The sequence below is a fragment of the Ruegeria sp. BG7 genome, from assembly GCF_056535685.1.
Genome location: NZ_JBQFIU010000002.1, coordinates 461372 through 519042 on the forward strand (window position 1 = coordinate 461372; position 57671 = coordinate 519042).

Consider the following 57671-nt stretch of genomic DNA (forward strand, 5'->3'; position numbering starts at 1 on the left):
GTGGGTTATGAAGTTAACGCTCGGAAAAAGCGTTGCGCATCGTCTGATGGACCGGTTTCAACATGTATGTGAGCAGCGGAGGCTTGACCCCGGTTTGAGAAAACTTTAGGCCCGACGCTCTTTGCTCAGACAATTCGGAGACATGCGCCATGGCCCCCATCCGCCCGTGGATCGGCATCGACTTTGATACGTCAAATTCAGCTGTTGCTTACATGGATGCAAACGCGCCTCGACTTGTACGTTTCGATGGCGATGCACAGACACTTCCAACCACTTTCTTTTTTGACTTCGAAACGCGCGAAACCTTGATTGGTGAACCCGCCAACCAAGCGCTTTTGGATGGGCTGGAGGGGCGTTTCATGCGAGCGCTCAAGCGGGTTTTGGGTACTGCTCTAATGCATGAAAAGCGGCAGATATTGAACGAGCGGCTGACATTTGTCGAAATCATCGGTTCTTTTCTGCGCCAACTGAGGGAACAGGCAGAGGCCGAACTTGGTGTGCCATGCACACGCGTTGTATCGGGGCGACCTGTAGTTTTTCATGGGGTGAACGACCCGCGAGAGGCTCAGGCAGAAGCTGATTTGCGCGCATGTTACATAGCCGCCGGATTTACGGATGTTCAGTTTTGCCCTGAGCCCGCCGCAGCGGCCATCGCGACAGGTGCCACTGAATGCGGCTCGGGTACTGGGCTGGTTGTCGACATTGGGGGTGGAACGTCTGACTTTTCGGTCTTTCGGTCCCATGCAGCCGAATTAGAGATTCTGGCCAATCACGGAGTGCGCATTGGGGGAACGGATTTTGACCGCGCGATCAGTATTGATCATGTGATGCCGCTTTTGGGCAAAGGTTCGATGGTTCGGGATGTCTTTGGCAGCGGGGCATCGAAGGCCCCCAATGCCATTTTTAATGACCTGGCGACCTGGGAGGTGATCCCGTTTCTGTACACGGCGCAGAACCGGCGCACGGTTGGCGACATGGTACAACTGGCCCAGTCACCTGAACGGTTGGCCCGCCTTGCTTCGGTGCTTGAGCACGAATTGGGGCATGAACTGGCCTTTGCTGTTGAAAGTGGAAAGATTGAAGTGAACTCAGGGACACAAGATCCGGCGATCAAACTTGACGTGCTTGAGGCTGGGTTGGCGGTACAGCTAAGTGACGCGCTGGTGGCCGACAGTCTTAACGATCATGCTTCACGGTTGGAGACTGGGGTGCAAGAGGTGTTGCGCCTGGCGGATGTAACTGCAGAACAGATCGACCGGGTTGTCTATGTTGGCGGCTCAAGCCTGATGGCCATTGTCCCCGAAACGATGCGACGTGTTTTCCCGGATGCCGAACATTCCTTTGCATCTGTTTTTACCGCAGTGGCCGAAGGTCTCGCGATCATGGCAGCGCGAGGGGGCGTGTAACCGTCGGTGACCAGTTTTAGTCAAGGGCGCGTTCTTTGAGGGGTGCAAGAGTTCACTTTTTTGAAAACATGAGGCGCATGTCACGGCTAAATGCTTTAACAGGCTGATCATCTGGCGCGCCTGCATCGGTCCGAGCAATAGCGAACCTGATCCCAGACCTTTGCCCATTTCCGACGCCATGTGAAAGGTCGCCCACATCTGATGCAAGTTTTAGAGGGCAGGTCAGATTTCTTGCGCATGCGCATCGGTTAGCCGTCCAGTGGTAAACTCAGTTGGGCCGAAGGTTTTGATCGTGCTTTAGACGATGAGCGGCGTTTGCGACTTCCGTGTTTGGACTGGATGGCGGCGGCTTCGATGCGAAAGGCCGGAGTGCGACGGACAGCCCAAATCCTCTCGCGTGCCAGCTTTGCGGCGGCAAGGTGGTTGAAGATGCGTTCGGGATAGAGCGTGCCAACCACCGCCGCAGCATTCGGTGCGGACCACGGCTCTTGTAGGTAAGGATCGGCTATCGCGGCCAACTCTGGCACCCATAGCCGTGTAAATACGCCGGACGGATCCTGATCTTTTCCCTGTTTCACGGGATTGTAGATCCGCACAGCATTGATACCGGTTGTGCCGGATTGCATTTGGACCTGGTTCCAGTGAATGCCCGGTTCATAGTCGGTAAATAGCCGCGCCAATTCCAAACCCGGCGCGCGCCAGTCAAGCCAAAGGTGATAGCTTGCGGTTGCCATCACCATCGCCCGCATCCGGAAGTTCAGCCAACCCGTTGCTCGAAGTGAACGCATGCAGGCATCCAGAAAGGGATAACCTGTTTGACCATTGGCCCAGGCATGCAGGTTCGCGGGATCTGGCTGCACAGGGCGTAACTCGTCGTAAAGCTTGTGCAGGTTCTTGAATTCGATCCTGGGTTCGTCTTCCAGTTTCTGGATGAAGTGGCAATGCCAATGCAGACGACCCGAAAAAGAACGCAGCGACTTGCGCCAGGCTTGCGCACCCGAACTCAAATTTTGTTGCCTCTGCACCGTCGCCTGTGCCACCTCGCGCATCGATACGGCCCCCCAAGCCAGATAGGGCGACAGGCGCGAGCAGGCGTACGCGCCTTGTAATGGCGAAGACATCGCGCGTTGATAGGTTTCTCCTCGACTGTGTAAAAAGCTGTCCAAAAGCTGTAAACCGACGCTTCGCCCACCGGGCTGTCGATCCGGGCAGGAATCTGACACAAGCTGCAGATCCTTCGAGGACGGCACACGGCCCAGATCCATTTCAAGCGCTGACAGAACCGGCGGCAGAGCTTTGGGTTGCGCCATATGGGTGTCCCAGCGTCTGGCCCACCCTTCGCGCGAGGTCATTCGGCGTTGTACACCGTGGTTTTTAACTTCACGCCATCGCACCCCGTTTTCAGTGCACCATTCAGCCACTTTCAGGTCACGGCGATAGGTCCAGTTGTTGCCGGTTTCCTCGTGCGACCAAAGCGCAGAGAGGTGCCCCGCAACATGTAGATTTGACAGGATCTGAGTGATTTCCCCGGTTCGTATAACCAGAGGCTGACCCAGCTTGCCCAAATCATCGCGCAATTGTTCGAGCGTTTCGGCGATAAAGCCCCAGTGGCGGGCAGACATATCAGGTTGCTGCCAAAGGTCCGGTTCTACGACATAAAGTGGAAGCACCTCTCCGCATTCCGCAGCGCGTGCAAGGGCGGAGTTGTCCTGCACGCGAAGGTCGCGTTTGAACCAGACGATCTGCATTGCGTTAAGCCCGTATTCCAAAACTTCCGAACATAGCGCAGACACTTAGAGCGGAAGTGAAGGTCATCCAGCCTAACAGAGAGCTGCAATCTTGGGTTGTGATCTCTGCTTAGATTGAAACGAACAACCATTGCGGGTGGCATTCGTTATCGCTTTGGAAACATTGCATTGTATCGAAGTGATACTTTTGTGTTGTAAATCAGCAATTAGTCTTACCAAACCGTTAATGAGTGAACAAATTCACATCAATCGTCTTAAAATTGCAGATACTCTTCACAAGATGGTGATGGGGAAAGCTCGAATTGCAGGTGACTGCTTTTCGGGAACCTGTCCGGTTGCCGTGTCGTTTGAATGCGTTGGTTGTGAGGTTCCAGAGTGATCAAGAAATCAAATTTGCTGGTTACTGTTTCGTTTTTAGCTCTGATTTCAAATCCTTTGCTCGCTGCGCCGACGGCGGCCTCGAAGGTTGGTGATACCGTCAAAAATCCGGTGACGGGTCAGGATACAACAGTTAGCGCACTGATCGTAGACCCCGCATCCACGCCAACGGCGGGTACAACAGCCTTCGTTGAAACCGCAGACGGCTACGTTTTTCTGGTTAAGAGCGCAGGCGACACAATCTACAATTCGGACAATCCTCCGCTTGCCTTCAATATTGTCTCTATTACTGGAACGACCGCGCAAATCAGCGGCGGTGGAGCGACCGGTACGGCAAATTTGTCGACCCAGTTGACGCTGTCTCAGTACAACAGCGACTTCAAAGGGTCGGGTACGCCGGGGACGGTGACACCACCTGTCAACGTCTCGGGCCCTAACGGGGTGAGTCAGGTTGTCTATGGGCAGAATGGCAGCAATGGGCGGGACGGTGCATTGGTGGTTCCGCCGAGCTCTGGTGGAAACGGCAACGCTGGTCCGACACAGACCCAGTCTCTTGGCAGCAATGTAAATGCCACCAGCAATGTCGGATGGGAGATTGGCAGTGTTGGCGGCGACGGCGGCGACGGCGGGGATTCCTATCTAAGCTTTTGGGACGGGCGCGATGGGGGCGACGGCGGTAAGGGCGGCACGGTAAACGCAACGCAAACGGCCAGCAGCACGATTCAGACATCGGGCGCTAACAACGAGGGGATCTTTGCGTTCAGCCGCAGCGGCCAGGCTGGGAACGGCGGCAGTGGTTTTGCGGCACCGGGTGGCGGCACCGGAGGCCACTCGGCCGATGGTGGTAACGTGACGGTGACCCAAGCTGGATCGATTTCGACCAGCGGTGACTATGCTGACGGTATCTATGCACTGAGTGTGTCAAACAACGGCGGCAATGGCGGTTCGCAATGGGGATTGGTCGGATCCTCCGGCAGCGGCGGCTACGGCGGCAGCGGTGGCAGCGTGGTGGTTAACACGGCGTCCACCGGCACTATTCTGACCACCGGCAATTTTGCCAACGGGATTCTTGCTCAGTCCGTCGGTGGGTCTGGTGGCTCTACCGGAACCAGCGGCAACCTTCTTGTTTCACTGATAGGTAGCGCAGATAACGGCGGCAACGGCGGGCAGGTCTCGGTCTCGCATGGTGGAGCCATTGAAACGCGGGGCAGTTTCTCTCGAGGGATCGTTGCCCAATCCATCGGCGGCGGGGGCGGTTCCGGTGGAACCGCTGGGGGCCTCGTTTCTCTGTCGCTGGGCGGTGTCGGATCAAATGGTGGCAGCGGTAGCGCCGTCAGTGTGTCTGTGCAGGGGTCGGGAAGCATACTGACCCTTGGGGACGGGGCTGACGGGGTGATGGCGCAGTCAATCGGTGGCAGTGGTGGAACTGGTGCAAATTCCTTTGGTTTAGTTGCCATCGGCGGCGGCGGGTCTCGTGGCGGTACAGGTGCGGCGGTTAGCGTCAGCAACTATGGGCGCATTGTGACCCAAGGGGATGGCGCGCGTGGCATCATCGCTCAATCCATTGGCGGCGGTGGCGGTGACGGGGGATCGTCCGGCGGCATGGTGTCTGTTGGCGGCAACGGCAGCGGCGGCGGCAGCGGTTCGACCGTGACCATTGTTAACGATGGAATCATCACCACTGGCGGCGACGATGCGATGGGCATTTTAGCCCAGTCTATCGGCGGTGGCGGCGGTAATGGCGGTTCGTCCGGGTCTGTTGGGGCCTTTGTAGGCGTCGCAATCGGCGGCGATGGCGGAGCTGGTGGCAAAGGTGGTGACGTCAACGTTACTTTATCCAATACAGACAGCAGTCAGCCTTCGGCGATCCAGACGTCGGGCGCGCGATCCACGGGTGTTTTTGCGCAATCTGTTGGTGGCGGTGGCGGCAACGGCGGCGGGGCTGTTTCGGTTGCTGTCGGCGCTTTTGGCGCTGCTTCTGTTTCCGTCGGCGGATCGGCAGGCAGTGGAGGAGACGGGGGCAATGTAACGCTTGCTGGCGGCGGTTCGGCTTCGGTGCAAACCGGGGGAGACGATTCAACCGGCATCATGTTGCAGTCCGTTGGCGGTGGCGGCGGCAATGGCGGGTATGCCGTTTCGGTTGCGGTCTCCGGCGGTCCGGTTTCTGGCTCTCTGGCAGTTGGTGTTGGAGGTGACGGCAGTACAGGTGGCAAAGGCGGTAACGTCACGGTTGGTCAGTTTGACAGCAGTGGCGCAGCCGTTGCCGCCGGTTTCGAAGGCACGGTTGTCACAACAGGGAACCGGTCAACCGGTATGCTGTTTCAGTCTGTCGGCGGTGGTGGCGGCAATGGCGGATTGGCTGTTGCCGCAACCGGCGGTGCCTCGGCGCTGTTTTCCGGCAACGTCTCGGTCGGAATTGGTGGCCAGGCGGGCAGCGCTGGGAATGGTGGGATCGTACAGGTCTCGACCAATGCTGATGTGACGACGACCGGCACAAACTCAAGCGCGATTATTGCGCAATCCGTCGGTGGCGGCGGTGGCAACGGCGGGGGCAGTATCGCGGCCGGGATCAGCGCCAGCGGTGGGGCATCTGCTGGGGTTAATGTCAGCGTCGGTGGCAATGGCGGCGGGGCAGGAACTGGAGGCAAGGTCACTTTGGTCGCGGGCGGCTCATCTATCGAGACCAGCGGCGCGTTTTCCAGCGGCGTTGTTGCGCAATCCGTCGGTGGCGGCGGTGGTAATGGCGGCTACAGCATCGGGGCCAGCGCTAATATCGGCGGCGCGGCTGCCGGGTCCGTGAATGTCGGCCTGGGTGGTAAATCCGGCGGTGGCGGTATCGGTGGCACTGTGACCGCGCAGGTTGGTGCAAATGTTACAACGCGTGGAAACGATTCCGGGGCGGTTGTTGTTCAGTCCATCGGTGGCGGTGGCGGCAACGGTGGATTCAGCGTCGCGGCAGGTTTGGCTGCAGGCGGCGCAGGCGCGGGAACAGTCAACGTCGGTTTGGGAGGTTCAGGTGGCAACGGGGGCAACGGAGGCACTGTTTCAGGTGTTCGTGTCAACGGAGATGTCCGAACCGAGGGTCTGCGTTCGACGGGTGTGGTGATGCAATCCATCGGCGGCGGTGGTGGTAACGGTGGTTTCAACGTCACCGCAGGTGTCGCCGCAGCGGGCGCCGGAGCTGGTACGATTGGAGTCGGGCTGGGGGGCAATGGTGCTTCGGGCGGCGATGGCGGCATCGTTGAAGGTCAGGTTGCAGGAAACGTTACAACACTGGCTGATGCGTCAAGTGGTGTGGTGTTTCAGTCCATTGGTGGCGGTGGCGGCAATGGCGGTTTCAACGTCACAGCCGGAATAGCGGGGGCTGGTGCCGGCGGCGGTGCCGTTTCCGTTGGCTTGGGCGGCGGCGGCGCTGGTGGTGGTGTCGGGAAGACAGTCACCGGGCAAGTCACGGGTACAGTCCGCACAAGCGGCACGGATTCTACTGCGGTCCTGGCACAGTCGGTCGGTGGCGGCGGTGGCAACGGTGGGTTCAACGTCAGTGCGTCGCTGGCAGGTGCAGGTGTGGGCAGCGGTGCTGTTAGCGTAGGTTTGGGCGGTGATGGTGGCACTGGTGCGATCGGTGGGACTGTCACCCTGACCACAACCAATTCAATAGAAACGATTGGGGATCGTTCCTCGGGCGTAGTCGCGCAATCGATCGGCGGCGGTGGTGGCAACGGCGGTTTCAACGTTTCGGGTACCGGGGCTGGTGCGGGCGTCGGGTCAGGCGCGGTGAGCGTTGGCTTGGGTGGTACCGGCAGTGGCGGTGGCAACGGTGGCGCAGTTACTTTGACGTCCGGCGGCACGGTATTGACGCGGGGCAACGGATCAACGGCCATTCTGGCGCAGTCTATCGGCGGTGGCGGCGGCAATGGCGGCTTCAACGTCAGTGCGTCAGTCCAGGGATCGGGCACCGCTGGCGGTGGTGTGTCTGTCGGCTTGGGTGGAAATGGCGGTGGCGGAGGCGACGGCAGCACTGTCAAAGCCACGTCAAACAACGCTGTTGAAACGCGCGGAGATCAATCTTCGGGTGTCGTCGCACAATCCATCGGGGGCGGTGGCGGCAACGGCGGGTTCAACGTGGCCCCTGTTCTGTCAGGCGCGGGAACAGCCAGTGGTGCGGTCAGCGTCGGTCTGGGTGGATCGGGTGATACCGGCGGCAATGGTGGTGCAGTCACTTTGACGTCCAACGGCACCATTTTGACCAAAGGTTTCGCGTCCAGCGGGTTTGTTGCGCAATCCATTGGCGGCGGCGGCGGCAACGGCGGTTTTAACGTTTCTCCAACCGTCTCAGGCGCTGGCACCGGCGCGGGGTCGGTCTCGGTTGGTCTTGGGGGCTCTGGCGCGGGTGGTGGTGACGGCAGTACGGTCACGGCCAGTACCACTGAAAACGTGGTGACCATGGGTGCTGCTTCGGTGGGTATCCTTGCTCAATCCGTTGGTGGCGGCGGTGGCAATGGCGGCATGAACGTCTCACCAGCACTGGCCGGGGCTGGCACAGGCGCGGGCGCAATCAGCGTTGGCTTGGGCGGGTCCGGCGGCAGCGGTGGCACCGGTGGCGTTGTTGGGCTGACAGTTGCCAACAGCGTGCGCACCGAAGGCAACCAATCCAGTGCGGTCGTCGCGCAATCCATTGGTGGCGGCGGTGGCAACGGCGGGTTCAATGTCTCGGCTTCTGTAGGTGGAGCAGGTACCGGCTCTGGCGCGGCTGCAGTGGGTTTGGGTGGTCGCGGAACCGGCGGCGGCAACGCTTCGTCGGTCACGGCTGACGTCACTGGTAACCTTGTCACGTTAGGCGAAACCTCTTCCGGGTTATTGGCTCAATCCGTTGGCGGCGGTGGCGGCAATGGCGGCATGAATATCTCGGTCGCGGTGGCTGCGGCTGGAACGGGTTCGGGTGGTGCATCTGTTGGTCTGGGCGGCGCGTCCGGCACTGGCGGCGATGGCGGAACGGTACAGGCAACGCTGACAGGCGACGTCTCGACCCAAGGCAATGAATCCGGAGCGTTCATCGCACAAAGCCTTGGCGGCGGCGGTGGCAATGGCGGCATGAACGTCTCAGCGACAGTGACTGTCGCCGGAAAAGGAAGCGGGGGCGCATCCGTAGGGCTTGGCGGCAGCGGTGGAAGCGGTGGTGATGCCAACACTGCTACGGGCACCGTTGTGGGCAACGTGAATACTGCGGGCAACAACTCGGGCGGTGTTCTGGTGCAATCTGCTGCTGGTGGAGGCGGCAACGGCGGGCTGAACGTCTCTGCGGCTGTCAATCTCTCGGGCACGGGCGGCGGCGCTGTTGGCGTCGGCATTGGTGGGTCCGGTGGCAGTGGCGGAAATGCCAATGCTGCAACCGGTACGGTCACAGGCGATGTGACAACGATGGGCGACACGTCGACCGGCGTTTTGGTGCAATCCGTTGGCGGCGGTGGCGGCAATGGTGGCGTCAATATCTCGGGCGCGCTTAGCATTGCGCGTACAGGTTCCGGTGCTGCAGGCATCGGCGTTGGCGGCTTTGGGGGCAGCGGCGGAACAAGTGGCACCGTTAACAGCACGGTTACGGGAAACATCAGCACCTCTGGCACACGGTCTGCGGGCATCATCGCCCAGAGCCTTGGTGGCGGCGGCGGCAACGGCGCAACCAACGTTTCTGGTGCGATTTCAGTGGCCAGCAACTATTCGGGCGGCCTCGGTGTTGGCGTTGGCGGATTTGGCGGCAACGGCGGTGCTGCGGACAGTGTCACGCAGCAGGTCATGGGCAATGTGACAACTGCTGGGGATGATTCAGTTGGTATCCTGACGCAGAGCCTTGGCGGCGGCGGCGGCAATGGTGGTGTGAACATTTCATCCGCGCTGTCCCTGTCCCGGTCGACCAACGCGGCCGTGGGTATCGGCGTAGGCGGTTTCGGCGGCGGCGGAGCAGACGCGGGAGCACTGACCCAATCGACTGTGACGGGTGGGGTCCGCACTGACGGCGACCGCAGCACCGGTGTTCTGACCCAAAGCCTTGGCGGTGGTGGTGGCAATGGCGGCACCAATATCTCGGCATCCGTGAGCATCAGCCAGCAGAATGGGGGCGGGATCAGCCTTGGCGTTGGCGGCTTTGGCGGTGGTGCTGGGAATGCCGGAGATGTGATCAGCACCCTGCGCTCCAGTACAAACGCTGGCGGCACCAGTTCGATTGTCACAACTGGCGCGGAAAGTATCGGGGTTATGGCGCAATCCGTTGGTGGAGGCGGCGGCAACGGCGGTCTGAATGTATCCGGCGCGGTGAGCTTGTCTGGCAAATCCGGTGCGGCTGTGGGACTGGGCCTCGGCGGTTTCGGCGGCGGCGGCGGAGACGCAGGCACCGTGAAACTGGATGTCCAAAGCGACGTCGTCACAGCAGGGGACGGCTCGCACGGTTTGTTTGCCCAAAGCGTAGGCGGTGGTGGCGGAACCGGTGGCACAAATATCTCTGGTACGCTGTCGCTGACCAAACCTTCAGGTTCCAGCACGATCTTTTCAGTCGCGGCGGGTGTCGGTGGTTTTGGTGGCGCGGGCGGCAACGCACAATCTGTCGATCTGGATTACACCGGCAATGTTCAGGCGGTGCCAATGGTTATATCCAACGGCACTTCGACTGTTGATCAAAGCAAAGGAGCCAGTGGCATTATTGCGCAATCGCTTGGCGGCAGCGGCGGCAATGGCGGGATAAATGTATCCGGCGGTTTAGCGATTAGCGGCAAACCCGGCGCGGGTTTGACCGATCAAAGCAAGTCCTACGCAGTTGTTGTCGGGGTTGGCGGTTTTGGCGGCGGCGGCGGCGACGCTGGGGACGTCTCGGTTGATATCGGCGCAGGCAGTACGATCCGGGCCCATGGTACGGGGCAGTCCGGTCTGCTGGCACAATCCGTTGGGGGCGGTGGCGGCAATGGTGGCATGAACGTTTCGGGCGGGATCGTTTCAGACAGTTCGCTGATCGTGGGTGTCGGCGGGTTCGCGGGCAATGGCGGCAAAGCGGGTGACGTTACTGTCACGTCGCAGGCAAACATCACGGTCACGACAAACCCTGATGACATCTCGATCCCCAACAACACAACGTTCGAGGACAAGCTGCGCGATTTCCTGGGCAACACGATTGTCGATCAAACTCAGGAACTGACCTCAACTTTCGGACTTGAGCGTCTGTTTATCGACATGGGTGTCTTCAATGAAGAAAAGCAGGATACAGACGGGTCGGCTGGTCTGCTGGCGCAGTCCATCGGCGGTGGCGGCGGCAATGGCGGCTTGAACGTCTCGGGCGGTATCGCGCTGAGCAAGGACGGTAAAATACCCTCGGTCACATTCGGGGTTGGCGGCTTTGGCGGCAACGGCAATGTCTCGGGCAATGTAGCGGTGGATCATGCGGGCGCGGTTTCGGTTGCGGGCAACTGGAAGCACGGTGTTCTGGCGCAATCTATTGCGGGCGGCGGCGGTAACGGCGCGCTGAACGTGACCGGTCAACTGAACTACGGCGATTCCAACAATTCCAGCGGCAAGACTGATCTCAGCATCGTTGGCGGCCTTGGCGGCCACGGAGGCACCGGCGCGGATGCGGGCGACGTAACTGTTGCGCAAACCGGCAACATCTCGACAAACGGTTATCACGCACGTGGCCTCTTTGCGCAGAGCATTGGCGGCGGTGGCGGTACCGGTGGGATCAACGCGACGTTCGTGGGTACCAAAGACAGCTCACCGATCGCGATGGGCATTGGTGGCTTTGGCGGCGGCGGCGGTGACGCGGGCAATGTCACCGTAGCGCGCGGAACGTCGACAGCGGCAGCGGGTACCATCACAACCGATGGGGCCGGATCACACGGGATCGAGGCGTCCAGCATCGGTGGCGGCGGCGGTGACGCCGGGATCAACGCGGTTGTCGGTATTAGCAAAACAACCGGCAGTCAGAGCAATGGCGGCACGGGCGATTCAAGTGGCCGCAAAACGCCCACGAACACAGGCGTCGATGACTCAGTCATCGCAAACTACAATGCGGTACTTGATGAGCTTGAGGGAAAGGTGAACCCGGCGGATTCCTCGGGTAATAAAACGGGTGTGTCGGCTGTGGTGGCCATTGGCGGGTCTGCCGGAACAGCGGGTGATGGTGGCACGATTGATGTGGACCATTACGGCAATGTCCTGACCAAGCAGGACGGCAGCCACGGGATTTTTGGGCAATCCATCGGTGGCGGTGGCGGCAACGCAGCCTTGAACCTGGGGATGACCTACGAGTTGGCCTCGGACGCGACCAACAAGGGCTTTGGACTGGCGATTGGCGGTGGCGTTGGAAACGGCGGCGACGGTGGCGCAGTCGATCTGCGCCATACTGGTAACATTACCACGCAAGGGGCAAATTCCCACGGTCTGTTCGCGCAATCTGTTGGCGGCGGGGGCGGCAACGCCGGTTACAACTCTGCCTCTACCTCGGTGGATGGCGGCAACGTCAACATTCAGATCGGTCGCGTTGGCGGCACGGGTGGAATGGGCGGCAACGTCTATGCAAGCTCGAACGGAGTCATCGCTACGCAGGGCAACAGCTCTTACGGCTTCTTTGCGCAATCGATCGGTAACGGAGGTGGAAACTCGACCTCGACGTCTGTTAGCATCGGTACGCCTAAAACCGGTGATAGCAAAGGCAACAAGGCCAGTTTGTCTGTCGGGCTTGAAGGTGGCACCGGCGGTGAAGCCGGCGATGTCACAGCTGTTGTGGCTGGTACGGTCTCAACCCAGGGTACGGATGCCCATGCGGTGTTTGCCCAAGCCGTTGGTGGCGGTGGCGGCACCGGCGGCAAGGCCAGCAACTCGGCTGGCAAGGGCACATCGATTGCCCTGTCCATCGGTGGCAGCGGCGGCAGCGGTGGCTTGGGTGGCAAGGTCGACCTCACCAATACCGCGCGGGTCGCGACCTTTGGCGACAGGTCAAACGGGTTGCTGGCACAATCCATTGGCGGCGCGGGTGGCACCGGCGGTATGGTTCAGGCGGGTCAGTCGAACCTCGATACCATCAAAGCCGTAGTCAACCCGTCGACCGTTGGGACCACTGCATCAATCAATGTCGGAGGTACAGGCGGGGACGGCATGACCTCGGACACCGTAACCGTAGACAGCGACGGGATCATCACAACCCAAGGCACAATGTCTCATGGCATTTTTGCGCAATCCGTCGGCGGCGGTGGCGGCATGGGGGGTGTGGTCGAGAACCGCATCATCAGCCTGCGCAAAGACATCGGCAACACGGCCACACTGTCAATCGGGGGCAATGGCGGCACGGGTGCGACCTCGGCGGCGGTGTCGGTCACGAACCGAGACCTGATCCAGACTGTTGGCGACAAATCCGTTGGTATCTACGCGCAATCCGTTGGCGGCGGTGGCGGAGACGCTCAACAGGTGCGCAACATTATCCTGGGTCGGTCCTCAGACGGCGCAACGACAAACGCCATTCTGATTGGTGGCACCGGCGGCACAGGCGGGGCTGGCAGCACAGTGACGGTTGCAAATACGGTCGACGGTACAATCCTGACCAGCGGTGCTGAAAGTCACGGTATCTTCGCGCAGTCTGTTGGTGGCGGCGGCGGCACTGGCGGTTCGACTATTTCGGTCGACGGCCGTTATGGCGGGGCTGAGGCCAGCACGCGGCGGGCGCTGCAATTTGGTCTGGGCGGCTCGGGTGGCACAGGCGGTATTGGCAGCACCGTTTCAGTGACCAATGCGGGTACCATCGTGACCACGGGTGCCAGTGCGCATGGGATATTTGCCCAGTCTATCGGTGGCGGTGGCGGAAATGGAGGCAGCTCCATCACCGGGACGCTGCGGCTGAAAACCGGCGACAACAGCTCGCCCACAGCGCAGTTGAACATCGGCGGCTCGGGCGGCAGCGGTAACGTCGCGGGCGACGTAATCGTCTCCAACAGCGGCGATATTCAGGTCGATGGCGCGGGGGCTTACGGTGTCATGGCGCAATCGGTCGGCGGCGGCGGCGGCAACGGTGGGCTGGCCGTGTCCATGGATGTGAATGACCTCAAGAACACGATGACCGGCAAGTCTTACTCCAAGATCGCCATTGGTGGTTCGGGCGGATCGGGTGCCGATGGCGGAGACGTCACGGTCAATCATACCGGCACCATTGTGGTGAACGCCCAAAACGGGTTTGGCATCTATGCGCAATCCGTTGGCGGCGGTGGCGGCAACGCAGGCTACTCGGTCTCGTCCCCGCTGGTTTCGGCGCTGGATTACACCATTTCACAGGCCTTGGGTGCCCGTACAGGAACAACCGGTTCGGTCGGCACCGTTACCGTGAATTCGACTGGCGACATTCTGGTGAATGGTGAAGGTGCGCAGGCTGTGTTTGCTCAATCGGTGAATGGCGGTGGCGGCAATGCCAACACATCGGTCAATTTCACAACCCGTACGTCTGGCGCGATAGGTTCGGTCGTGCGCAGCGACATTGCCCTTGGCGGCGACGATGTATCAGGCACGGCGGGCAATCAGATTACGCAGACGCATGACGGCAACATCGCCACGACGCGTGACAGATCGACCGCCCTGATGGTGCAGAGCGTCGGCGGCGGCGGTGGAACCGCGTCCACCAACGTGGACGTCGAGGATGGTGACGCCATCGACGTCACGGCACGACTGGGTGCAATCAACACCAACGATGCAAGTGGTGGAGATGTAACCGGCAACCGTACGGGTGATGTTGGCACAGATGGCGCATTCTCGTCGGCGGGTACAGTGCAGTCGATTGGTGGCGGCGGCGGTAAGCTGGTGCTGAACAGCAACGGCAGTGGCGTGGCCGGTACAGGCAAGGCTGCGTCGGTGATCCTGGGTGCTGATCCCAGCTTCAACAACGATGGCGGCACGATCAGCCTGTCGCTGGACGGTGATGTCTTTACCAGCGGAGACCGCGCGTTTGGTCAAACGGTACAAAGCATCGGTGCGGGCGGTGGCGAGGTTGTGATCTCGGGGCTTGGTGCCACCGATGTGACCCTGGGCGCGCAGGATGGATCGACCGGGGATGGCGGCAATGTCAACTTCACCAATATCGGCGATATGACCACCAGCGGCCAAGGCTCTCATGGCTTCGTCATTCAGAGCATCGGCGGTGGCGGCGGTATTGTCTCGACCGACATGGCGCAAAGCCGGATCACCGTGGGTCTGTCGACCAACAATGGCGGCAATGGCGGCGATATCGATTTCACGCAGACCGGGACCATCGTAACCACCGGCCAAGACGCGATTGGTGTGCTAGCGCAATCTCTGGGCGGCGGTGGCGGCATGGTGGATTCAGTCTTCCGTGGTTCCGCTGGCGGCGCGGGTTCCGGTGGGGCCATCGACATGGCGCTGAGCGGCAATATCATGTCGGTTGGCGCCGGCGGTATCGGTGTTCTGGCGCAGTCCGAGGGGCGTGATGGTGCAGGTGCCATTAATCTTGACCTCGATGGTGTGATAATGGGTGGCACTGGGCAGACGCGCTCGGTTGCTTCGATCGTTGTTGACGGAGGCACGAACAACGCGCTGTCGCTGTCGGCGAACAGCGTTCTGTTGGCCGGGAACAATCAACTGCTGAATGGCGGGGATGGGAACGATCAGGTGACACTCTCGGGTGCGGCGCTTGGAAACCTGAATCTTGGTGCGGGCACTAATGGTCTTACTGTTGAACAAGGGGCTGCGTTCTATGCGTTGGATACGGTCGACCTAGGGTCTACCGGTATGATGCAGGTGAACGGCGAGTTTGTTCTGGGTGCCAACTGGGGGCTGAACACAACGTTCACGTCATCTGTGCAGGCCAGTAACTTTGCTTTCTACGGCAATGTCAGCCAAAAGCTGGATCTGACCGGAAGCCTTGCCTTCGGCAATAGCGCAACGTCAACGTTTGATGTGTATTTCCTCACCTCAGGTGCATCTGGTGGTAGAAGCGATCTGGTCAATGTGACCGGAAACGCAACAATCGGCGGTACGTTGACGCCACAGCTGAACACGCTGGAACGCGCTTTGCCTTTGGTGATCATCAATCCGAATGGCACCGCAGCGGATGCCGGGACAACGATTCAGGACACGGTGGTTCTGGACTATTCGATAGGTTTGAATGGTTCGACGTCTGACGGCAGTTCCATCGATCTGGTGGTTGCGCCCGACTATTCGACGCAAGGGATGAATGCCAACCAAACGGCCATCGGTAACTATATCAACCAAGTGCTTTACGGTCAGGGATCGGCGGCACAGGGCGAGTTGTTTGCCCTCATCGGCAATATGCAGTCCGAGGCTGAGGTCATCGCTGCAATCAACACGCTGTCGACGTCAGACTATGCGTCTGATCTGGTGGATGCTTACTACGGCACACGGGTGTTTGCCGACACACTGCACAATTGTGAGCGCTTCACGGATTATCAGGTTGGTGATGACCCGCGGAACTGCATGTGGTTCTCGGGTGGCAGATCCTTCTTTGACCGCGACCAGACCGGAATCTACGATGCGCTCGACATAAACGCGACCAACCTTTCGGCAGGTGTGCGTATTCCGGTCGGAGATGAGCTTTACGCAGGATTTGCCGTGGGTCACGACCGGATGAGCCTGAGCAACGGGTCGTCCTATACTGCAAATGGCGACCGGTTCAATCTTGGCGCGTCGATCACCAAGTATTCTGGTGCGTGGGAATTCGCAGCCCAGCTGTCTGCTGGGTGGTCGGATTACGATACGCTCAGCGCCGGTGGGATCGTTGGTGTACTGCCAGGCGGGACTGTTGTGAACACGTCGGGAGTCAGTGAGATCACCCACAAGACCAACCATCAGAACCTGCGGTTGAGCTTTGCCTATGACCACAGGTTCGCTGGAGGGGCGTCTTACCTGCGCCCCGAGTTGTCATTTGACGCAACACGTCTGGCCACTTCGAGTAACGGTCAAGCCACGTTGTCCGGGGTCACCCTGCAAGACGACAGCAACATGATCTACTCGCTGACACCTTCGTTGGAAATGGGGACCGAACAGGTCCTGAGCGGCAAGCAGAAGCTGCGCGCCAGTTTGCGGGCGGGTGCCATCTTCTCGTCCGATGATACAGTATCGGTCACTGCCGGTTTCGCGGGGGCCAGCGCAGCAGATGGCGGTTTTGCCAATACCAGCTATGTCGGCGACAGCCATGGGGTCATTTCGGCCCGGCTCGGTTTGTTCGCACTGGATGACAGCCGCTTTATCAATTTGAGCGTGGATCATATGTTCGGAGACTCAACCGAGGCTTTGCAGGTCGGGCTTGGTCTTGGCGTACAATTCTAACTCATGAGGAACAGCTGAATGAAAACTTGGATTTGTGTCTTGGGCGTCTCGATGGGGTTGGCGCTGCCGCTGGCCGCGCAGGAAACTGAGGCACCGCTTTGGTCTGTCAATTGCAGCAATTTGGTCAGTGGGGGCGAGTTGGTTTGCGAGATGACACAAAGCATTGTTCTGGCCGAAAACAATCAACGTCTGACCTCGATCGCATTTGTGAAACCGGCTGGAAAAGACGAGGTTGAGGCTGTGCTAACCCTTCCTTTTGGACTGTTGTTTTCCGAAGGGCTGGTGGCCAGTGTTGATGGCACCGAAGTCGCGCAGCCCGCGTTTCTGACCTGCGAGGCGCAGGGGTGTTTTGCCCGCTCAACGGTTTCCTCGGACTGGATGTCGGCCATGCGCGCCGGAGACCAGTTGACGATCGCAGGGGTAAACCGGATCGGTGAACCGATTACCTTTACCTACGATCTGGCGGGTTTCAGCAAGGTCTCTGATCTGCTGCCGTAAGTTCCACCTCAGGGTTACACCTGGACTGCGCCCGCACAGGCTGGCGCAGCACTTTAATTTCGAATTTTGCTTGAAGCACTCTTAGCTCAGGATGACCTGTAATACGGCGGCGATGTGCAGGTATCATTCCAGTTCTGAAAAGAGCCAAAGACCCGCACCACGCACCGTTGACGTCCTGCTTAGGTTGTCGGGGTCGCAAGAAAAAATACAAAACTGTCACCCAAAAACATGGGCATAAATTGGATCGCGCCACTCCACTCTGAGACACTGCGCGGTATCCTTATCAGTCTAAGCATTTTAGGCTGATAAAAATAAATTTTGATCTTCGCCGAATAATTCTATTGAATGGCTTGCACTTTCCGAAGCCCAGGAGATCGTGAATGCAAGCCCCGACCAAGCATGCCAAGTCCAAGCAGAAAGGTAAGCCGACTGAGCTGGGGCAGGCCATTCGCAGGCGGCGCAAGGCGATGGGAAAGACTTTAGATCAGGTGGCGCAATCTGCCGAGCTGACAACCGGATTTCTGCCGCAAGTGGAACGCGGGCTAAGTTCTCCGTCGTTGACATCCCTGATGTCGATCGCGGCGGCCTTGCAGACCAGTATCGAGCAATTGCTCAGTGTGCCCGAGGTGTATTCCCAATATGTTGCGCGGGATAACCGCCAGTCCTATTCGCTTGGAACACGTGGGCGTTATTATGAAAAACTGGGTCCGGGATTTGCTGGCGCGTTGTTCCACCCGCAGATCGTTCATCGCCCTGCTGGGCATGTTTCTGAACGCATGTGCCATACTGGTGAGGCCTTCTGCTATCTGTTGTCGGGGCAGTTGGAATATCATTTGGGTGATCAGGTTTTCACGCTGTCGCCGGGCGATGTGATTCATCACGACACCTCAACATTGCACTATTCAATCGTGCTGGGTGAGACCGAAGCGGTTGAGCTTTGGGTTACGACTTCGCCGATCAACAATACCTCTGATCAAGATGCGCGAGCTTAAAAAGTTTTTGTCATTGCTAAAAAAAACTTTAGTAATGTTAAAAATTGGTTATTCTCCCCTCGCATGAAGCAGATGCTGTTGCGGGAGGACAAGAGAATGCATTTGAAATCGGTACTTGGACTGGTTGTTGCCTCATCTTTGGCGGTGCCAGCGTTGGCGCAGGAACGAGGCGGCACGCTGAATTTCGCCAGATATGACGGATCAAGATTGATTGACCCGATCTATGCGGATCGAAATCCTGACATTTGGATGGTTGGCAGCTTGTTCGATACGCTGCTGCGCGGCAGCGCCGATGGAAACTCTGTTGAACCCGGTTTGGCTGAAACGTTTTCTGTCTCAGACGACGGCAAGACGGTATCTTTGACCCTGCGAGAGGGCATTCTGTTTGCCGACGGATCACCCATGTCAGGGGGCGATGTCGTATTCTCTCTGGACCGGGCGCGGAACCCGGATCTTAGCCCTTGGGCGGGCCTGTTGGGTTCAATTGATACTGTGTCAGCCGATGGCAATGCGGTCACGATTTCTTTGACGGATGCAGACCCAACCATTCTGTCTATGCTGGCAACGTTCAACACGGCGATTGTCTCCAAAGCGGCCTTTGACGCAGCACCAGGTGATACGGATCAGGATAAATCCGCAGCAATCTTTGCCTCGACATCTGCTGGCGTCGGATCCGGCCCATTTTACCTGTGCGGTTTTGAACAAGGGGCCTCGATGGATTTCTGCGCCAATGAGAATTACTGGCGCATGGGCGCGGACGGCAAACCGCTGCCTTACTTGGAAGGTGTACATTTCGAGATCATCCCGGATGACGCCACCCGCATTCTGAGCCTGCAGGCTGGTGAAGTGGACGCAGCCGAATTTATCCCGTTCAGCCGTGTGGCCGAGTTGGAGGCTGATCCGAATATCAGTATGCAGCTCTACCCATCGACACGGATCATCTATTCTCCGATCAACACGCGCGAAACGCGCGCTGACGGCTCACCGAACCCGCTGGCGGATGCCCGCGTGCGGCAGGCGCTGAACTATGGCACCAACAAGGATGCCTTGATCGGTGTGGTTCTGCATGGCGCGGGTCAGCCAATGAGCTCGCCACTGATGGCGAAAGCTACTCAGTACGCCTCTGACCTCAGCCCGCTGTATTCCTATGACATGGAAAAGGCCAAGGCGCTGGTTGCCGAAGCGGGTCTGGAACCGGGCACTGAAGTTACGCTGACAACGCTGGCAGGCTCTGCGGATGACGCGACCATCTTTGCGGCCTTGCAACAGATGTGGGCGCCTTTGGGCATCGAATTGGTGGTTGAACAGGTCGATGGCGCCACGCGAGGGGCAAAGAACCGTTCCGGTGAGTTTGACATCCACACCTATGGCTGGGTCAACGATGTAAACGACCCAAGTCAAGTCGTAGGTTGGCTGGGATATACTCCGACCGCCAAAGCTGTTGGCACGGGTTGGGAGAATGCCGAGTTCAACACTCTGTTCGAAGAAGCCGCGAAAGAGATGGACACCGAGGCTCGCAAAGCCAAATTCGCCAAGATGCAGGACCTTTATGCCGAAGCCGCCCCGCTGCTGTTTATGTACGAGACCCCCTTTGCAGTGGCGCTTGGAACTTCGGTCGAGGGCTATGTTCAGACGCCCTTGGGTAATAACATCTTCGATGAAGCAACAGTCAGCCGGTAAGAGCTGAAGCCCTTGCCTCGCCGCACCCTGGCGGCGGGGCCTTTTGTCGGAGCGCGGATGTGTCCAGCCTGAACTATATCTTCAAACGCCTGTTGATGATGGTGCCGACCTTCTTTCTGGTCATGGTCATCATCTTCATGTTGGTGCGTATGCTGCCGGGTGATCCGGCCATTGCGATGGCAGGTGACCGCGCCTCGGATGCCGATATTCAGGCGATCCGCGAACGGCTGGGTCTGACGGAGCCCATGCTGGTTCAGTTCTGGTTGTTTCTCAGCAATACAGTGCAGGGCGATCTTGGACGTTCGATCCTGATGCGGACGGATGTGATAGATGTGATCGCCGACCGTCTGCCGATAACAGTGTTTCTGACAGTATATTCCGTGGTCCTATCGCTGCTGATTGCCGGGCCGCTGGCCTTTGTCGCCGCGCTCAATCGCGGCCGTTGGCCGGATGCGGTAATCCGCACTGTATTCCAGATCGGCCTTTCGATGCCCGTTTTCTATATCGGTCTGGTTCTGCTGACGTTCTTGGCAGCGCAACTGCGCCTGTTCCCGGTCGGCGGCTACGGGGATACGTTTGGAGAAAAACTGTACCACCTGTTTTTGCCATCGGTCACGGTGGCGCTTTACACCTCGGCCATCATCATGCGGAACCTGCGCAGCGCGATTATCGAGGTTCTTGACGCCGAGTATGTCCAGTTCGCCCGCGCCAAGGGCCTGCCGTCGCGCCTGATCCTTGGACGGCACGTGTTGCGCAATGCGCTGATTTCGACCGTCACGCTGCTGGGCCTGTCCATCGGCAACCTAATGAGCGGAACGCTTGTGACCGAGACGGTGTTTGCCGTGCCGGGAATGGGGCGGCTGATGCTAGAGGCGATCTTTGCCCGCGACTATCCGCTGATTCAGGGCCTGACGCTGACCTTTGCGGTGTTGGTCTCGCTGGTGTTTCTAATGACGGACCTGTTCCAGAGCTGCCTTGATCCAAGGATGCGCCTGCAATGAGTGATGTGACCTTCGCCGCTGACCGCCCTTCTTTCCTGCGTATGGCCTTGCGAAAGCCAGGTTTTGTCGCCGGGATGCTGATCATCGGGTTTTCGATCCTGCTGGCGATTTTTCCAGGGGTCTTCGCGCCATATGATCCAAATGCGATTGATTACAACGCAATCCGTCAACCTCCGTCATGGGCGCACCCGTTTGGGACCGATCTGTTGGGCCGAGACAGCCTTTCGAGGGTGATCTGGGCCTATCAGGTCAATATGCAAATGGCTGTGTTCGGCACCGTGTTTGCGCTGGTAACAGGTGTGATCATCGGCGCACTGGTCGGCTATTACCGAGGCATCGCCGATATGATCTTTGGCCGGATTGTTGATGCAGTCATCACCTTCCCGTTTCTGGTACTGGTGATCGCGGTGGTCGCTGTGCTGGGGCCGGGATTGGTCAATATGTATATCGCCATCTCGGTGGTCTATTGGGTGTATTACGCGCGTCTGATGCGAGCCGAAGTCATCGCTCAGATGGGCAATGACTATGCGGCCGCCGGGGTCGTCATGGGCTATTCCGACCGTCGCATCATCTTCCGCCACTTGCTGCCCAACGCGATCACGCCTGTGATCGTTTATTGGATGACCGACATGGCACTGGTGATCCTTCTGGGGTCTTCGCTCGGCTATCTGGGGTTGGGTGCACAACCGCCGCAGGCCGAATGGGGCGTTCTGATTGCCGAAGGGCGCAATTTTATCTCAACCGCGTGGTGGTTGAGCCTGATGCCGGGGCTCGCAATTGTTTTGACCGGTCTTGGTTTTTCCCTGTTGGGCGACGGGTTGGCCGATCTGTTGAGGCCGAGGGGGTAAGGGATGGAAGACAACACACCGATCCTGCAGGTCGAGGGCCTGAACACCACCTTCTACCGCAACGGCAGCGCCTTGCCTGCCTTGCGTGACGTGAGCTTTTCTGTCGCGCAGGGTGAGGTCCTAGGGCTGGTCGGGGAAAGCGGATCAGGCAAAAGCGTCACGTTGCGTTCGATCATTGGACTTGCGCGCCGTTACGGGGATGTAACCGGAACAGTGCGTTGGCAAGGGCGCGATCTGGTCGGGATGGCAGATCGCGCCCTGCGTCAAATTCAGGGGCGTGAGATCGCGATGATCTTTCAAGAGCCGATGACCTCTCTCAACCCGCTGCTGACGGTTGGTCTACAACTTGAAGAGACGTTGCGCGCCCATACCGACCTGTCGCGAGCAGCGCGCCGGGATCGTGCTATAGAGATGCTGGATCTGGTCGGTATCCCGTCGGCTTCACAACGGTTGAAGGACTACCCGCACCAGTTTTCCGGCGGCATGAGGCAACGGGTGATGATCGCCATTGCGCTGGCAGCGAACCCTAAATTGTTGCTTGCGGATGAGCCAACCACGGCGCTGGACGTCACCATTCAGGCCCAGATCCTCGATCTGATTCTTCAACTGGCGCAGGACTTGGATATGGGGGTGGTGATGGTCACGCATGATCTGGGCGTCGTGGCGCAGACTTGCGACAGAGTTGCGGTGATGTATGCGGGCCGGATCGTCGAGCAAGGGCCGGTCAGGGATGTCCTGCGCGAACCGCGTCATCCCTATACCGTTGGTCTGATGCGCTCGGTGCCCGAGAATTTGCCGCCTCGCACACCTCTTTACTCCATACCCGGCGTACCACCGGGGTTGGACGCTTTGCCTGTGGGATGTGCTTTTGCCCCGCGCTGCGCGTCATGTATTTCACCATGCAGTCAGGATCGCCCGGCCTTGTCTTTGATCACCGAAGGGCGGCAGGTGGCCTGTTTCAATCCGATTGCCACGTCTCAGGGGAATGCCGCATGAGCGCCACGGTGATGGAAATCCGCGACCTGCATCTGCGCTTTCCTTTAGGGCGCAGCCCAGGCGATTTTCTGACCGGTCGCCCCGGTCGTGTCGTGAACGCACTGAATGGTGTCAGCCTGGATCTGATCCGGGGCGAAACACTGGGTGTCGTAGGAGAGTCCGGCTGCGGCAAGTCCACACTCGCCCGCTGTATCGTACGGCTTTACAAACCCAGTGATGGTGAAATTCGTTTTGATGGTCATGATATCTTTGCGGCCGATCAGCGTCCGGACAGGGTGTATAATCGTCGCGTTCAGATGATGTTTCAGGATCCGTACTCGTCTCTGAATCCGAGGATGACAACGGGGCAAATCCTGACCGAAGCGCTGCGCGTGCATGAGATGCGCCCAGAAGCGGACATCCCCGAGCGCGTTGCCGAGTTGCTGGAGCTGGTGCGATTGCCGCAAGATGCACAGCACAAGCTGCCGCATGAGTTTTCGGGCGGGCAGCGCCAACGTATCGCCATTGCCCGCGCTTTGGCGGTCGAGCCCGAGGTTCTGATCGCGGATGAACTGGTCTCGGCACTGGATGTTTCGGTGCAAGCACAGGTGGTCAATCTGTTGCTTGAATTGCAGGAGACTTTGGGGCTGACAATCCTGTTCGTCGCTCATGACCTACGATTGGTGCGTCACGTTTCAAACCGTGTTGCGGTGATTTATCTGGGCCGGATTGTCGAGATCGGAGACAGCGAGACGCTGTTTTCCGCCCCGGCGCACCCTTACAGTCAGGCGTTACTGCAAGCGGCCCCATCGCTGAACCCCGATGATCGGGGCAGGGCGGTCAAGCTGGAAGGCGAACTGCCTTCGCCCCTGAATATGCCGTCCGGTTGCCCGTTCCATGTGCGCTGCCGCCACGCCACCGAAATCTGCAAAGCAACTCGACCCACCCTGCAACCATTCAAGGAGCAGGGCGAAGTTGCCTGCCATCATGTTGAAGAGATCAATACCCATGCTTGACGCCCCTGACGCGAACAAGGCTCCAATCGTCGCCGCTTTGCGCGCGGAAATGAAAGCCAGACAATTGGATGCATTTATTTTGCCGCGATATGATGCGCATCAGGCGGAATATGTTGCGCCGCATGATGAAAGGCTTGCTTACGTGACCGGGTTTACCGGATCGGCAGGTCTTGCCATCATCACCATGGATACGGTCGCGCTGTTTGTGGATGGGCGCTATGTTGTTCAGGCGGTGAACCAATGCCCCAAGCCATTGTTCTCGCACCACCATTTGTTCGATGATCCGCCCGAAGATTGGCTGGCGGGTGTGGCGCAGCCCGGCTGGCAGGTTGGATTTGATCCGATGCATATTCCTCCAACCTTATTCGACCGGTTTGCCAAGGCGGTCCAGCAAGGCAAGCTGGTCACTGTCGAAGATAACCCGGTTGACAGAATTTGGGTGAACCAACCATTGCCCCCGGTTGGAGAAATAGAACCTTTTCCGGTTCAGATTTCAGGTCAGCCGACACGCGAGAAAATCGATGAACTGGTAAGCTGGATGCGGGCCAGCGGTGCGGAACTGTTGGTTGAAACGCAGCCCGACAACATCGCCTGGTTGCTGAACATTCGGGGGGCGGATGTTGCCTTTAACCCAATCCCGCAGTCCTTTGTGTTGGTGAACGCAAACGGTAGTGTGCTTTGGTTTGTTGCGCCGTCTAAGCTACACCCGGATGTTCTCCAGTTCTTGCCCGAGACGGTTCAAGTCCGCGCTCCTGACGAATTTCTGCCTGCTGTAAAAAAGCAAGTCGAGCAGGGGCAGAGTGTCTTGTTCGATCCCGCGTTTTCGCCGGTTGCCGTGCGCGCGACCATAGAAAAAGCCGGTGGTATTGCGCAACCTCATTCAAGTTTCCTAACTGCCCGTAAGGCCGTAAAAAACCCTGTAGAGCTGCAGGGGATGCGATCCTGCCATATCCAAGACGGCATAGCTTGGGTCGAGTTCTGCGCCTGGCTTGCTGCCGAAGTCCCGCGCCGCAGTGAAGCGGGCCAGCCTGTTACAGAGCGCGAAGCAGAAGAGGCGATCTTGCGCTTTCGTCAACGCCAACCCGGTTTTCTTGAACAAAGCTTCAATTCCATATCTGCCGCAGGCGGCAACGCTGCTATGTGCCACTACTCGACACGAGGGGACAATCAGGTGGCGATCCGTCCTGGTGACACATATCTGCTGGATTCCGGTGGTCAGTACGAGACTGGCACCACCGATGCCACCCGCAGCTTCGCTTTTGGGCCAAAACGCCCACAGGGATATGATCGGGCTTACACGGCTGTGTTCCAGGCGTTTCATTCGATAGCGACCCTGCGCTTTCCGCCCGGTACGCAAGGTCATCACATCGATGCAATCTGTCGTCGACCGCTGTGGGACCTCGGGCTGGACTACGATCATGGGACAGGTCATGGAGTGGGCCACCGACTGTCCGTGCATGAACACCCTCAGCGAATTGGCAAGCCCTATAACCCGGTTGATCTGGCGCCGGGCATGATCCTCTCGTTGGAACCAGGATATTACGAGCAAGACAGTTTTGGAATTCGGATCGAAAACCTGGTTGAAATTGTCGAGGTAGATGATGGCTTTCTGACGTTCTCGAACTTGACATGGTGTCCTATTCAAACGGACATGTTGCTGGTCGAGATGCTGACCGATGCCGAGCGTGAATGGATAAACGCGTATAACCAGCGCGTGGTTGAGACGCTGGGGTCCGGTTTGTCATCTGAGGCGCTCGCATGGTCAAAGACAGCGTGCACGCCAGTTTGACCTACATGGGCACTATAAGAGTGGTTTGTTCATGCGACACAGCACAAAACGTGCATGAGTGGCCACGCAATGCCTAAATCTCGTTCAGGGCGCTGATTATGTCTTCGGCATGTGACGGATCGGCGAACAGGGCCCGAAGCAAAGCGCTCAGAGGGTAGTTGGGCCAAGCCTCATCCAAGAGAAGAATTGTTGCCTTTGCCCGGTCGTGCTCTCCCAACCTTTGATAGGCTGCAGCAAGGTAACCGATCGAGATGGCACTGACCGGGTCGCCCAACCTGATCGATCTGTTGAATTGGTCGACGCAGCCCTGATAATCTCCCAAATGAAAATTCGATGATGCCAGCACGCTTCGATATGGGAATCTGCGATTGGTGGTGTCGTAGTTTTGCGCGCGTTTGGCGGACCTGGTAGCACGTTCAAAATCTCCACCAAACAACGCAAACAAAGCGTCAAAGTTAATAACATGGATGTCATCAGGCGCGAGGCGGATCGCACGGTTCGAATGGGCCATCGTCGCTTCGAAGTCGCGCTTGGCAAAAGAGACAAGAGCCAGCGCCGAGTGGCTCCAGCCTTCACCGGGTGCGAGTTCGACGGCCTTATCGGCATGCGCCTCTGCTTGAACCAGAAAATCGCGCTTCTCTGCTCCGGTCGGAGTGGTGATCGCCAGGATCCCTAACGATTGTGCCGAGCCCGCGTATCCGCCAAAATACGAGTTGTCCAACGCAATGGCGCGCTCGAACATACCGCTCACAGCTTGCAATCGGGCACGATCCAGAACTGGGAACATCAAAGGACGCGCTTCGTCAGCCAGATTCATCGCCTGCAGCTTAGTGGGATTGGTGGAAAACAGAGCTTCCCGGACAGCTTGTTGTTTTCTCGCGGCTTCGGATGGGTCTGAGACGCTCGTCGACTGCTGAGGGTTGAATTGAAGGTACAATCCGGTGGCGCATAACAGCAGAACGCCCATCAGTGCAACACTGCGCAACCAATTGCGACGTGTCCAAGGCGTGCCGTTTTCATGGTTGGCCGAAATCACCTCAAACCGGGGTACATATCCTCCGGGATCCACGTGAATGCGCAAACACTCATCCTTGCCGGAATTCGAGTAATAGTTTGCCAGTCGCCGCCGCATACGGCCGGCATCTACGCGCACCACGGCCATTGGATCGCCGCGCCCACCCAGTGATCTGCCGTAGACATCCTCGGCAATCGACTTGGCCCGGATGTTGTCCCCGTGCCCAGCCAAAAGAGTTTCAACGACATATCGTAGAAAAGACTGTAACCGCTCAGCCCCTTCAAATTCCGGGCTGTTCAATATGGCATCCAATGCCTGCCGGATCTCAGGATCCGTCAGGTTTTTCGGAATCGGATCACGGCCCGATTCTGAGTGTAACCCCCTAGATGTCACCACATCAGCCGCTTTTACGCTTTTCGTAAGCATCTGAAAATAAACATGTTACGACGTAACATACGTTAAGATACCTGAATATGTAAATGAATTTCGACGATACTTAACTGGAAAGGAGGGGGAATAGCCTTTTCGCTGAGGCCTAAGCGAGATCAGGTACCTTGGGGATCGACATGGTTTCATTGACATTAGTGTTTCCGGAACAAACGAACGAAATCGGCCGGCTACGCAGTTCGGATACAGTGTTTGCACAAATCTGTGCCGACTATGAAAGCTTGACAGCGCTGCTGCCCTGCGATGCCAGCGATCCAACCTACACAGATTTAACTGATAGCCTTCGGGGGCTTGAGGACGAAATTCGGCTCTACCTCGCGTCCAAATCAAATTCCTCCGAAGGCTAACAAACCGCAGGAAAGGTGATCCAAATGCTGGCTAACTTGTTGTTTTATTTGGGTCTGGTCGTATCGTTGTCTATCGGCTTTATGTATTTCCGCGACCTGGGGGATATCAGCCAGATGGTGTTGAAGGTGAAGCGGAACAATATGATCCGGTTCATTCGAAACGAAAACACTTATATCGCAGTTGGTGTTGGCGGGTTGGCTTTGATGCTGTTGGGTCATCTGATGGGCGGCGGTCCGGGTTGGTTGTTCTTCCTCGGCGCGCCTGCCGTAACGCTTCTTATAGTCTTCCTGTTCGTTTTCCCTTGGATCTGGGTACACGTTGGTCTGCGAAACCAGCAAGACAGCGCCCGTTACTTCCCTATCTCGGAAGCCAAGCAATTCATAAACCCTTCGGCAAGCGTTCTTGTGATCGAAAACAACGGACATGCCCGCGCCCATTCCGATGCGCAGTTGATGCGCCCGCATTTGGCAGGAAATTCTGAGGGGCTGGGTGGCGACGATATTGTGATGACATACTGCGCCATGGCCAATCTGGGTCTGGCTTACAAACCGCAGATTAATGGCAAACGGCTTGATCTTGAAGTCATGGCCCAGCATGGCAACAACCTGATCCTGCGGGACAACACGACAGGCGAGCCCATTCAGCAGATTTACGGCCGTTTTGACAATGATCCGTCCGATCAATCTGCTATGCAGCCCTGGCCTACCTTTCGGATGAGTTTTCGAGGCTTCCAAAAGGCATATCCAGATGGCGAAGTGTTTTTGAACAAACCCTCTTCAAACCCTTTCTTGCGGCTATTCGATCTGTTCACCGAGACCGTTTTCGCCTCGGGGATTGCGAAGCAGCATCAGGAGTCAGCGCCGGTCATGGATAACATGAGCCATAGTGATGACCGGTTGCCCAACAAAACCTACGTTTGGGGCGTTACAATAGCTGACGATGCTGTCTGCTGGACCGATGACTTCATTGCTGAGCATCAAGGGTTGATCAATGCAAACGTTGGGGGCCGAGATGTCGTGGTTGCCTATGACCCGGTCTATGAAAGCGTGGGTGTCTGGTACAATGACGGCGGCGCTCCGATAACGAAAATTGATTTCTTCGGCAATTCAAATCACGGAAAGCTCAGCCGTGTCGAAACCCTGAGATCGGGGATGTTCTGGCATGTCTGGGTCGAGTTCTTTCCGACTACAGACATCAACCGCGTAGGGACTGAAACATTGGACGCAGTCCAAATTCAGAAGCCTCCAGTATCCGAACCCGAAACAGAACCGAAACAAAGCCAATGAGTGGAGGCGACATGAGACAAGTGGTTTGTCTATCCGCGAGCATATGTATCGCAGCTCAAGTGTTAACGGCGCAGGAGGCGCCGATCATTCACGACGCCGAGTATTACATACTGCAAGCCCAACACGCCGAAAAATGGGCCGAGGATGATGCTGCGGTTGACGCGCTGCTTTCCGAGTTCCGGGAGCGCAATAATGGCAATCCGCCAAATATCGTTTCCATCCTGATTGATGATCTTGGTTTCGGGGATATGGGTATACCGGAACTCAACGCAGTACGAGGCATTGAAACTCCGAACATCAATCAATTCTCGGACGAAGGTATGCGGATGGTGCGAATGTACACCGAACCATCCTGTACTCCGACACGGGTTGCTCAAATGACTGGGCGTCTTCCAGTACGCATGGGAATGGGCAACACGACTGTGGATATAGCCGGCTTCGGTCTTCCAGGAAAGGAAGTCACTCTTGCTGAGGTTCTTAAAGAAGCTGGCTATGCCACCAGCCATGTAGGTAAATGGCACATGGGTGACATCGCTGAGAGCTGGGCGATGAACCAGGGTTTCGATTACGCACAACATGCGATCCACCAACAAGGTCAGCTTACGATTTTCAACGACGATGCCATTCGCGAGCAAGTCTCAGTCGGTATCGGAGATTTTGTACCTGATTACGTGCTCGACGAGTGGTTCCGCCCAGACGCTTCAGCAATGATGACCGTCATCGAAGGCGAGGCAGGTGGACCAATCATGGAGATTCGAATGCAACCAGGCGAGCGTTGGGGCGCATTGAAATACGATGAGATGAACCAAGCGTATCAAGACAAAACGATAGAAGAGCTAAGACGTCTTGCTACCGGTGAGCAACCATTCTTCCTTCAATACTGGCCGATGATCCCACTACATAACACGCGTACTGGACGAACTGGGCCAGAGTCACCCAATGGGGGCCTCTACGCCGATAAGCTCCAGTTGCTCGATGAATACCTCGGGGAAATCTTCGCCGAAATGGAAAATCTGGACGTCGCCAATAACACTGTCGTTGTTGTCATGGGTGACAACGGACATTTCACCAAATACTCACCTCAATCCGGCTTCACACCGATGATCTACAAAGGTGGCAAAGGCGACACCACCGAAGGCGGGGTTCGAGTTGACGCCTTTATTCGCTGGCCTGGTGTTATCGGCCCAGATTCAATGGTTAACAACATCTTACACGTCTCCGATCTCTATACGACACTGTCACGTATTGCTGGTGCAGATGGGTTCATCCCGCGCGATCGGCTGGTAGATGGCGTCGATCAGTCAGCATCGATTTTGTTCGCTGATGAATCCAAAGGTCGCCGAGACTCGTTGATCGTGTATAACATTGATAAACCCGGAGCGATCATTAAGGATAAATTCCGAATGAACCTGCCGAAGGACCTAACAAACGGTATTTTGGCAGACTTCATAGACATTTATCGCGACACTCACGAAAAGTATCCTGTCTCGACTGAAGTCGGTGCTTGGGGAGGTCAGGAATTCGTTCGAATTCTCGCTCGTCACCAAGCCCGGAAGGAAAAATTCCCTGACGAGAAGCCCGCGTTCGGCATCCCTTATGAGGGGATTGAAAACATTCGCCCTGAAACCGCCGCGGCAGTTGAGGCATTCAAAATCAAGCAATCCTCGGTAAGCAAATGAGGTGCGTTTTGCCCAAGCATCGCCAGCGTGGCCTGTTCCTGTGGAAGTGAAAAGCTAGGAGATCGGTAAATGAACTTAAATACACCTGCTTGCGCCGTCAGCACGATAACTCTGTCCTCGCAGTCGCGCAACAGCGGCCTCTAACCGGCCAATTTCGCCGTTCAGGCTGGCTTCTTCACGTTGCAAGGCAAGCACACGGCTGGTTTGTGTCAGTCCGCGATTCAGCAGGCTTTGCTGATCTTCAAGTTCATCTTCGATCAGTTCAACCTGGCGCCGCAGTGACACCAATTGGGCTTGCGTGCCTTCGATCTCGCTTTCGATTTGCACGACTTGTTTGCGGAGTTGTTCGTCCTGCCGGGACAGCGTCTCTAGTCTGGCGTCGAATAGGTTTTGCTGCCCTGAAATCAGATCGGCATCAATATCGTATTCATGTTGAACTTTGCTCAACAGGGCCGCAAGTTCAGCGGTAGTCAGACCGTCCCGCTCTGCCTCCAACCGGGCGCGCCGGACCAAAAGCTCGAATAGCTGTGCCTCGACGATAGTTTGTTCGGAAGACAGGAAAGTATCATCCAGGCGCAACAGCATATCGCCAGACGCAACCACATCACCGTCGCGCACGAATATCTCACCGACGACACCGCCGTCAGGGTGCTCGACAACCTGACGATTGCTTTGCACCTCGATCACGCCCGAAGACACAATGGCCCCGGCCAAACGTGTCTCGACGGCCCAATACCCCAAACCGCCGACCAGCAGGGCAAGCGCCAAGAATCCGACAAACGCAGGTACTCTCATGTTCCAGACCTGCGCTGGATTTTTAATGGATTTTTTAGCCATCATTCACCTACGGGGCTGAGCTTGCGTTTGATTGCGCCAGCGTTCTGCACCATCGCGCTCAGGACTTCATCTCGGCTGCCCGACTTGACCACCTGCCCTTTTTCAACAACCGCCAGATCATCGCATTCAGAAATGGCTTGTGGCCGATGCGTCATGATGATTGTCGACTTGCCCGCAGCCTTAAGACCCCGTACCGCCGCGTTCAGCGCATCGGTCCCATCTGCATCCAAGGCCGAGTTCGGCTCATCCAGAATGAGAAGAACGGGGTTTCCGTAAAGTGCGCGCGCCAGAGCGATCCGTTGTTTCTGACCGCCAGATAATTGGCTGTCATTGCCCTCCAGGAAGGTGCCGTACCCTTTCTCCAGCGACAGGATCAGTTCATGTGCGTTGGCTTTCTTCGCCGCTGCCACAACTGCGTCGGAATCCGGGTTTTCCGACATACGTGCAATGTTTTCAGCAACTGTTCCGTTAAACAGGGTCACCTGCTGCGGCAAATACCCTATGTGGCTGCCTAGATCGTTGGGGTCATATTGATCCAATGTGGCACCGCCCAACCGGATTTCACCTGCGGCAGGTTGCCAAAGACCCAATAATGCCTTGGCCAATGTCGTCTTTCCCGACCCGCTTTTCCCAATGACGCCCAGGGCTTTGCCGGGCTCGAGCTTCAGGTTCACATTCCGCAATGTCGGCGTTGAAGCGCCCGGTGGGATGACAGTCAGAGATTTGGCCTCAAGCTGCGCTTTTGGCACCGGCAGTCGAATGCGTTCTTCTTCCGGTGGGGTATGATCAAGGAATTGGTTCAATGAGACCCACGCTGTTCGGGCACGCTCGACAGCCCCCCACTGACCAACGGCCTGCTCAACAGGGGCCAGGGCACGCCCCAGAAGGATCGAACCCGCAATCATCGCGCCTGGGGTCATTTCGTTCTGCAGCACCAACCAGGCGCCCAAAGCCAACATGGCTGATTGGAGAAACAGCCGTAGTGATTTGGTAAGAGACGTAAAACTTCCAGTCCAGTCGCTAGCAGAAATTGACTGACGCAGGGCGTCTGAACGCTGGCTCAACCATCGTTTTGTGACGTCTGCTTGCATTCCTTGCGAACGCACAACCTCGGCTGCTTGCCTGGCATGTTCAGAAAAAGCGTTGGCCCGCGCAGTTGCAGATTGGGCCTCGGCCACTTTTCGGCTGGTCATCGCCTGATTGAGCAACGCGATTACAACAAGCAAGACACCGCTGCCGACGGCCAGCCATCCAAGCAGTGGATGAAACAGGAAGATCGCACCCAAAAAGACTGGCGTCCACGGAATATCCATAACGGCCAAAAGCACGGGCGACGAGCATAGATTTCGAATGGACTCCAGATCGCGTAGTGCCGTCGCCGGGGCAGAACGCACCTGCGGAACAAGGGACCGACGCATCGTCGCTTCGAACACACGCTCGTCCAGTTGCGATTGGAACCGCGCACCAAACCGCGCGACGATACGGCCGCGCGCAAAATCGAGCATCGCCATAAGCGCGTAAAGCATGGCAACCAGCAAGAAAAGCGCAGTCAAAGTCTCGACCGCTCGCGAGCCCAAAACCCGGTCATAAACCTGTAGCATGAACAACGGGCCTGTCAGCATCAGCAAATTAACGAAGATGCTGAACAGAAACGCCAGCCCCAGAAACGCGACGCCTTGATTCCGCACATTGCGCAGTTCATGGCGCGGAGGTGCGGATAGGCGGTGTTCAGATTTCACTGTTTTCGATCCCCATCAATCCAGCAAGCATCGCGCATTTAAAAAACTAGTTCAGCCTTGCCAAGTTTGCACATGTTTTTTTGAGCAAGAAACCGCACGCGCGAGGGTAAAAACAGCACCTTTCAGCCATTGTACGAAATTTACGCTAAGTAGCCCTGTGCCGTAATGAGGTCGGCGTACCGAATGAAGTGACCTGAGTCGCGCAATTCTAAGGTTCAAGGGTGTTGCGCTGAGTCATGCTCCGGGTTTTGTCCATTTCAAAATGAGATTGGCGGCAATGGGTGCCCCTATGATGACCAATACGATCCGCGTAAGGTGGTGGGTAATAACAAAGCCCAGATCGGCACCTGACACGATTGCCAGAACAGTCATTTCGGCCTGACCGCCCGGAGCGAAAGCCAGAAAGGCTTCGACAGGGTGCCCCAGCCCCAGCGTAGTGACTATTGCTGTGAACGCTGCCGCCAGAATGGCAAGAACGAACACGTAAGTTACGCCCGCCGCCACAACACGGCGTAGTTCGGTCCATGTGACCCCAACAAATTTAACTCCGATTGCACAGCCAATGAAGAACTGCGCGGCTAATATGGCTTCTCGTGGTGGCCGGGTATGAATGAAATCACCCAAGGATAACGCCGCCGTCAAAATCATGGGCCCCAAGATCGATGCGCCGAACAGGCCAATCCGCTCACCACCTTTCCAGCCGACCAGCGCTGCGACCACCATGAGTATTAGTTCATGCACCGGAAGGTCACGCGCGGGTTGCCCGATCGGGTTGGTCAGATCTGCATCGTAGAACACCGTCAATATTATTGGGGCGAGGGTTACAATGATCAGGACACGCGTTCCGTGGATCAGCGACAGCGTACGAGGGTTGGCGCCAGCTTCGGTGCCGAAGATGATCATGTCCTGAAGCCCGCCAGGCATCGCCGCGTAGAACGCGGTTTTCGCGTCAAACCCCCAAAACTTGCGAAAAAACGGAACACCAACCAACGCGATTAGCAAGATAAAGAATGGGACCAGTAGTATCGATGAAGCCATTTTGGGCAGTTGTGCAAACAAGGCGGGTGTAATTGACGCCCCAACCGCAACACCCAGTATCGTTCTTGCGGCCACCGAAATCTGCCCAAACCCTTCCATGGGGGCATGCGCCAGAGCTGCAATGAGACACGCACTCATCGGGCCAAACAAAAAGGGCAGGGGTAGGTTCAACATCCAGAACAATCCCGTGCCCAAAACCGCAAGGCCGAACGTCACGGCCCGCTTGGTCATGAGAGAAGGTTGGTTTGACAGGATACGCAAGATTCAGGTTCCGACGTCGTTGACACGCTATGTATCCAAGTGTATACAAGTGCACGCAAAGAAGCAAGAGAGCTCGTGATGACGATCCAGGACGCCGCCTTACAGCCCGGTCCACAAGGCAATTCCACGTACCAACGTCTGCTGGAAGAGATTCGCGATGGAGCGCTTTTGCCCGGCGACCGCCTGCGCGAGATTGAACTGTCCGAGCGTCTGGGTGTCAGCCGAACCCCCGTGCGCGAGGCGATCCGACAGTTAGAGGCGGACGGATTGGTCACGCATGTCCCACGACAGGGCGCGACTGTGCGCAGTCTGGACTATGCCGAAGTGATGGAATTGTACGAAATGCGCGCGGTGCTGGAGGGCACTGCGGCACGACTGGCGGCCCGTGCGGCGTCGGACATAGAGCTGGATGAGATGGACATATTGAATGACCGGCTTGCCGAGGCGGGCACGGGTCCTGACGCAGCTCAGATCAACAGGGTTTTTCACGCCACGCTTCTGGATGCCGCCAAGAATCGGTTTTTGGCCAAGTCAATGTTGTCTTTACAAAAGGCGCTTCTGATCCTGGGGCCTTCGCAATTGTTGGACAGCGAGAGAGCAGCGGCAGCGGTGACCGAGCATCGGCGCATCATGGCCGCACTGAAAGCCCGTGATGGTGCTTCGGCTGAAACCGAAATGCGCGCACATATTCAGGCTGCACAGCGAATGCGGATTCGTGCGTTGCAGGAACGCGACCGTTCAATCGACGAAAATCAGTAGGCAGATAGATCATGGCAACCCAAACCGAAGCTTACGATATTGCCGTGATTGGCGGAGGAAACGCGGCTCTGTGTGCGGCAATGACGGCGGCCGAGGCCGGTGCCCGTGTTCTGATCCTTGAGACGGCTCCAAAACCTTATCGCGGGGGGAACTCGCGCCACACGCGTAATTTTCGTTGTATGCATCATGGGCCTTTGGGCCCTTTGGTCGACGCCTACAGCGAGGACGAATACCTTTCGGACCTGCTCAAGGTCACTTATGGGAAAACCGACGAACATCTGGCCCGGCTGGCCATACGAACGTCAGAGGAATGCCTGCCGTGGATGGAGGAGAGGGGGGTTCGCTTTCAACCGTCTTTGTCAGGAACACTCTCGCTTGCGCGGACAAACGCGTTTTTCATGGGCGGCGGCAAGTCTTTGGTGAATGCGTATTACAGGACAGTGGCGGGTCTGGGCGTCGATGCGCTGTATGAGGCCGCTGTGACGCATTTAGAGCTGAATGGCGATCAGATCGAATGGGTGGACTATACCTATGAAGGCCAGTCTCATCGCATCACTCCAAAGGCTGTCATCGTTGCCTCAGGTGGATTCCAGGCCGACACCGATTGGCTGACCCGCGCATGGGGAGAGCCCGCGAAGAACTTCCTGATCAGAGGGACCCCATATAACCGAGGCGTTGTTTTGGCCGATCTTCTGGATCAAGGTGTTGAAAGTGTCGGGGACCCCACACAGTGCCACGCCGTTGCCATTGATGGGCGCGCGCCGAAATTCGACGGGGGTATCGTGACCCGTCTGGACTGCGTTCCGTTTTCCATCGTTGTGAATAAGAACGCCGAACGGTTTTATGATGAAGGTGAGGATGTTTGGCCCAAGCGGTACGCGATCTGGGGTCGTCTGGTGGCGGCGCAACCGGACCAGGTTGGCTTCGTTATCATTGACGCAAAATCGCTGAACTTATTCATGCCGTCCGTTTTTCCGCCGCTGAAGGCGGACACGTTAGAAGAATTAGCCGCGAAGATGAGCCTTCCGGCAGATAAGCTGACGGCAACCGTTGCCGAGTTCAACGCAGCCTGCGGCGATACCAGCGGCTTCCATCCAACCGAATTGGACGGCGTCGCGACCTCGGGCTTGACCCCACCCAAGACCAACTGGGCGCGCCCGATCACAGAGCCTCCGTTTTATGGCTACTCACTGCGAACTGGCGTGACCTTCACCTATCTCGGGCTGAAAGTAGACGATACAGCGCAGTGTTCGACCCCGAACGGCAAAATCAAGAACCTTTGGGCCGCTGGGGAAACCATGGCCGGGTCGATTTTGGGGCAGGGGTATCTGGCAGGGTTTGGGATGACCATCGGAACCGTTTTCGGACGCATCGCAGGACGTGAGGCCGCCACTTATGCAAACTGAATTGATACAGGAAGCCCGCAGACAGGCCGAGATTTGTAATGCTTGCCGGTATTGCGAAGGGTATTGTTCGGTCTTCCCGTCACTCCACGCGGAACGCGTTTTCTCGGACGGGAACATTACCCAACTTGCCAACCTTTGCCACAATTGCCGCGGTTGCTACTATGCCTGCCAGTACACAGCCCCACACGAGTTCGACCTGAACCTGCCCAAAGCCTTGGCCGAGGTGCGGAGGGACAGTTGGGAAAGCTTTGCATGGCCGCAGCCGCTGGCGCGCCGGTTCCATACGCAAGGCGGAGTTATCGCCTTGGCGCTTGTGATTGGATTTGCCCTGGTGTTTTGGGCTATCCGCGCCATCGGGTCCAGCGGAGGCGAGGGGTTTTACGCTGTCCTGTCCCATAATGCGATGGTCGCTATCTTTGCGCCCGCTTTCCTGCTGCCTCTGTTCAGCATAGCCATCAGCCTCAGGCGCTATTGGGCCGAGGTTGACGGCAAACCGATTCAAATCTCTGACCTGACAACTGCTTTCAAACGCGCAGGCAAGATGCAGGATTTGGCCGCAGGCCATGGTGAGGGCTGCAATTTCGAGGATGAAGACCGGTTCAGCCAGGGCCGACGGCACATTCACCACGCCATTATGTATGGGTTCCTGCTGTGCTTCGCGTCGACCTCGGTGGCGACGATCATGCATTACGGCTTTGGTCTGCACGCACCCTACAGTTTCTGGTCTTTGCCCAAGTTGTTCGGGATTTCCGGTGGGATTCTTCTGACACTCGGGTGTGGCGCAATGGTGCTTCTCAAGCGAAAATCTGACCGAAATCTTGGCGACCCGTCGGCATGGGGCGGCGATATCGCCTTCATCCTGCTGCTTGGCTTCGTAGGATTTAGCGGATTGGTTCTATACGCCCTTGGCTCAACGACTCTAATGCCCCAGCTGCTCGCGATCCATCTGGGTTCGGTTCTGGCGTTCTTCCTGCTGACACCATACACCAAAATGGCGCATGGGTTCTATCGTCTCGCGGCACTTGTTCGGGATGCCCAAAGGAAGCGAGGTTCTTAGTTTCAACTTACGGCTCGATGACACCATAGATTAACGCGCGCGACACTGCATGCGCTCTGTTGCGCGCATTCAAGCGTTTAGCCGCATTCTTTATGTGCAGTTCGATTGTTTTGTCCGCAACGGACAGCTTGAAAGCGATTTCCTTGTTGGTCAGACCAGCGGCAACCCACAGCAAACACTCTTTTTCGCGGGAAGAGAGCGGAAAAAACTGCCGCATCATATCGCCCTCTTGCACTCGGGAATGAAACAGCATGGCGATGCTTTCAATCAGCGGCGTTGCGCGCGCAACAATCTTGTCCCCTTCTTTGTCGTTTTCAGCGTCAAAACACACGCCTGTCCCGCCCAGTTTCCAGTTCGATGCATCCCGAACGGGAACAGTAATTCCGTAGGCCATTCCAAACTCTTTCATAGAATTCAGAAAGAAATCCGATTTTTCAGTCTGGTACTTTTTTGCGCGGGGGTCTCGCCACGAGATCGGTCGGTAATCTTCGGTCAACGCATATTGAGCAAATGGGTCGTGATCAATGTAGCCCTCGTCAAGGTACAGCTTGTTGAACTCTTCAACATGAGACGACATCGCGACAACCTCGGAAGCAATCGAACGGCCAACAGTCTTTGGGAAAAAGCCATAAACTGCGCTCTTTACTCCGAGTTGAGACAAAGTGTCGGAATAGTGTGACCAAGCAAGATCAACGGTTGCTGCATTTGACAGCTTTTCAGAAAACTCAAGAAGATTACTTGTTCTTTCTTTGTCGATATAAGTAATTCTTTTCATTTCGCACTTAACAAATACCACTCACCAATGCCGTTTATCTTGGCGTCGAAATGATCAGTCCGTCAAGTTATTTAGATCAAAGGGAAATCGCCGAAGTTGCACACACACGTTCGCGCAAAATGATAACAATGCGCAGCCAAGTGGCGCTTCGATTTGCTGTACCCGCTGACAAAAGGCGAAGATTGCAAAACTACGTAAATTTTTCAAAGGCTGGCAGAATGTCAACTGCCGCACTGTTTCTTTGTCTTGCTTTCAAAGTTCAGCAAAATCATAGATAAGGCCGCCATATCGAGAAACCCTTCAAATCCAGCCTCTTTTCGAAGCCTTTCGGCTTCGACCTGGTCTCCTTTTGCACCAGCCATGACAATGGCAAAAACTTCCTCATCAAGATCGGTTTTGGCCAGTTCGTATTGACATGTACAATACCCCTTCGAGCTTGCCCCCATTTTTAGGCAAAAATCAACAAATGCAGACTTGTCTCGGTCTCCCCAACACCCGGCAAGCACTAGAGCCACAGATGGGATGGCCATAAACCTAACGATCTTCATAGTTATCCTCGCTTGTCCAAGCGTTCTTAAATCCAAAGTCTCAGTTCTCATAAACAACGGCTTCTGCACAGTCTTCTTCGCCGATGCGACAGCTTATGTCCGTTAAGTGAACCTCGAATGAGGCTTCGCAAGCTTGTTTCGGGAACTCCACAAACAAGGTGCTTTTCCCGCTGGGCAGGTCGACATAGCGCACATGGTCGGATCTTGAGTAGGCGTTACGCGGACCACCTGTCCATTTATCCCTGAATATATCGTACTTAGGTTCCTGTGCCGCCAGAGGGTCCATTACAGTGACCTCAAAGCCCAGGTGGTGAATGATTTCTGAATTGCCGTTTTCCAGCTCAAATCGCACAGCGCAATTCTCGAGGCTCATACCAAATAAAGAGCTGCTGCTTTTCACCGAACCAATATGGCGCAACGAGATTTCTTTGGGCTTGCAGGCCGCCAAAAAAATGAATGAAAAGAGTACGGCGAAACCGATTTTTGTCCGAACGCCAAACACTTGGCACAGGCTCCTGTTCCTATAGCTGTCCACTATGTTGCTCCTTGATGCTACTGCCTGAAGCAGTGCCCTAGAAACCGGGAACTATCGGTATGCAAGTTCCAAAATCCTGGCGCTGCACTGTTTTGGCAGGGCAGGGCTGCATTTAGCGCGTCATGTTTGACAACACGCCTTTTGAGCGGATTTGGCTAAAGATGACGAATATCGGTACAATGATACCAATCGCGGCGACATACTGTAAAAATGTGAACCAAATTCCAAAGCCTACAGTTGATCGCCGAACGTTGATAAAGCCAGCCCCGGCAACCAGCGCAACAGTAGCAATCTTCAGAACCAATGCATTTGTAGGATCATAAGTTTCGGAGTTCGGGTTGCTCATCAAAGCGCCAAACAACAATGTTCCAAGGCTGAGGACAACCAAAACAAATGTCCAATTAAAAACCATGTTGAAGCCGTAGATTTCCCTGGCTTTTTTGGCTTGGTTCATCAGTATGAAAATTGAGCCCAATACAAAGGCAATAACCAATAACACATTAAAAGCTTCCATGAAGCTTGGTCTCCTTTCGATTTGTTACGCGAAACCTTGCACTTAGGTGCCGCCACGCATTGGATTGAATGCTGGTATTAAAATCGCGCAATCGACAAAGTCGAAGAATATAGGAATTTCCCTAGGTTGGTGCGAAACCTCTTAGTCTTCGCATCGGAGCCGTTGTCCAAGACAAGCCACTGGTAGCACGACGTTTTACCGATTTGCTTCGGCTTACAAGGGTGAGGTCTGGATTGTGAGCCGCGGTTGGAATCCCGTGGCGAAGACCTCAGAACAATTAGGATCGAATTCACGAACTCAACGGTATAATCAAGATTATGTTAAATATGGTGCGGGTGGAGGGACTTGAATTCCTTTTCCGATACGTTCTTTGCTGTTCCGGCGTGTTTAATAAAAGGGATAAAACATTGTAAAAATATATATTTAACTTTCCAGTTTGTTCCGAAGTACTCTGTTAAATACAAGATATAGAAGTGGGACTAAAAGTTGGACCAATATGCGAGTCAGGCACTTCGGTGCAGGAAATAGCGCGGCTTCACTATGGAAATGATCATGTCTGTAGTCATGGTGATTACTTGACGTTAGGCCATGCCGGGTGTGCAAAGTTCAATTTCGTCTCGGGCCACTTCGGCATTCAATTTGCACGTCCTTTGATGAGGGAGAGATACAGCTTTACATTCCTAAGAGACCCTGTGGACAGGATCATTTCAATGGACCGGTTTCTCTTGAGACAACAGGATGAGAGCAACAAGCTCGTTTCTATAGCCAGAAATCACGACATCAAGGAATTCTTGAATTATGTTGATGATCTAGAGTTTGCTCAGCGACTGTGGAATACGCAAACTTGGGAACTTCATTCTGGATGGCCTAGTTGTGAAATGCTTTAGGATCCAGGAAACCATATTGTCAAAGATCCAAGAGTAATAAATCCCGACAATCTTCTGGAGGGAGCCCGACAAAACCTTAAAGAGTTCAATCACATCGGTTTTGTTGAAAGTTTTGAAAATAACATCCAGGCAGTTTTTTCTGATCTGGGTGCACCAAATATTACTGTGCCCTATAGCAACGCATCCCCACCAGTTGAGAATGAAGTTGATAGCAAATCATTGGCGCTCATTAAAGAAATTACGGCTTTGGATCACGTGATAGTCGAGGATGCAAGGAAGTTGATGCAAGCAAGATACTCATCGCCCTACTGAACACTTTGTCTCGTCGCGCACATGTACTGCAAACCCTAGTTGTAAGGATACCCAGTTCGTTTGTTCAGCTTTCATGCCTATAGCCCAGTAGCCTTCCGACAGCCAACCACTGCGAAAATAACCAATGCCGGTGTTTGGCTGCAGGCTACTAAAGGCTTGAAAGTCGTCGGCGTCAGCTTTGTCCCGTATGGATGGCTCCTGAAAAGCAAGAACTTTTGGGGTGATTGGCATTTGTCAGAAGCGGTCTTGTGTCCGGCCTGTTCGCGCGGTGTATGCGACCGCTGGCCCTGATGGGTGCCACGACCCAAGTACCCAACCGCGCGATTTGCCCAATTAACCAACTTGACTAGACAAGGCCTTCTTGGTTGTTAGTGCACGGACCCCGTCAGAGAGAAAGATCTTGAGTCGATTGCCAAAAATAAACCTCTTTAACACGCTTGGCGACGACCGCCCCACACCTTCTAACCCAGCGGCAGGCGGCACAATGCCGGCGCTTCTGGGGCTAAGGGGTTTGGCAGCCGTTTCGGTTGTACTGTTTCACATAAACCGGCAAATCAAGATCGACGTGCCCGACTGGCTCTGGTTTGTAACAACCCATTTCGGACACGGTGTGTTTCTCTTCTTCGTTCTTAGCGCGTTCTCTCTTTCCTACACCAATGTTCGGCGGATCGGGCAACCGAATTGGCTGGTTCAGTATGCGATCAAACGCTTTTTCCGGATCGCCCCACTGTTCTATGCGGTTCTGGCTTCGGAATTGCTAAGGCAGTATCTGAGCGCTGGTCGCATTATCTCACCCGACTGGCAAATCTTTGCCAACATTACTTTCACCTTCGGGTTGGTTCCGCACGCGTCGATGGTTTGGGCTGGATGGACGGTTGGGGTTGAGATGCTATTCTATGCAGTTTTTCCATTTCTGCTGATCGCCTTGACAGGAACTAACCGGGCAATATTGCTACTTATCGTGGCATTGGCCGTTAGCCTCGTATCCCGAATCATTATTGGAAACATCGATCTTGATACTGGGCGTTCTCCCCCTTGGGCTTATTTCTCCTTCCAGTCAAACCTTTGGTTTTTTGCGCTTGGAATGGTCACGTTCTTCTTTATCAACTGGCACACCCAACTAGAGACAATTGCTCACCGAACCGTCTCAATCTTTGCGGGTATCTCGATCGCGATACTGCTATGGGTTTCCGAAGCCCTTCGTTTTGTTCCCGATTGGCGGATCGTGCGGCCAGACCTGTTGGTGTTTGGCATCATTTTCGCGATTTTAACCGCTTGGCAATATCTGCGTCCCAGCTGGCTTCTTTCGAACGGCCTAATGAGATATCTCGGCGATCGCAGTTTCAGTATCTATCTTTGTCATCCAGTCTTCCTGTTCTATTTCCGCGACCAGATTTACATGATCCACGATTTCTTCGTGTCTCGACTCGGTTCTCCCGCATTCCTTGTGACAAGTTTGACAGTCATGATCTGCCTCATGGCGATTGTGGAAGTCACGTTTCGTGCCATTGAATTGAATGGTTTGCGGCTGTCCTCAATGGCCTCGCGGGCAGTGAGCAGGAAACCTCGAGCCACCAATCAACCGTAGGCCTTAACCGCCCGAGCGCCCTCATAAAGCTGCCGGTCCAATGCCGTCATCTCTTCGATTGCCGCCCGCGTTTCCCCGTCCAGAACCATTGCGGTCGAAGACGAGGCGTTCGAATGCGGCACCTCGATCTCGCCTGCACCTAGGTCCCTGAAGATCTTTCGGATATCGCTGTCGAAACTATCGGCGAATCCGACATAATCGAACAGGGCGAGATTGGCCCGCGCACCCTCAAGCAGGCTGTCTTCGTCTTGATCGATGAAATTGGTAATGTACTTTCCGTCCTTGTCCTGTCCCATGTCGTACGAGACCCAGCCGTGATAAAGCTGCCAGACTTGGTGGTTCCAGATATGCGGTGCAAATTCGGGCTCCTTCGCCCGCGTAACGAAACCCTTCAGATCATGGCGTTTCGCAACTTCCGCAAGCTTGCTTTTATCGGCATCCTGCTTTGACAAGAATGAATAAAGTGACACAATCCGCGAAACTGGGTCGCGTAGAAACGTAAAGGTATACCTGCCTTCCAGAAGCGGCTTGGCGAAGGCGACACCAAAATGGCCGGAAACAAAATCGTAAGCCTCGCAGCCGGCACGCCCGATTGTCAGGAAGTCGCCATGACTACAGACCGCGTCGTTCCCGTACACGGCGCGCGCCATCTCCTGAACCGATGTTCCGGCAGTCTTCTGGATGTGAAGAAAAAGTGCAGGTTGCATTTGGGATCTTCCCTCGTCTTATTGATGGTTAGTGACTCTTGATGTTGTGGCAACCGCTCACACCCGCAAGTTAATTGCGATCTGAGCCGTCTTACACCGAAGGTACCGCCGTGAACCTTGTCACTACCACTGCGGGATGACAAGGCAGGCGAAGCTGGAACCGCGCGTGTCGCGCTGGCCGAATCGTCTGAAATCGTGGCTTAGGTTTCCGCATGCTAAGTCACGACACCTTGAGGCTGCTGGGATCTCCTCAGTGTTAACCAGTTCGGCAACTTCTTGAGGTTCTTCAATACGCAATTTGGTCATCCCTCGTTTGCAGCATAAAAGAGCAAGCGATGGACGGCAGTTTGGTCCGCAAAGGAGACGTTCAAGCAGGTCGCCGCGAATGTCCATAACGCAGGACTTAAACCTGGTATTTCCTAATATCCGCTTTGGCGCCTCGTACATCCGTTGGCAGGCGGCAACATGCGCCATTCCAGAGTAATAGTTAGTGACTAATCCAAATTTCACCATTCGGTGAAGTGCAAACAACTACCGTTACACCCTGATGGAGTTCTCGAAGACTTGTGAGCAGCTCACTCCAGGGCTCATTGCTGATTTTACCGACAATCCGCAGACTACGGCGAGACTAAGGTTGGCCTGTTAGTGGGGCCGACAACAACTGGTTTCAACTAAGTATCTAATATGTATTAAATTTATTCAATTCTTTGGTGCGGGTGGAGGGACTTGAACCCCCACGCCTTGCGGCGCCAGAACCTAAATCTGGTGCGTCTACCAATTTCGCCACACCCGCAACCAAGCGCCGTAGCGCCAGACTGGGGCGCTGATAACAAAGCTTGCGTCCGAGTGCGAGAGGTAAATTGGGCTAAATGTGAACTTTGTTGCCTAGATTGTACCATGCCTGTCGCTCTGACTTGGAGCACAAGTAAACAAGGTCGATTTGAAACCCCACAAAGCGACATGAACTAAGTTCACGGAAATTTCTGGTCGCCTTGAGCCGTTTCTTCCATGCTTATTCTTCGCGGGATCCATTCGAAAGCCGCAGTTTTTCGCCATCCTCGCTGACGCGTTTACGTTGAGCGATCAAAGAGAGTGTTTCCTACTTTGGTTTCAGCGGTGAGGCGCAATTCATTCTTGCGAGGCTGACAAATAACTCTCAACACAGTTCCTGAACAGCATTCCATCCAAATTAATGTATACTAGTCAATGATTTAGCAATCTACGCACCACACAACATACTCAAAGGCTCTACATAGTTGCCGACAGCAGGCACGGTAAGAGAAGAAAATTGCTATGCTCGTATGGGTTGAGGTATTCTTTTGCGAGGCTCGCCATGAAGCCGCCACATTTCAACCGCCAAAAAATCTTATTCGCGTCAAAATAAGACCGCCTTGAAGGGTCTTTTTGGTTGAAAGGAGTTAATGAGTCTTTTTCGCCACTTTGGCATCGGTACGAGTTTTCTGCTCAACTCCAGTACAAGGTTTTCTGCTGTGACCGATCTAAACCCTACCGTTGCCGCCGAGCAAGACGCTGTCTTCTTTGCTCGCGAGAGCTTTCTTGGCGAGCTCAAGACACTGAACCGAGATCATCCCAATACTGGCTTTGGCATTTCGCTGCGCACCCACTCGGGTGAACATTATCTTTTGGCGAATGCCAGAATGCCATTACCTGTCGCGAAGTCACATGGGTTTCCCACTGGACGTCGTGTCGCGTGCCTTGAGAACGGTGACCGGTTCAGCTCGATCGAAGTCTTGGCGGATTCCAAAGCTTACGAAACCATTTCCCCGCGTGCCGAGGCCGAGATTCTGGGCAATGCCCTGGATTTGATCGCGCGCATCGACACTCTGACAAGCATCCCTGCGGGGCGCGTGTCGCATGAACCCCAGATTGCTGCTACGGGAACCGGAGGTTAAGCATGGCGCGCAACGATCACCTTTTGTCTGTCGGCAACGAAGCACTGGCACCGATGACCTCTGCCATGACGTCGCTGACGGCGCAGATCGATCAACTGACTGAGGTGGCTGATGCGCGCTCCTCGGCACGTCTGGCGACCCTCAAGACGCGGATGGAAAATTTCACCGCCAGCATCACAATGGTGGGACAGGTCAAAGCAGGCAAGTCATCCATCGTGAATATTCTGGCCGGGCGCCCTGCCCTGCTGCCGTCGGACGTCAACCCGTGGACATCTGTGGTCACGACCCTGAACATCAACACACGCCCGCCGGGCGACACCAAAGCCAAGTTCACATTCTTTGAGCAGGAGGAATGGGACAACCTGATGGTCGGCGGCGGTCGTTTAGGCGAACTGGCGAACCGGGCTGGCGCAGATGACGAAATGGATGACATCCGCCGTCAGATTGGCGAGATGAAAGCCAAATCAGAAGAACGCCTTGGCAAGCATTTTGACCTGATCCTGGGTCAGAGCCATCAGTACGATCACTTCGACGAAGAACTGATCCAACGCTATGTGTGCCTGGGCGACGAAGATGATCCGGATATTGATCCGAAAACCGGTCGATTTGCCGACGTCACAAAATCGGCTGAGCTTTACATGGATATTCCGCAATATCCCATCGCGCTGAAGCTGTGTGACACACCGGGTGTCAACGATACATTCATGGTGCGCGAACAGATTACGCTGCGCAGTCTGCGCGGGTCTGAGGTTTGTGTAGTCGTCCTGGCTGCAAGCCAGGCGCTGACCACAATGGATATGGCTCTGATGCGCATTATTGCGCAGTTCGAAAATCGACAGATTGTTCTGTTCGTCAACCGGATTGACGAGCTTTCTGATCCCGTCAACCAAGTTCCAGAAATCCGCGATCGCATTCAGGATACACTGAAGCAAAACAATATCGACACCAATACAAGCGTCGTGTTTGGCAGTGCTTTGTGGGCCGAGGCAGCCTTGACCGGAAACCCGGACATTCTGACCGAAGAGTCGCGCGAAGCCCTGAACACATTCTATTTGGCCGCAGGTTTCGGTGATCAAGCTGCATCGTTGGACAAGATTTGGGCCCTGTCCGGCCTGCCCGATCTGCTTTTGGCTATCAATGAGCGTATAGCCGAAGGCGCAGGAACACGGCTGATGGACCGCGTGCGTCACCGTGCACGCAATATCGCAAGCCAAATCCGAGCCACAGCAGTGGCGAAAAACCTGTCCGAAGGTGAAGGTGTTACCAGAGACCTGGACGGCGTGTCACCAGAAGACGCAATCAACACCGTGTCGGCGGAATATGAAAAGAAAGCGGCAGAACTGACAAATGCCCTGCGCGACAAAGTGCTGGAACGTTTGAACTCGGCTGAATCCAGCTTTGTCAAACGCGCAACAGACTCTTTGATCGCCCATCTTGAGAAAAACGGCGAACAAGGTACGTGGCAATACGACCCTGCGGGATTGCGGACGCTGCAAAAGGCAGCCTATTTCAGCTTTGCCCGCGCGATGCGCAAAGACGCCGGGGCGCTATATGCCACCGCAGCTGCGGATGTCGAAGCGTTGTATCACAAGATTCTGGGCAATCATCTGGGTGAATTCAGCATCGAAGCACCCATCGTACCCCGTGTTCCACCTCCGCTGGGCATTGGCCGGACCATCGCGCTGGACTTGCAAAGCACCTGGTGGCGTCGATGGTGGCAAAGACGCAAAGGGTTCGAGGCTTATGCTGCAGACTACACACGTCTGATCGCGTCCGAAGCCAACTCAATCACCAAGGACATTGAAGAAAACCAGATTGCCGCGGTGCTTGAAAACGTCCGCGCGACTCTGACGGACTTCATGCGCGAGCAGAAAGAAACACTGCTGAGCATTTCGGCATCGGCTGACAAAAATGCAGGCCAAACTGCAGCGGCGATGGCGGGTTTGCAGCCTCAGAAATCCAAAGATGAGATTCTGGGTGACATCCTAAAAGATCTAAGCAACGAAGCGGCATAAGTAGAAAAATGGCAAAAGATTCACAAACACGCTTTGTTTCGCCGAAGGCATGGGAACGTATCGAGCATTGGTCCCGCCGCAAGCCGGTTTTTGCCCTGATGGGCGAATTCAGCGCCGGCAAGTCCACGTTGATGAACTTTCTGCTGCGAACGCAGACCTTGCCGACGCAGGTCACCGCGACCCAATTGCCGCCGGTCTGGTTTAGCTGGGGCAATCGCGCTCCTTACGTCAAACGTCACGATGGAAGCATTGAAGTCATTGAGCTGGACGACCTTGAGAGCGTTGGCGTCAACGATGCACAATTCATACGTGTGTTTCTTGAAGCCGACATTCTTGAGGCGGTCGACCTTATCGACACCCCCGGTATCTCGGATCCAAAAATCTCAACTGATGTTTGGCAACGCGCCGTTGGCCAGGCAAATGGCGTCTTGTGGTGCACCCATGCGACCCAAGCCTGGCGCGAGACCGAGCGAGCGACTTGGGTTTCCTTGCCCGAACGCCTACAGCACAACTCGCTGCTTTTGATCACACGGGCGGATGCGCTGAACATCAAAGACCGTCAAAAAGTTCTGCGCCGCGTGAACCGTGAAGCGGGCCACTTGTTCAATCGGTCCATTCTGTTTTCTGCTCGCGATGCGATCGTCGCCCGCGACAAAACCGGTGACGCCGAAATGTGGTCGCGTAGCGGCGGCGGAAAGATGATCGACAGCTTCCTTGAGATCACAGAGCAGATCATGGAAAACCGCGCCGACCAACTGGCCCGGTATCAGATCGACAAGAGTCAACCGGATGCGCCGAAAGTGCAACCCGTGCGGCCAGCGCGGAAATCGGACGGAGAGGTACAGTCAGAAGCCGCACCGTTGCGGTTGGTCAACCCAGTGGACTCGGTAGCTCAGTCAGAACAGGATGATGCTGCGGTCGTCACAAGCTTTCCCGTTCGCCCCGCCAGAGTGGAACGACGCACGGACGAAGCCGAACGCGTGCGTATCAACGCGGAAGAGGCCGAGCGTTTGCGGGCCGAAATGGTCTCGGAACCCGAGCCGCCGACGCTGGAAGAACCAGATACAAGCGATGATCTACGTGCCTTTTTTAAGGACACATCGAATGATCCGCTGGAACTGACCAGTGTAGCCGGGTTGGATGACACCGTCGATGAATTCGACTTGTCGGGCGGTACCGATTTCGACGATGAAACTGACAATCTTCTTGACGAGAGCACCGACATCGAAGACGTCAGCGCTGCGGCTGACGAGGAAGATAATTCTGAGAATGTTCTGGCTTCGTTGAACACAACCTTGCAACACGAAACGTTGGATGAGGACGCTGCGGTGGATCACATCCGAGACGTCGAAGAACCTGAAGATCGTGGGATTGAAGTCTCGGTTTCGTCTATTGCTGCTTTGATGGCAGCGCAACCCGGAAACAATGCCGACGATTATGAACCGGAGCCCGAAACCAGCGGGCTGATTGAAGCTGCCTTGCCGGATCAGGTGGACGCGAATATTGCAGTGCTTGGGGAATTGCCAGAGGTCGCGGTTGGCTCACCCCTGAGCGCATCGGACATGTGGCGTGAGATTGCGAACAGCGCGGATCTGCCCAAGGATGCAGATGGGCTCAGAAACGTGTTCCAAGCGTTTTTGGCAGAGTTCGACCAAATCGCGATCGAACACAGCGAAAAGCAGACAAAGGACGCATTGCAACCCATTCCAAAAGCCAAAGAGAACAGCGCAGCAGAGTGGCACGTATTGTAATGGAAGCCGAATCGATTTAACAGAAACACTTTAATAAAAACAAGGACTTAAATGTCTATTCGGGACGCCTTGAGCACAGCGATCGAAACAATACCCGACTGCATCGCAGCCGGGTATATCGATATGGAAACCGGGATGTTGCTGGGCAGTTGCGTTTCGGAGCCAGACAGCACGGAATCTCTGGATACGTTGGCAATCGCTGTGGCCAACCTGTTTCAAGGACGCGGTGTGGCTGCGTTCGAGGCGCTTTTGCGTCAGGCCGGGGTCGAAGAGTCGGAAAACGCAGGGTTTGGGGAAATCGCAGTGTTTTCAAAAGATCGCCTTAATATTTTCCTGCGGACCAAGGAATATCCTGATCACGTGGTCTGCTATATCTGCCGCAACAGCGCAAATGTCGGGTTGGCGCTTACAAAATCACATCTCAGTCTGGGGCCGGTCGAGGCCGCAGTTTGAACGGGACCAGAGGGGGTCACGGTATGATGGACACTGACATTCTGGACATGCTCGAAGACATCGGGCGGTCCTCGGTTGCGCGGCTGTCACCAGCGGTAACGATCGCGGGCGAGTCCGCTGCAGCGAGGCGTAGCGCTGTTTTGCACGCTATTCGTGGTACTGTTCTACCTCGTCGGCTGGAATTCACGGCTTCTAATGGTGCGTGTCTGGCCATCGAGGTGAACAGTTCACGTGTCACAGATGTTTTCCAGGTGCCGTCTGGACCGAAGCCTGACTTCGAAACCGAAGGGCGCGGTGAGTTGGTCGAAAAACTGGCTCAACTTGTGTCTGACATCGCGAACGCCCCTGCCCCGCTTGAAATGATGTCCGGCAAACCGGATTCAGATCTTGAGGCAGACGACGTTGGCTTGACCTACAGTGAAATCGAAGGGGCCTGCGCTGCCATCGAACTGTCTGCTGAACCGATTGTTTCGGTGGTGCCGGATGTGGAGATGCTCACGGAGGACGAGCCTCTGCCAGCTCAGATGGAAGATACAGAAACACTTCTGGCACAAAAGTTTTTTGACGGTGCCAGGCGTTTTGCATCTGGCCGTGTTTTGATCGACAGTGTGGAAAAAACCGCCCTGTCCTGTGCGGACTCTTGTCAGCCTTCCGAAGATATGCATCCCGACCAGAACGTTGTAGCTTGTTTTGCTGCGGATCTTGCAGGCTGGGATAACGACACTCGGGACGAGTTTGACGGCCCCCACCTTATCGTCATGCGCCCATCTGGAGGTAAGGGTGCTGGAATTGCAGCGCTCAGCGACACCGGGCAAATCGCCGTTGCCATCCACGACGCGCGCAAACTGGGGGCGGTCGTCAGTCTGTGGACGTCTTTGCAGGGGGACAAGGAATGACTTCCCTCCGAGCATTCAAATTTTCGATTAATTCAATCCGATTTTGTGTGACCAAGGTAGTGAGTAATGAGTGAAACACATCGCCGCGAGCTTATCCGCATCGCAGAAGACATGAACGAAACCAGCAATGATGAAACGCGTCATTTCATTTCGCGTATCATCGGAGATCTGGGAAGTCTGAAGCCGTCAATCGCCTTTGTCGGTCAGATCAAGGCTGGTAAATCCCGTCTGATCAACGGGTTCACGGGGCAGGCAGAGTACCTGCCATCGGACGTCAATCCATGGACCACCGTGATCACCGATATGCATTTCGGGCATCCATCCGGTCGCACCGATGGGGCTGAATTTCATTTCTTCGACAACCACCAATGGCAATCCCTGATCGCCGAAGGTGAAGAACTGCGTAACATGTTCCCCGATGACGAGGACAGCTATAAGCGCGAGATGATCGAAGAACAGGTCGAAGCCATGAAGACCCGGGCGCGCCTGCGTCTGGGTGACAGCTATGAGCAGTTGTTGGGGCAACACCACGATCTGGATGAACTGAACTCAGACGACCTGGCGCGTTACGTCTGCGCGGGCGATGATCCTGCTGAGGATGGCAGCGTTGACCCAGGCAGTGATCGGGGACTTTACAGTGACATCACCCGGAAGGCCGAAGTCTATTTTGACATCGGGCATTTCCCGTTTCCCTTATCTGTAACGGATACTCCGGGGGTCAATGACCCCCTGCTGATCCGTGAAGAGATTTCGCGCCAATACCTCAAGGAATCTGATTTCTTTGTGGTGGTTCTGTCCGCACATCAGGCTTTGTCGCGCGCAGACCTGAAACTATTCCGTCTTATGCAGGCTTTGGAGCTTGGCCAGATTGTTGTGTTCATCAACCGAGTTGATGAACTGGGCGACGGCCCCGAGGATGCGGCCAAGGTCCGTTTTGATGTTCTGGACGGGTTGGAAAAAGCGCTCGGCAATTCTGATATCGATGTGCTGATGGGCAGTGCTCAATGGGCGCACTATGCTTTGACCGGCGATGAGACCGGTGTGAACCATGATCATGTTCTGGCGTGGCTGCGGGCGCATCCGGAACAGATGAAACAATACCTAAACGGCGTGGCCGAAATTAAACAAGGCCCAGGTCCGATCAGTCGAGAGGCTGTATTGCGCTTTGCAGCAATGATCGCCTCTGGTCTGCCTGATCTGCGCCGGCACGTCACCAAAGCCCTCACTGACGGGCCAATTGACGAACAGCTTCGTATGGCATGGCAACACCTTGACAGTTTCGCAAGGGGCGAGCTTGAGCGATCACAGGTTCATTTGCGTGCGTTGAAGGACGAAAACAGCTCGGGTACGCGCAACACTGAAGACAGTGACAAGACGCTTGGCGAATTGCGTAAGTTGGTTGCCGATAAGACCCAGGACATCACGCGTGACATGGATGATGTCCTGTCCAATCTGCGTGGTGTGATGGATGACACGGTTGCTGAATCCGTCTCGGCCGTGGTGCGTGGACCAAATGGTCAATCACCTCTGCTGGCCAAGGGGGGTGCAACTGAGCTGAACTTTACCCCGTTGCGCGAACACATGCGGGAACTGGTGCAAGGTGCATCGCAAGTGGTCCGCCAGCGTATGCTAAGCGAACTCTATGCGATCGACATGCAATGCAACGCTGCTTTACGCGCATTGCCGGGTTGGCAAGAGCCCGTCGACAATCGCATGAACACCAGCGCAGTTCGCTGGTTCAGGCCAGACACCACTGCCCTCACCCGTGGAATTACGGTTGAATTGCGTGTAAACTGGTTGTCGCGCCTGATCTCGCGCAACAGTGTCGTTACGCGGGCCGAACGAATGATTGTGCAAGAGTTCGAACTGATCGGAGACGATTTGATCGACACCACACGAGACAACTTGCTGGAACGGCTGAACACAGTTTTGGATCACTATGTCGCGCTGTTGGCGGGCCATTTTGAACACCGTTCTGGTGCCGGTGAATTGAATGCTCAGGCCGAAGCACAAGCTGCATTCGACAGAGCACGCCGAATTGCTTCGGATCTGGAGAGCGTCTTTGGAGCTGGCAATGCGGACGAACGACAAGCAGAGGCTGCGGAATGATTGAATTTCCCGGAACCGAACAGGAAGTGCACCAGCTGGAGCGCTTTCTGACCGCGACTGAAAAACTGTCGTCGGACGAGACTTTGGAGGATATGCGCGCAAGGGCTCTGGCCCACGCTGAACGGCTGTCCAACGCGGTCAATATCGGGTTTGCCGGGGAATTTGGTGCGGGCAAGTCGAGCCTCGCAAACATGCTGGCCGGTGCAGATATTCTGCCCACCGGTCCGCAACATCTGAAACTGCCGCTGGTGATTGTAGCTTACGCCGAAACGCCTGAAACAACTGTAGGCTGGTGGAACAAAGAGCCGAAGACATATTCCGGTATCGCCCTTGAAAAAGCGGCGGCGGACGAGCCTGATTTCATCTCGGTGGGGATCAATACGCCTGCGCTTAAGGAAATTTCCCTGTTTGATCTTCCTGGTTCGGGTGCTTTGGATGACACCTATAAGAATACGCTGGATCTGCTGAAATTTGTCGACTGCGCCATCTGGTGCACAAACGGTACAAACGCGTGGCGAGAGACCGAGCGCCACTTGTGGTCGAAAGTGCCACCTGAACTACGCTCGAATAGCCTGCTTGCTGTGACGCACGCAGACTTGCCGCCGGTACAGGGATCACTGGACCGCGTTTTGGCTCGACTTAACAAGGAAAAGGAAGGGATGTTCCGCGAGGTCGTTCCGATTGGCACTCCGGTGGCGGTGAAGGCAATGGCCCAAGAGCCGGAACCCGACTTCGCTCTATGGGAGACGTGCGGTGGACAGAATCTTGCCGAACAAGTTCTGGACGTAGCTTCGAACCGGCGTCGCAGCGACCTGGAGGCCGCTCGGAAAGACTTGCAGGATGAATTCCTGCCGTATCTTCAAGAGCTACAGGGACCCGAACCGGAACCGGCTCTTTCGGACACTGCAACAATGCAATCCGCGTTAGGCTCCGCCCTGCCCCCCTTGAACAACCCCATTCTTGAAGACTGGCTAGCTGCGATTGCAAGCATTTACGAAGATCTGCGCGAGTCCTCGGATATTGACCCTGCCGCCTTCTTGCAAAGCTGTCAGGAGATTGTCGAAGACTTTGCGGAGCGGCTGGAGCAAGGGGGCGAAATTGACCCGGATGCGGATTGGATTCCTGCCGAGTTTGAAAAGGCGACCGACTTGCTTTTGTTGTTGCAGTTCGAAAGCGGCGATGCGCCATTAAAGGATGCAATCAGCATACTTGCACAGTTGGGAGACAACCTGGCATGGGCCGGTAGCACGGTTGCCGCAGCGCAGTCCAAAACCGGAACCTGATAATCTCCCGTTAAGATTGAGCGCGACAAAGCGATTCGAAGGGCCGAGGAATCGGCCCTTTATTGTTTCGAATTCGTAGACCAAACTGCTAAATTTGGGGTGTACGTTTTCAATGCCGTCGCCCCATTTATCAATATATAGATATTTTGACCCTCAAATAACTATATATGCCATAGATCGTAAAACGATCCATAGTGAAGCCATCAGGCGGCCCCAATAAAGTCAAATTTGAAACGTCTAACCGTTCTTAAGTGTCCTGCGGTTGTTTTTGGTTGTGAGTTCGTGGGCTGTTGGCCCTGTTAGATTTAGCCGCAAAACGAGTAGAACGGGCGGATTGAAATGAGCCACAACCAGGCTGTCGGTGCGACGCACGACGAACCAAAAATTGAAGGATTGCAACCGGGCGCAAAATTGCTGCGCGGTCAGTATGAGATCCTCCGCTTTCTGAGCAACGGGGGATTTGGGATCACCTATCTTGCGCGCGACAGCCTGGAGCGCGACGTGGTGATCAAAGAGTGTTTCCCTGGTGCTTTGTGTCGGCGCAACGGTGATCTGGTCGAACCAAACGACCCCTCTTACAAAGAAGACCTGCGCGCGATAATTGACCTGTTTATTCAGGAAGCCCGCAATCACGCACGCCTTGTGCATCCCAACATCGTCGATGTGCATCAGGTGTTTGAAGACAATGACACCGCATACATCGCGATGGATCTGATCCGCGGCTGCGATCTGCTGGATTATGTTGAAAACCCGGAAAACGATGCAGGCCCCGATTTCATCGTGCAAGTCACGGAGAAGATGCTGTCTGCCGTTTCGTTCATTCACCAAAGCGGCATGTTGCACCGCGACATTTCACCGGACAACATCCTGATCGATGAGAACAGCGATCCGGTCCTGATCGACTTTGGCGCGGCGCGGGAGCAGGCTGCAAACAAATCCGCGGCTTTGCTCACCCTTCGTGTCATCAAAGACGGTTATTCTCCGCACGAATTCTATGTACGGGGCGCCGAACAGGGCCCGAGCAGCGACCTGTATGTACTGGCTGCAACGCTGTACCATGCCATCAGTGGTGAACGCCCGGTCGATGGTCAGAGCCGCTTGAACGCCTTTAACAACGGACAGGACGATCCCTATACCCCCCTTGCGGGTCGTTTCGAAGGGTATCCCGACGGATTCCTTGAAGCGATTGACAAGGCGATGGAAGTTCACACGACAGATCGCTTGCAGACAGCGCTGGATTGGTTGCGCATGTTCCGCGGCCCGGGTGTTATGTTTGATACCTTTGCCTATCGCCCGGTCTCGGTGATCGTGGGCATGGACCGGAAAGACAAAGAAGAAGAAAAGGCGCGGATCAAGGCGGAAAGTGAAAACGCCGAAGCCGTCGTGACTGCGCTGCTGGCTGGAAACTCCGATATCGTTGTTGGCAACGACGACAAGAAGAATGAGGATCTGGCAAAACTCACCGTGAAAGAAGAAACGCCTGTCGCTGTCGATACTGTGGTTCAAAGCGGTTCTGGCGGCAGCGGCAAACTGATCGCTGGTGTGGCAGTGGTTGCAGTTGCTCTGGCGGCTGGCGGTTATTTTGCGATGTCTGGTGATAAACCTGAAGCACAGATTGAGGCACCGGCTGCACAAGCTACCGACGAAGTGCAGACAGCCGGAGCTGCAGCGTCAGCAAGTGAGGTCACCAGCACAGTAACAGAAGAGCCCGAAGCTGAAATCGCAGCAGTGCCAGAGCCAGAGCCAGAAACTGCACCTCTAGCAGAAGAGCCTGTCGAGCAGGCACAAGCCGAGACTGCGGAGACAGTTGTCACAGAAACAGCGCCCGTAACCCCTGACACGTCGGAAACCGAGGCTCAGGTCGCTACCGTCGCAGAGGCGGAACCAGAGGTCGCTGCATCTGGTGCTACTCCAGCGGAACAGCAGGTATCTTTTGCCCATTGGGATGTAGAAATTCCTTTCCAGACGTCTCGCCGTCGCGGTTCGACAGGGCCTACCATCGCTGTGACCGGCCTCAATCCAAATCAAGACATGAGTGTGATTGGCGATTGGGTGCAGCGCGGCGCAGTGATCTTCACATTAAACGGAAAGCCCATCCGCGAGGACGCCACTTTTGCTGCTCAGGTATTGGACAAGTTGAGCATCGACCCAGACGGCTATACCCGTGTGGCCGCCCGCTATCGTCCGCTTGGACAAACCCGGGCACAAAATGGGCTGCTTGCCCTGCCAGTGGTGCGCTCGGTCGGGCTCGAGAACGGTTACACCTTTACCGTCAGCAGTTCGGATGATGAGGGCTGGAAAACTGTGGTGGAATCAGTTCCGTCCGACGCCGCAGGCGGCCTGCAAAGAGGTGACGTCCTGCTGAGCGAAAGCCAATCCCGCATGAACCTGGATGGATCGGAAAGCCTGGACGCGATGCTTGTAGAGCTGGTCGCTGAGGGTCAGCCGGAAGCTAATCTAACCGTCCTGCGCAATGGTGCAGAAGCCGCTGCAACCATGCAGCTTGCACAGGAGTGATCTGACCGGTTCGTTTGTGATCTGCCAGTGTGTGTTTGCTGAGGGTGGCAGCCAGTTTTGTCACCCCGGCGGGGACCGGCCCGCCGCAGAGAGTACCAGTTCCCTTGAGTACCCGATGAGTGTCTCCGCGCTTGAGTGTGCGGGATAAGTAGCAGCCTACGGCACAGGAAATTCGTGCCGCCAAATCAAAGGTGTCGACACCATGTTCAAATACAAAAGCCCTCTGAGCCGGCTTCTAGAAGGTGCCGGCAAATCCAAAGAAGAAGATACTTCGGAAACCACAGACGCGGTAGAAACCCCTGCGGCTGAAGGCGAAAATCAAGAGCCCATTGCGGACTTTAACGCTCTGCGGGCGGCGCTGGCTGGTGGGAACATGACGTCCGAGTCCTACGAGGAAACGGATGAACTGATCCCGGAAGAGAAAATGCCCGAATTCGACGAGGCTGAGGCCGAGGTCGCTGAAAACGTCGAAGAGTCCATTTTCGCCGAACACACGGCAAGCGAGGATGACGCACCGGAAGAAATCCTGACCGCTGAGATCGCTGAAGAAGAGGAAGCGGTCGAAGACGAACAGATCATCACCTTGCATATTGCCGATGACCCGGCGATGACCCCTGTAGAAGTGACCTCAGCAAGCACTGTGGTTGAAACGGTGGAACCGGAAGCTGAGGAAGCCGCGCAGGAGGTGGTTACCGAAGCTGCAGAGGCCCCGCTGCAAGAGCCGGAACAGACCGTTGAACCGGTTGCTGAGGCAGTCCAGCCTACGCCCCCTGTCGCTGCCCCCGCTCCGACGGAAGACCGCCGTTCGCGCGTCAAAACAACCTTCCTGGGTTTTGAGCGTGCAGATACGCACGTGCAAGAGTTGATCGAAACCTCGGAACCCGTCGCCAAGACTGAAGCCGCACAAGAGACCTTCCCCGTTGGCTGGCTGGTCGTTACGTTCGGGCCCGGTCGCGGTGCCAGCATCACATTGACCGAAGGCCTGATGCAGATTGGCCGAAATGATGACCAGGCAATCCAACTCGACTTTGGCGACACCGGTATCTCTCGTTCGAACCATGCCGTCATTGCCTATGACCCTGAAGATCGAAAGTGTTACCTGGGTCATGGCGGCAAGGCCAACCTTGTACGTCTGAACGGCAAGCCCGTGCTGAGCACCGTGGCCTTGTCCAGCGGTGATTTGATCCGTATCAGCGAAACCTCCATCCGATTTACAGCCTTCTGCGACGAAGGTTTTGATTGGCGGGATTCCTGATAGATGCTGGCAACTCCGGCATATGATGTTGCGCTGATCCTGAACCAGGGTCAGCGAGAGACGCAGGAAGACGCCATCGCGGCGCGCATG

At 55.9% G+C, this 57671-nt stretch carries 37 protein-coding genes and 1 tRNA gene (1 of these 38 cut by a window edge); 26 read left to right on the forward strand and 12 right to left on the reverse strand.

Going from position 1 to position 57671, the window contains the following annotated elements; translation table 11 throughout:
* Positions 1–149: 149 nt before the first annotated feature.
* Positions 150–1406, forward strand: coding sequence for an Hsp70 family protein (locus ACR3EH_RS20000; RefSeq protein WP_171676235.1), 1257 nt, complete (start codon positions 150–152; stop codon positions 1404–1406).
* A 107-nt stretch (positions 1407–1513) separates the two neighbouring features.
* On the opposite strand, the gene ACR3EH_RS20005 is transcribed toward ACR3EH_RS20000, so the two are convergent.
* Together ACR3EH_RS20005 and ACR3EH_RS20010 are read right to left on the reverse strand one after the other, a co-directional pair.
* The gene (locus tag ACR3EH_RS20005; RefSeq protein ID WP_171187442.1) at positions 1514–1651 is read right to left on the reverse strand and encodes a DUF2256 domain-containing protein; all 138 of its coding nucleotides are present in this window, start codon (positions 1649–1651) and stop codon (positions 1514–1516) included.
* 3 nt (positions 1652–1654) lie between these two features.
* Entirely contained in the window at positions 1655–3154 is a 1500-nt protein-coding gene (locus ACR3EH_RS20010; RefSeq protein WP_171187444.1) for an FAD-binding domain-containing protein, read from the reverse strand.
* A 375-nt stretch (positions 3155–3529) separates the two neighbouring features.
* On the opposite strand from ACR3EH_RS20010, the gene ACR3EH_RS20015 reads away from it, so the two are divergent.
* The 9 genes from ACR3EH_RS20015 to ACR3EH_RS20055 all read left to right on the forward strand — a co-directional run bounded on the left by ACR3EH_RS20015 (position 3530) and on the right by ACR3EH_RS20055 (position 25651).
* A complete protein-coding gene (locus ACR3EH_RS20015) occupies positions 3530–16852 on the forward strand; it encodes a hypothetical protein (RefSeq protein ID WP_171676237.1) in 13323 nt (4440 codons plus the stop codon).
* A gap of 18 nt (positions 16853–16870) precedes the next feature.
* On the forward strand, positions 16871–17350 hold the full coding sequence (locus ACR3EH_RS20020; RefSeq protein WP_171187449.1) for an invasion associated locus B family protein: 480 nt from the start codon (positions 16871–16873) through the stop codon (positions 17348–17350).
* A gap of 380 nt (positions 17351–17730) precedes the next feature.
* A complete protein-coding gene (locus ACR3EH_RS20025; protein WP_480634856.1) occupies positions 17731–18342 on the forward strand; it encodes a helix-turn-helix domain-containing protein in 612 nt (203 codons plus the stop codon).
* A 96-nt stretch (positions 18343–18438) separates the two neighbouring features.
* Entirely contained in the window at positions 18439–20022 is a 1584-nt protein-coding gene (locus ACR3EH_RS20030; RefSeq protein ID WP_171187452.1) for an ABC transporter substrate-binding protein, read from the forward strand.
* 59 nt (positions 20023–20081) lie between these two features.
* Entirely contained in the window at positions 20082–21023 is a 942-nt protein-coding gene (locus ACR3EH_RS20035) for an ABC transporter permease (RefSeq protein ID WP_171187455.1), read from the forward strand.
* Positions 21020–21871 carry an ABC transporter permease gene (locus ACR3EH_RS20040; protein ID WP_171187457.1) on the forward strand — a complete coding sequence of 284 codons (852 nt, stop codon included), beginning with the start codon at positions 21020–21022 and terminating at the stop codon, positions 21869–21871. Before ACR3EH_RS20035 ends, ACR3EH_RS20040 begins: the two co-directional genes overlap by 4 nt.
* 3 nt (positions 21872–21874) lie before the next feature.
* Positions 21875–22867: an ABC transporter ATP-binding protein gene (locus ACR3EH_RS20045; RefSeq protein ID WP_171647885.1), complete on the forward strand. Its 993-nt coding sequence runs from the start codon at positions 21875–21877 to the stop codon at positions 22865–22867.
* Positions 22864–23862, forward strand: a complete 999-nt coding sequence (locus tag ACR3EH_RS20050; RefSeq protein WP_171187461.1) for an ABC transporter ATP-binding protein — start codon at positions 22864–22866, stop codon at positions 23860–23862. Before ACR3EH_RS20045 ends, ACR3EH_RS20050 begins: the two co-directional genes overlap by 4 nt.
* Positions 23855–25651 (forward strand): aminopeptidase P family protein, encoded by a 1797-nt coding sequence (locus ACR3EH_RS20055; RefSeq protein ID WP_171676239.1) that lies wholly within the window; start codon positions 23855–23857, stop codon positions 25649–25651. The genes ACR3EH_RS20050 and ACR3EH_RS20055 overlap by 8 nt, the downstream gene beginning before the upstream one ends.
* Positions 25652–25724: 73 nt before the next feature.
* Here ACR3EH_RS20055 and ACR3EH_RS20060 read toward each other — a convergent pair whose 3' ends face one another.
* Complete coding sequence (locus tag ACR3EH_RS20060; RefSeq protein WP_171676241.1) at positions 25725–27092, reverse strand: tetratricopeptide repeat protein; 1368 nt, start codon at positions 27090–27092, stop codon at positions 25725–25727.
* A 392-nt stretch (positions 27093–27484) separates the two neighbouring features.
* Here ACR3EH_RS20060 and ACR3EH_RS20065 point away from each other — a divergent pair, with 392 nt between their 5' ends.
* Positions 27485–28747 carry a DUF3179 domain-containing (seleno)protein gene (locus ACR3EH_RS20065; RefSeq protein WP_171187467.1) on the forward strand — a complete coding sequence of 421 codons (1263 nt, stop codon included), beginning with the start codon at positions 27485–27487 and terminating at the stop codon, positions 28745–28747.
* Positions 28748–28758: 11 nt separating this feature from the next.
* Entirely contained in the window at positions 28759–30426 is a 1668-nt protein-coding gene (locus ACR3EH_RS20070; protein WP_171187469.1) for a sulfatase-like hydrolase/transferase, read from the forward strand.
* Positions 30427–30501: 75 nt separating this feature from the next.
* Here the strand turns inward: ACR3EH_RS20070 and ACR3EH_RS20075 are convergent, their stop codons facing one another.
* The 3 genes from ACR3EH_RS20075 to ACR3EH_RS20085 all read right to left on the reverse strand — a co-directional run bounded on the left by ACR3EH_RS20075 (position 30502) and on the right by ACR3EH_RS20085 (position 34271).
* A complete protein-coding gene (locus ACR3EH_RS20075; RefSeq protein ID WP_480634857.1) occupies positions 30502–31221 on the reverse strand; it encodes a hypothetical protein in 720 nt (239 codons plus the stop codon).
* Positions 31222–31262: 41 nt separating this feature from the next.
* Complete coding sequence (locus tag ACR3EH_RS20080; RefSeq protein ID WP_171185528.1) at positions 31263–33002, reverse strand: type I secretion system permease/ATPase; 1740 nt, start codon at positions 33000–33002, stop codon at positions 31263–31265.
* 234 nt (positions 33003–33236) lie between these two features.
* Positions 33237–34271, reverse strand: coding sequence for an AbrB family transcriptional regulator (locus ACR3EH_RS20085; protein ID WP_171185725.1), 1035 nt, complete (start codon positions 34269–34271; stop codon positions 33237–33239).
* A 108-nt stretch (positions 34272–34379) separates the two neighbouring features.
* On the opposite strand from ACR3EH_RS20085, the gene ACR3EH_RS20090 reads away from it, so the two are divergent.
* The 3 genes from ACR3EH_RS20090 to tcuB are packed head-to-tail and all read left to right on the forward strand — an operon-like array spanning position 34380 to position 37523.
* On the forward strand, positions 34380–35060 hold the full coding sequence (locus ACR3EH_RS20090) for a GntR family transcriptional regulator (protein WP_171675993.1): 681 nt from the start codon (positions 34380–34382) through the stop codon (positions 35058–35060).
* A gap of 11 nt (positions 35061–35071) precedes the next feature.
* Positions 35072–36466, forward strand: coding sequence for an FAD-dependent tricarballylate dehydrogenase TcuA (gene tcuA, locus ACR3EH_RS20095; RefSeq protein WP_171675991.1), 1395 nt, complete (start codon positions 35072–35074; stop codon positions 36464–36466).
* The gene (gene tcuB / locus ACR3EH_RS20100) at positions 36456–37523 is read left to right on the forward strand and encodes a tricarballylate utilization 4Fe-4S protein TcuB (protein ID WP_171185522.1); all 1068 of its coding nucleotides are present in this window, start codon (positions 36456–36458) and stop codon (positions 37521–37523) included. Before tcuA ends, tcuB begins: the two co-directional genes overlap by 11 nt.
* Positions 37524–37530: 7 nt before the next feature.
* Here the strand turns inward: tcuB and ACR3EH_RS20105 are convergent, their stop codons facing one another.
* The 4 genes from ACR3EH_RS20105 to ACR3EH_RS20120 form a co-directional block, all read right to left on the reverse strand.
* Positions 37531–38298 (reverse strand): helix-turn-helix transcriptional regulator, encoded by a 768-nt coding sequence (locus tag ACR3EH_RS20105; protein WP_171185521.1) that lies wholly within the window; start codon positions 38296–38298, stop codon positions 37531–37533.
* Positions 38299–38519: 221 nt separating this feature from the next.
* Positions 38520–38846, reverse strand: coding sequence for a hypothetical protein (locus tag ACR3EH_RS20110; protein ID WP_171185519.1), 327 nt, complete (start codon positions 38844–38846; stop codon positions 38520–38522).
* A 40-nt stretch (positions 38847–38886) separates the two neighbouring features.
* On the reverse strand, positions 38887–39381 hold the full coding sequence (locus ACR3EH_RS20115; RefSeq protein ID WP_171675987.1) for a hypothetical protein: 495 nt from the start codon (positions 39379–39381) through the stop codon (positions 38887–38889).
* Positions 39382–39493: 112 nt separating this feature from the next.
* The gene (locus ACR3EH_RS20120; protein ID WP_171094725.1) at positions 39494–39895 is read right to left on the reverse strand and encodes a hypothetical protein; all 402 of its coding nucleotides are present in this window, start codon (positions 39893–39895) and stop codon (positions 39494–39496) included.
* Positions 39896–41494: 1599 nt separating this feature from the next.
* Between ACR3EH_RS20120 and ACR3EH_RS20125 the strand changes: the two genes are divergently transcribed.
* On the forward strand, positions 41495–42682 hold the full coding sequence (locus ACR3EH_RS20125; RefSeq protein WP_171675983.1) for an acyltransferase family protein: 1188 nt from the start codon (positions 41495–41497) through the stop codon (positions 42680–42682).
* On the opposite strand, the gene ACR3EH_RS20130 is transcribed toward ACR3EH_RS20125, so the two are convergent.
* Entirely contained in the window at positions 42673–43389 is a 717-nt protein-coding gene (locus ACR3EH_RS20130) for a sulfotransferase family 2 domain-containing protein (RefSeq protein ID WP_171185513.1), read from the reverse strand. The genes ACR3EH_RS20125 and ACR3EH_RS20130 overlap by 10 nt on opposite strands.
* A gap of 708 nt (positions 43390–44097) precedes the next feature.
* Positions 44098–44182, reverse strand: a tRNA-Leu gene (locus ACR3EH_RS20135).
* 697 nt (positions 44183–44879) lie between these two features.
* On the opposite strand from ACR3EH_RS20135, the gene ACR3EH_RS20140 reads away from it, so the two are divergent.
* The 10 genes from ACR3EH_RS20140 to ACR3EH_RS20185 all read left to right on the forward strand — a co-directional run.
* Entirely contained in the window at positions 44880–45302 is a 423-nt protein-coding gene (locus ACR3EH_RS20140; RefSeq protein WP_171185511.1) for a hypothetical protein, read from the forward strand.
* A gap of 2 nt (positions 45303–45304) precedes the next feature.
* Complete coding sequence (locus tag ACR3EH_RS20145) at positions 45305–47317, forward strand: dynamin family protein (protein WP_171094730.1); 2013 nt, start codon at positions 45305–45307, stop codon at positions 47315–47317.
* 8 nt (positions 47318–47325) lie between these two features.
* Positions 47326–49068 (forward strand): dynamin family protein, encoded by a 1743-nt coding sequence (locus tag ACR3EH_RS20150; protein ID WP_171675981.1) that lies wholly within the window; start codon positions 47326–47328, stop codon positions 49066–49068.
* A gap of 51 nt (positions 49069–49119) precedes the next feature.
* Entirely contained in the window at positions 49120–49521 is a 402-nt protein-coding gene (locus ACR3EH_RS20155) for a hypothetical protein (RefSeq protein WP_171675979.1), read from the forward strand.
* Positions 49522–49544: 23 nt separating this feature from the next.
* On the forward strand, positions 49545–50417 hold the full coding sequence (locus ACR3EH_RS20160; RefSeq protein WP_171185505.1) for a hypothetical protein: 873 nt from the start codon (positions 49545–49547) through the stop codon (positions 50415–50417).
* Positions 50418–50483: 66 nt separating this feature from the next.
* Positions 50484–52526, forward strand: coding sequence for a dynamin family protein (locus ACR3EH_RS20165; protein WP_171185503.1), 2043 nt, complete (start codon positions 50484–50486; stop codon positions 52524–52526).
* Entirely contained in the window at positions 52523–53809 is a 1287-nt protein-coding gene (locus tag ACR3EH_RS20170; RefSeq protein WP_171185501.1) for a dynamin family protein, read from the forward strand. Before ACR3EH_RS20165 ends, ACR3EH_RS20170 begins: the two co-directional genes overlap by 4 nt.
* Positions 53810–54148: 339 nt before the next feature.
* Positions 54149–56326 (forward strand): serine/threonine protein kinase, encoded by a 2178-nt coding sequence (locus tag ACR3EH_RS20175; protein ID WP_171185499.1) that lies wholly within the window; start codon positions 54149–54151, stop codon positions 56324–56326.
* 202 nt (positions 56327–56528) lie between these two features.
* Positions 56529–57581 (forward strand): FHA domain-containing protein, encoded by a 1053-nt coding sequence (locus tag ACR3EH_RS20180; protein ID WP_171185497.1) that lies wholly within the window; start codon positions 56529–56531, stop codon positions 57579–57581.
* A gap of 3 nt (positions 57582–57584) precedes the next feature.
* Positions 57585–57671, forward strand: partial view of a PP2C family protein-serine/threonine phosphatase gene (locus ACR3EH_RS20185; protein ID WP_171185494.1) — the start only. The gene runs 696 nt beyond the window's last position; only the first 87 of its 783 coding nucleotides appear in the window; its start codon is at positions 57585–57587; its stop codon lies beyond the right edge, outside the window.

Excerpts from the sequence above, each read along its gene's own strand:
- tcuB (WP_171185522.1), top strand. The coding sequence starts at position 36,456 with ATGCAAACTGAATTGATACAGGAAGCCCGCAGACAGGCCGAGATTTGT.
- ACR3EH_RS20000 (WP_171676235.1), top strand. The coding sequence starts at position 150 with ATGGCCCCCATCCGCCCGTGGATCGGCATCGACTTTGATACGTCAAAT.
- ACR3EH_RS20060 (WP_171676241.1), bottom strand. The coding sequence starts at position 27,092 with ATGCTTACGAAAAGCGTAAAAGCGGCTGATGTGGTGACATCTAGGGGG.
- ACR3EH_RS20010 (WP_171187444.1), bottom strand. The coding sequence starts at position 3,154 with ATGCAGATCGTCTGGTTCAAACGCGACCTTCGCGTGCAGGACAACTCC.
- ACR3EH_RS20065 (WP_171187467.1), top strand. The coding sequence starts at position 27,485 with ATGCTGGCTAACTTGTTGTTTTATTTGGGTCTGGTCGTATCGTTGTCT.
- ACR3EH_RS20055 (WP_171676239.1), top strand. The coding sequence starts at position 23,855 with ATGCTTGACGCCCCTGACGCGAACAAGGCTCCAATCGTCGCCGCTTTG.
- ACR3EH_RS20110 (WP_171185519.1), bottom strand. The coding sequence starts at position 38,846 with ATGAAGATCGTTAGGTTTATGGCCATCCCATCTGTGGCTCTAGTGCTT.
- ACR3EH_RS20070 (WP_171187469.1), top strand. The coding sequence starts at position 28,759 with ATGAGACAAGTGGTTTGTCTATCCGCGAGCATATGTATCGCAGCTCAA.
- ACR3EH_RS20130 (WP_171185513.1), bottom strand. The coding sequence starts at position 43,389 with ATGCAACCTGCACTTTTTCTTCACATCCAGAAGACTGCCGGAACATCG.
- ACR3EH_RS20005 (WP_171187442.1), bottom strand. The coding sequence starts at position 1,651 with ATGCGCATGCGCAAGAAATCTGACCTGCCCTCTAAAACTTGCATCAGA.
- ACR3EH_RS20165 (WP_171185503.1), top strand. The coding sequence starts at position 50,484 with ATGAGTGAAACACATCGCCGCGAGCTTATCCGCATCGCAGAAGACATG.
- ACR3EH_RS20045 (WP_171647885.1), top strand. The coding sequence starts at position 21,875 with ATGGAAGACAACACACCGATCCTGCAGGTCGAGGGCCTGAACACCACC.
- ACR3EH_RS20120 (WP_171094725.1), bottom strand. The coding sequence starts at position 39,895 with ATGGAAGCTTTTAATGTGTTATTGGTTATTGCCTTTGTATTGGGCTCA.
- ACR3EH_RS20040 (WP_171187457.1), top strand. The coding sequence starts at position 21,020 with ATGAGTGATGTGACCTTCGCCGCTGACCGCCCTTCTTTCCTGCGTATG.
- ACR3EH_RS20170 (WP_171185501.1), top strand. The coding sequence starts at position 52,523 with ATGATTGAATTTCCCGGAACCGAACAGGAAGTGCACCAGCTGGAGCGC.
- ACR3EH_RS20150 (WP_171675981.1), top strand. The coding sequence starts at position 47,326 with ATGGCAAAAGATTCACAAACACGCTTTGTTTCGCCGAAGGCATGGGAA.
- ACR3EH_RS20075 (WP_480634857.1), bottom strand. The coding sequence starts at position 31,221 with ATGAGAGTACCTGCGTTTGTCGGATTCTTGGCGCTTGCCCTGCTGGTC.
- ACR3EH_RS20090 (WP_171675993.1), top strand. The coding sequence starts at position 34,380 with ATGACGATCCAGGACGCCGCCTTACAGCCCGGTCCACAAGGCAATTCC.
- ACR3EH_RS20160 (WP_171185505.1), top strand. The coding sequence starts at position 49,545 with ATGATGGACACTGACATTCTGGACATGCTCGAAGACATCGGGCGGTCC.
- tcuA (WP_171675991.1), top strand. The coding sequence starts at position 35,072 with ATGGCAACCCAAACCGAAGCTTACGATATTGCCGTGATTGGCGGAGGA.
- ACR3EH_RS20085 (WP_171185725.1), bottom strand. The coding sequence starts at position 34,271 with ATGACCAAGCGGGCCGTGACGTTCGGCCTTGCGGTTTTGGGCACGGGA.
- ACR3EH_RS20105 (WP_171185521.1), bottom strand. The coding sequence starts at position 38,298 with ATGAAAAGAATTACTTATATCGACAAAGAAAGAACAAGTAATCTTCTT.
- ACR3EH_RS20180 (WP_171185497.1), top strand. The coding sequence starts at position 56,529 with ATGTTCAAATACAAAAGCCCTCTGAGCCGGCTTCTAGAAGGTGCCGGC.
- ACR3EH_RS20155 (WP_171675979.1), top strand. The coding sequence starts at position 49,120 with ATGTCTATTCGGGACGCCTTGAGCACAGCGATCGAAACAATACCCGAC.
- ACR3EH_RS20020 (WP_171187449.1), top strand. The coding sequence starts at position 16,871 with ATGAAAACTTGGATTTGTGTCTTGGGCGTCTCGATGGGGTTGGCGCTG.
- ACR3EH_RS20030 (WP_171187452.1), top strand. The coding sequence starts at position 18,439 with ATGCATTTGAAATCGGTACTTGGACTGGTTGTTGCCTCATCTTTGGCG.
- ACR3EH_RS20050 (WP_171187461.1), top strand. The coding sequence starts at position 22,864 with ATGAGCGCCACGGTGATGGAAATCCGCGACCTGCATCTGCGCTTTCCT.
- ACR3EH_RS20175 (WP_171185499.1), top strand. The coding sequence starts at position 54,149 with ATGAGCCACAACCAGGCTGTCGGTGCGACGCACGACGAACCAAAAATT.
- ACR3EH_RS20145 (WP_171094730.1), top strand. The coding sequence starts at position 45,305 with ATGGCGCGCAACGATCACCTTTTGTCTGTCGGCAACGAAGCACTGGCA.
- ACR3EH_RS20025 (WP_480634856.1), top strand. The coding sequence starts at position 17,731 with ATGCAAGCCCCGACCAAGCATGCCAAGTCCAAGCAGAAAGGTAAGCCG.